The 57,671-nt window shown below is 37.9% G+C and carries 21 protein-coding genes, 1 tRNA gene, 1 pseudogene and 1 riboswitch (2 of these 24 running past the window's edge); of the genes and pseudogenes, 19 read left to right on the top strand and 4 right to left on the bottom strand.

Annotated features, from left to right (window positions below):
• The 10 genes and pseudogenes from KRR19_RS04125 to KRR19_RS04085 all read left to right on the top strand — a co-directional run.
• Positions 1-2,566, top strand: partial view of an LPXTG cell wall anchor domain-containing protein gene (locus tag KRR19_RS04125; protein WP_483316484.1) — the 3' portion only. The gene continues 10,751 nt to the left of window position 1, outside the view; 2,566 of the gene's 13,317 nt are visible here — the last part of the coding sequence; the start codon falls outside the window, past its left edge; its stop codon occupies positions 2,564-2,566.
• Positions 2,567-2,749: 183 nt separating this feature from the next.
• Positions 2,750-2,861: riboswitch (SAM riboswitch) on the top strand.
• A 117-nt stretch (positions 2,862-2,978) separates the two neighbouring features.
• Positions 2,979-3,995 (top strand): methionine ABC transporter ATP-binding protein, encoded by a 1,017-nt coding sequence (locus tag KRR19_RS04120; RefSeq protein ID WP_002480034.1) that lies wholly within the window; start codon positions 2,979-2,981, stop codon positions 3,993-3,995.
• A 1-nt stretch (position 3,996) separates the two neighbouring features.
• Complete coding sequence (locus tag KRR19_RS04115) at positions 3,997-4,656, top strand: methionine ABC transporter permease (protein ID WP_002480033.1); 660 nt, start codon at positions 3,997-3,999, stop codon at positions 4,654-4,656.
• A gap of 23 nt (positions 4,657-4,679) precedes the next feature.
• On the top strand, positions 4,680-5,522 hold the full coding sequence (gmpC, locus tag KRR19_RS04110; protein ID WP_002480032.1) for a dipeptide ABC transporter glycylmethionine-binding lipoprotein: 843 nt from the start codon (positions 4,680-4,682) through the stop codon (positions 5,520-5,522).
• A 176-nt stretch (positions 5,523-5,698) separates the two neighbouring features.
• Entirely contained in the window at positions 5,699-6,409 is a 711-nt protein-coding gene (locus tag KRR19_RS04105; protein WP_002480031.1) for an alpha/beta hydrolase family protein, read from the top strand.
• A gap of 374 nt (positions 6,410-6,783) precedes the next feature.
• Positions 6,784-7,500 (top strand): YSIRK-type signal peptide-containing protein, encoded by a 717-nt coding sequence (locus tag KRR19_RS12320; protein WP_216733455.1) that lies wholly within the window; start codon positions 6,784-6,786, stop codon positions 7,498-7,500.
• 3 nt (positions 7,501-7,503) lie between these two features.
• On the top strand, positions 7,504-20,808 hold the full coding sequence (locus KRR19_RS04095; RefSeq protein WP_216733454.1) for a Rib/alpha-like domain-containing protein: 13,305 nt from the start codon (positions 7,504-7,506) through the stop codon (positions 20,806-20,808).
• A gap of 394 nt (positions 20,809-21,202) precedes the next feature.
• Entirely contained in the window at positions 21,203-21,937 is a 735-nt protein-coding gene (locus tag KRR19_RS04090; RefSeq protein ID WP_158257822.1) for a helix-turn-helix transcriptional regulator, read from the top strand.
• Between the two features lie 195 nt (positions 21,938-22,132).
• Positions 22,133-22,232 (top strand): annotated as a pseudogene (locus KRR19_RS12375) (YSIRK-type signal peptide-containing protein); the annotation flags it as partial.
• Positions 22,233-22,240: 8 nt separating this feature from the next.
• A complete protein-coding gene (locus KRR19_RS04085; RefSeq protein ID WP_483316483.1) occupies positions 22,241-31,681 on the top strand; it encodes a GA-like domain-containing protein in 9,441 nt (3,146 codons plus the stop codon).
• Between the two features lie 283 nt (positions 31,682-31,964).
• Here KRR19_RS04085 and KRR19_RS04080 read toward each other — a convergent pair.
• Positions 31,965-32,054 (bottom strand) — tRNA-Ser (locus KRR19_RS04080).
• Positions 32,055-32,424: 370 nt separating this feature from the next.
• Here KRR19_RS04080 and KRR19_RS04075 point away from each other — a divergent pair.
• Both KRR19_RS04075 and KRR19_RS04070 read left to right on the top strand, forming a co-directional pair.
• A complete protein-coding gene (locus KRR19_RS04075) occupies positions 32,425-33,258 on the top strand; it encodes a helix-turn-helix domain-containing protein (RefSeq protein WP_002480021.1) in 834 nt (277 codons plus the stop codon).
• Positions 33,259-33,413: 155 nt separating this feature from the next.
• Positions 33,414-34,526 (top strand): hypothetical protein, encoded by a 1,113-nt coding sequence (locus tag KRR19_RS04070; RefSeq protein ID WP_002480020.1) that lies wholly within the window; start codon positions 33,414-33,416, stop codon positions 34,524-34,526.
• A gap of 89 nt (positions 34,527-34,615) precedes the next feature.
• Here the strand turns inward: KRR19_RS04070 and KRR19_RS04065 are convergent, their stop codons facing one another.
• Complete coding sequence (locus tag KRR19_RS04065) at positions 34,616-35,902, bottom strand: YhgE/Pip domain-containing protein (protein WP_002480019.1); 1,287 nt, start codon at positions 35,900-35,902, stop codon at positions 34,616-34,618.
• Between the two features lie 163 nt (positions 35,903-36,065).
• Between KRR19_RS04065 and KRR19_RS04060 the strand changes: the two genes are divergently transcribed.
• Positions 36,066-36,665, top strand: coding sequence for a TetR/AcrR family transcriptional regulator (locus KRR19_RS04060; RefSeq protein WP_216733452.1), 600 nt, complete (start codon positions 36,066-36,068; stop codon positions 36,663-36,665).
• Between the two features lie 522 nt (positions 36,666-37,187).
• On the opposite strand, the gene KRR19_RS04055 is transcribed toward KRR19_RS04060, so the two are convergent.
• The gene (locus KRR19_RS04055; protein ID WP_002480017.1) at positions 37,188-38,294 is read right to left on the bottom strand and encodes a DsrE/DsrF/DrsH-like family protein; all 1,107 of its coding nucleotides are present in this window, start codon (positions 38,292-38,294) and stop codon (positions 37,188-37,190) included.
• 183 nt (positions 38,295-38,477) lie between these two features.
• Between KRR19_RS04055 and KRR19_RS04050 the strand changes: the two genes are divergently transcribed.
• From KRR19_RS04050 to KRR19_RS04040, 3 genes are all read left to right on the top strand, one after another.
• The gene (locus KRR19_RS04050; protein WP_002480016.1) at positions 38,478-38,933 is read left to right on the top strand and encodes a MarR family winged helix-turn-helix transcriptional regulator; all 456 of its coding nucleotides are present in this window, start codon (positions 38,478-38,480) and stop codon (positions 38,931-38,933) included.
• A gap of 160 nt (positions 38,934-39,093) precedes the next feature.
• Positions 39,094-40,737: an alpha-keto acid decarboxylase family protein gene (locus tag KRR19_RS04045; protein ID WP_002480015.1), complete on the top strand. Its 1,644-nt coding sequence runs from the start codon at positions 39,094-39,096 to the stop codon at positions 40,735-40,737.
• Between the two features lie 517 nt (positions 40,738-41,254).
• On the top strand, positions 41,255-42,871 hold the full coding sequence (locus tag KRR19_RS04040) for a BCCT family transporter (protein ID WP_031262674.1): 1,617 nt from the start codon (positions 41,255-41,257) through the stop codon (positions 42,869-42,871).
• 126 nt (positions 42,872-42,997) lie between these two features.
• On the opposite strand, the gene cudC is transcribed toward KRR19_RS04040, so the two are convergent.
• Entirely contained in the window at positions 42,998-43,552 is a 555-nt protein-coding gene (gene cudC, locus KRR19_RS04035; protein WP_002480012.1) for a choline uptake/conversion transcriptional regulator CudC, read from the bottom strand.
• 224 nt (positions 43,553-43,776) lie between these two features.
• Here cudC and betB point away from each other — a divergent pair, with 224 nt between their 5' ends.
• The 3 genes from betB to KRR19_RS04020 form a co-directional block, all read left to right on the top strand.
• Positions 43,777-45,267 (top strand): betaine-aldehyde dehydrogenase, encoded by a 1,491-nt coding sequence (gene betB / locus KRR19_RS04030; protein ID WP_037556091.1) that lies wholly within the window; start codon positions 43,777-43,779, stop codon positions 45,265-45,267.
• Between the two features lie 119 nt (positions 45,268-45,386).
• Entirely contained in the window at positions 45,387-47,075 is a 1,689-nt protein-coding gene (gene betA / locus KRR19_RS04025; protein ID WP_002480010.1) for a choline dehydrogenase, read from the top strand.
• Positions 47,076-47,412: 337 nt separating this feature from the next.
• Positions 47,413-57,671: the 5' portion of a G5 domain-containing protein gene (locus KRR19_RS04020; RefSeq protein ID WP_216733451.1), read on the top strand. The gene runs 5,611 nt beyond the window's last position; 10,259 of the gene's 15,870 nt are visible here — the first part of the coding sequence; it begins with the start codon at positions 47,413-47,415; its stop codon lies off the right edge, out of view.

Raw genomic sequence — 57,671 nt, 5'->3', positions numbered from 1 at the left:
TGACTTCAGTGATGGTTCGAAAGTTACTGTGCCGAAAGGTAAAGATGGTGTAGACGGTAAATCAATTACTATCACAAATACTGAAAACTTACCTAATGGCGATGTTAAAGTGACATTCAGCGATGGACACGAAGTTGTAATACCTAAAGGTGCTAAAGGAGATAAAGGTGAAGATGGACAATCTATCACAATTACTTCTTCTACAGTTCAACCAGATGGTAATACGAAAGTAGTCTTCAGCGATGGACATGAAATTGTCGTTCCAAAAGGCCAAGATGGTAAATCAATCTCTATTACTTCAACAACGAAAGATCCTAATGGAAATACAGTTGTAGAATTTAGCGATGGTACTTCAGTTACAATCTCAAAAGGAGATAAAGGTGACCAAGGTTTACCTGGTAAAGACGGTGCAGACGGAAAATCAGTTACAGTAACAGGTCAAACAATCGACCCTGACGGCAATACAAAAGTAACATTCAGTGACGGCAACACAATCACAGTACCGAAAGGCAAAGACGGAACTTCAGTTACAGTCAAAGATTCACATCCAGATGCAGATGGTAATACCGTTGTAGAATTCAGTGATGGTTCAACAGCTACAATTGCGAAAGGCAAAGACGGTCGCGATGGTAAAGATGGCCGTGACGGAGTAGACGGTAAATCAATCACAGTAACAGGGCAAACAATTGATCCGAACGGCAACACAGTAGTGACATTCAGCGATGGTAATTCAATTACAGTACCAAAAGGTAAAGATGGCACTTCAGTTACAGTCAAAGATTCACATCCAGACGCAGATGGTAATACCGTTGTAGAATTCAGTGATGGTTCAACAGCTACAATTGCGAAAGGCAAAGATGGTCGCGATGGTAAAGATGGCCGTGACGGAGTAGACGGTAAATCAATCACAGTAACGGGTCAAACAATCGATCCGAATGGCAATACAGTAGTGACATTCAGCGATGGCAACTCAATTACAGTACCGAAAGGCAAAGACGGCATTTCAGTTACAGTCAAAGGTACAAGCCAAGATCCAAACGGTAATACAGTAATCGAATTCAGTGATGGCTCTAAAGTAACTGTTCAACGCGGTAAAGATGGCCGTGACGGAAAAGACGGTAAATCAATCACGGTGACAGGCCAAACAATCGATCCGAACGGCAACACAGTAGTGACATTCAGTGACGATAATTCAATTACAGTACCAAAAGGTAAAGATGGCACTTCAGTTACAGTCAAAGATTCACATCCAGATGCAGATGGTAATACAGTGATTGAATTTAGTGATGGCTCTAAAGTAACTGTTCAACGCGGTAAAGATGGCCGTGACGGAAAAGACGGTAAATCAATCACGGTGACAGGCCAAACAATCGATCCGAATGGTAACACAGTAGTGACATTCAGTGACGGCAACTCAATTACAGTACCGAAAGGCAAAGACGGAACTTCGGTTACAGTCAAAGGTACAAGCCAAGATCCAAACGGTAATACAGTAATTGAATTCAGTGATGGCTCTAAAGTAACTGTTCAACGCGGTAAAGATGGCCGTGACGGAGTAGACGGTAAATCAATCACAGTGACAGGTCAAACAATCGATCCGAATGGTAACACAGTAGTGACATTCAGCGATGGTAATTCAATTACAGTACCGAAAGGTAAAGACGGCATTTCAGTTACAGTTAAAGGTACAAGCCAAGATCCAAACGGTAATACAGTAATTGAATTCAGTGATGGATCAAGAATCACTATTCAAAAAGGAAATGATGGTAGAGATGGTCGAGATGGACGTGACGGCAGAGATGGACGTGACGGCAGAGATGCTCAACCAACACAACCGATATATATCATCAATAACTACATTGATAATGATAATACGAATGTGATTATCTTTAGCGATGGTCAACGTGTTGATATTCCTTGTGATGCGAACGGTAATGCGGTTGTGATTATTGGATATAATCATGATGTGAAAGGTAATGTAATATTACAATGTGCAGATAATACAAGAATTATCGTACCTTGCAGAAAACCAGACACACCAAAAGTGACAATTCCAATGATTCCATTGGTTCCAGCACAACACAATACTGTGACACCACCAGTACCGACACCAGTGCCAACACCGACACCGGTACCAGTACCAAATACGGTACCAGTACCGAATACAGTACCAGTACCGAATACAGTACCGGTGCCAAATACAGTACCAGTACAAAATACAGTACCAGTACCGAATACGGTACCAGTACCAAATACAACACCAGATACAGTTACACCAAGTGGAAACAATGGTACACCAACATCGGATACTCATGGTTATACTGGATTCATTAATGTAAATAATGATCATGGTCATAAATTCGTAGGTAAACAAACTACGCATAAAGTGGTTTATCATAATGTAGAACAACCACAACCAAAAGTAACAACAAAACCTAAACAAACAGCTAAAGCTTTACCTGAAACAGGTTCAGACGATACAGCAGCATTAGTTTATGGTGCAATTATGGCTGGTTTAGGTGCAACAACAGTACTTGGATCAAGACGTCGTAAAGAAGAAGAATAAGATTAAGTTCTAAGTATGTAAGAACCGGGCTTCGGCCTGGTTCTTTTTATTGCGAGTAATGTAATCGCTTTCTTATTTTAGATTTTTTGAATTGAATAAATTTATCTAAATTTCTGAAAAATAATGTTGACTTTTTCTGTCAGACTTTGTAATATATGGAATATAAATGAATTGAATAAAACTATCTTATCCAGAGAGGCGGAGGGACAGGCCCTGCGAAGCCTCGGCAACAGGATTAATTATGAAGATTAATTACTGTGCCAATTCCTACAGTAGAACACTGTGAAGATGAGACGAGCCGATATATGTATCCCGAGGACTTGTTTCATTAGTCCTCGGGAGTTTCTTTTTATAGAGTTATCTCAAAATAGTTAACATTCATTTATTTCAAATTATTAAGGGGGATTTACCTATGATTGAGTTCAAGGATGTCAATAAAACATTCCGTAAACGCTCAACGGAAATTCAGGCTTTGAAAGATGTCAGCTTTACTGTAGAACGCCAAGAAATATTCGGTGTCATCGGGTATAGCGGTGCTGGTAAAAGTACGTTAATCCGATTAGTCAATAAGCTTGAAAATGTGACATCAGGAAACATTATTGTGGATGGTCATGACATCAATCAATACAGCAAAAAAGAATTGCGTAAAGTGAAGAAAAATATAGGCATGATTTTCCAGCATTTCAATTTATTAAATTCTAAGACAGTATTCAATAATGTTGCGATGCCGCTCATCCTTGAAGGCAAGGAAAAGTCATACATAAAAGAGAAAGTTGACGAAATGCTTGAGTTCGTAGGTCTAGGAGATAAAGGTTCACAGTATCCTAATGAGTTATCGGGTGGTCAAAAACAAAGAGTTGCGATTGCGAGAGCTTTGGTTACTGATCCTAAAATCTTGTTATGTGATGAAGCAACAAGTGCTTTAGACCCAGCAACAACAGATTCAATCTTGCGATTGTTGAAGAAGGTCAATCGAACATTTGACGTTACCATTTTATTGATTACCCATGAAATGGGCGTGATTCAACAAATCTGCGATAAAGTTGCGGTTATGGAGCAAGGCAGTGTCATCGAAATCGGCAGTGTATTAGAGGTGTTCAGTCATCCTAAGACGAAAACTGCGAAAAGCTTCGTTTCTACAGTTATCAGTACAGATATTAGTGATAAGATGATTCATCAATTACCAACTGACGCAGATTATGTGGACGTCAAAGTTTATCTAGAAGGTTCACAAATTGGGTTGTCAGTGATTCAAACATTAATTAAAGACTTCAATTTAGATGTGAATGTTATTTATGCATCGATGTCAGATATTCAAGATACTTCAGTCGGTTATTTAACACTTCGTATCAAAGGATCAAATGAAAGTAAGCAACGTGCATTTGATTATATGAAACAAAGTCATATTGAATTTGAGGAGGTCGTATAACATGCTTGGATCTACATTAGATTCGTCTCAATTAATGGAGGCGTTATATCAAACGTTATTGATGGTCTCTATTTCATTAGTAATCGGTTCTTTAATCGGTATTCCGCTTGGTGTACTACTTGTAGTCACTAAGAAAGATGGTATATGGGAAAATGTGGTGATTTATCATATTCTCAACCCTGTCATCAACGTATTGCGTTCGGTACCCTTCATTATTTTATTAATTGCGATTGTGCCATTCACAAAATTAGTGGTAGGTACATCAATTGGGACAGCCGCTGCAATCGTACCGTTAACAGTTTATGTCGCACCTTATATTGCGAGATTGGTTGAAAACTCATTATTAGAAGTGAATTCAGGTGTGATTGAAGCAGCAAATGCGATGGGTGCATCACCGCTTCAAATCATCCGTTACTTCTTATTACCTGAAGCATTAGGTTCATTGATTTTAGCATTAACAACAGCAATTATCGGTTTAATCGGAGCAACTGCCATGGCCGGCGCTGTCGGCGGAGGCGGTATTGGTGACCTGGCACTTGCTTATGGTTATCAACGTTTCGACACAATCGTCATTGTGATTACAGTAGTCATTTTAGTTATTATGGTTCAGCTGATTCAATCTTTAGGGAATGTCTTGGCTAAGAAAATTCGTAGAAATTAAACAAGTAAAGGGGAAGTCATTGAATGAAGAAATTATTAGTATTAGCAATCGCATTTGTGGTTCTTTTAGCTGCATGCGGTAAGAAAGATGATAGTAAAACAGTTACAGTCGGTGTAGCATCTAACGAAACAAAAGTATGGGATAAAGTTGCAGAACTTGCGAAAAAAGATGGTATTACAGTGAAAGTTAAACAATTCTCTGATTACAATGTACCAAACAAGGCGCTAAACGATGGGGATATCGAAATGAACGCATTCCAACACTTTGCATTCTTAGATCAATATGAAAAAGCGAATAAAGGTACAAAAATCACACCGATTCGTACGACAGTATTTGCGCCATTAGGTATCTATTCTAAAAAGATTAAAGACATTAAAGACTTAAAAGACGGTGCGAAAGTTATCATTCCAAACGATGTTTCTAACCAAGCACGTGCATTAAAATTATTAGAAAAAGCAGGTTACATCAAACTTTCTAAAGACTTCGGTTTAAAAGGCGGCATTAAAGATATCGAAGAAAACAAAAAGAATTTAGATATCAAAGCAGTAGATGCACAACAAACAGCACGTGCATTAGACGATGTAGATATTTCAGTTATCAACAACGGCGTAGCAACTAAAGCAGGTTTAGATGCGAAGAAAGATCCAATCTACTTAGAAAAAGATGATACAAAAGCATCACAACCATACATCAACATTATTGCAGTAAACTCTAAAGACAAAGACGATAAAACATTGAAAAAAGTTGCGGCACTTTATCATTCTAAAGAAGCTCAAAAAGCTTTAAAAGAAGAAGTTAAAGATGGCGAAATCGTGGTTGATTTAAAACAAGATGAAATCAAAAAAATTCAAGACAGCTTAAAATAATAACACAGCTATCATTTAAATGGCCGGCAAATCTTCTAGGTTTGTCGGCTAATTTTATGTGACGAATGCAGACTTCATCAACTTGTATGTATTATCAGCCGGCAAAGTGTGGGTACTGACAAAAGGGGGTAAAGAGTTAGTGCTAGAAAATCACATTCACTTAGGAGTGATTATCGATGGAAGTATTATATTATGGAGACCATGAAGAACAATTAATTGATGTTTATGCATCAAATGATAAAAATGGAGAACATGCTGATAAATGGATTGTGTTAGTTCATGGTGGTTATTGGCGCCAAAAATTTGATCGTTCTTTAAATGATAAAATGATTGAAGTTTTAACAAATAAAGGCTACAATGTCGCAAATGTTGAATATCGTCGTGGAGAACATAAATGGCCTACACCAGAAGAGGACGTTAAAAAAGCAGTTCAAACATTTAGGAATTCTGAATTTGTAGGTGAAGGTCAATCATTGATTCTTATAGGACATTCAGTGGGTGGACAACTCGTATTGAATAATGAAGATGAAGCGGATAGAATTGTCGCATTATCACCTGTTACTGATGTACCATATACAAAAGCAAAAGAATTAGGACGAAACGCAGCAGAAGAATATTTTGGTGATGTTTCAGAAGATATATTATATGCGGCATCACCCATTTCACGTTTGCCATTGAATACTAAAACATTAATCATTCATGGTTTTGATGATACACAAGTAGAGATTGATACAACGATTGATTATGTGACAAAAAATACTGAAAACACGATTGATTTATATGCATTTTCAAGTTTAGCTCATATGGATAACATTGAACCTGAAGGCAGACACTTTGACTTGATGTTAGAATGGGTTGATCAAGAACAAGAAAATGAAGAGAATTAAATAACTCTAAGGAAACTATAATAGTAAAACACATTGGGAATGGAGCAATCCATTCTTTTTTTATATTGTAACGTTATTTGTATGTCTAAAATTCATAGAAAAGCATATTTAATTCTCTTTCTGAGAGATAACTAAATTTAGATATGCGTTAACTAGTTTGGGTGAAATTATAACTTTTTTTTATAAAATAACATAAGGAAAACGAACCAAAAAATTGTTACGTACAATTAGATAAGTGTTATAATTTATTTGGTGCTATGTATGGTGATAAGAAGAATACGAATCTGTAATTTTCAAAGAGAGCAAGAAGGGGTGAAAGGGATTATTCTTGTTATTATTTTGCATGCCTAAATTAAAATTAAGGAGTGTCTAGGTTGAAAGACGAACACACATCTAAGAACAAAGCATCTTTCCAACCGGATAGAAAAAACAAATATTCTATTCGTAAATTCACTGTAGGTACTGCTTCTATTCTAGTAGGAGCTATCTTATTATTCGGGGTGAATACACAAGATGCGAAAGCAGCTGAAACATCAACCACATCTACAATTAACGCAACAACACCAGACAAAGACACTAATGTTGAAGTGAATCATGCAGATGCAGTTGTTAATGAAACTGCAGTAACTACATCATCTGAAATAACAACACCAGATGAAACTAAAGAAGTACCGAAAACTGAAGTTGAATCACTACCAACAAAAGTTAGTAATGATTCCACAGAAAAAGCAACTTCTGATCATCAAGAAGTTGTAGCTCCAACAGTCGAAAAAGAAGCGACTGCAGCTCCAAAATCACAAGAAGTTTCAACAGAAACAGCTCCGTTTGAGACAAACACAACAGTTCAAAAAGTAGCTGAAACACCTAAAGTAGAAGTACCTCAATCTATTTTAGACATTCAACAAGTTCAAGATTTGAATACAGCTGCTGAATTTTATGCACAATCTTCAGGCGTCTCTATAGAAGAAGCGAAGACTTTAATTCAAGAATTGAATTTAGACAGTCAAGCCACACCCGAAGAAATTCAACAAGCTTTACTTTATCAATTGTCCCATGAATATGAAACTTGGTATAAACCTGCTGTACGTTAAGATTTGACTACAGAGGCAGAACAAGTGGCAGATAATCCAGACTTTGTAAAATATGCGGTAACGCTTCCAATAGAACCGATAATTATTGATGCAGATGCGATTAAAAACGGTTATGTTCGTTCAGGTTCAGATGAATTAAGTAAAACTAACTTAATTTCCGGTCGTGCTTGGATGGCGGACCAAGGTATCCCATCTGTAGGTACAAATGGTTTAGCACCTGTACCTGTCAATACACCGGTTTATTTACAATGGATGGACAAAGATGGATCAATTTCACCAATTTATCGTGCATATACACATAATAAAAATCGTGATGACAGTGCACAAGATGGTCCAGGTGCCTTTGCCTTTGACTTAAGACAAGGTTGGACAGATGCGACAGGTAAACACCATGTATATAAAGCTTTTAAAGGACAAAAATATCGTTTTGCTATTCCAGATTTTACATTACCTAATGGCAACAAAGCGACAATGTTACGACAAGCTGGTGGATTCTATCCAGGTGTATTTGTAGACACATTTACTGATAACAATATGGGGCAAACTCCAGTAGTAGGTAAAAACATTGGCCGTACAGGTATTTTTATGGCTGAAGTGCCAGTCGGTAATTATATGACGAAACCTAAAAATCAATGGATTACAAGCGAAGGTAACCATAGTTATCCAGAACTATTAGCTGTTGATGGTTATAATGTCGTTCGTGGTAAAGTTTGGATAGAAAGCTCAGGTGGAGATAGAGCCAACTCAGCAACTGGTCCTAACTATAACCCAAATTTAGGAGATAGAGTCGCAGCGGGTTATAAAGTTGTATTAAGTTCATTAACTTCACAAGGTGCAGCAGCTTATAGAAATGAAGTACAACGTGTACCTGTACATGAACGTGCTGCAGCTGCGAAAAGATTATTAACTGCGCATCCAGAATATATTTCAGCTACTGTTGTTTCAGTGGTTGATGGAAATGGGGTTTACGCAGCTAAATTCCCTAATGGTACTTTGGATGTAGATCATATTTATGGTTTTGTGCTAAATACTAAAGGTAAACTCGTCCAAACGTATTCAGGATTTACCTCACCAGAATTTAGAAAAGCGAACCAAAATATCTCTTTCGTACCAATTTCAGCACCTTATTCAGGGGTTCAACAATGGGCGAATGTGAACTTTGCGGTAGTATTGAGTCCATCGGATACCATTGATCTTCATACTGTACCGTATAATGCGACAGACAACCCAGCAGCACCAGGCAGTCGTGTTAATGTTAAATTGCCTAATGGTGATGTACCACCAATGCCTACACACATCGAATGGAGAGATCCTAGCGGACAAACAGTGCATAGAGCTCCGGACTTTACAACGCCAAAACGAGGAGAACAAGTAAGTGGATTTACGATTCCTAAAGAGGCTCAGGAAGGTGATATTTATACTGCAGTACTTGTTTCTGGTGGTAACGATATCGCTGGTTCATCTGTAATTGTTCATATAACAGAAGCTAATAAATATCCACCAAAAGCGCAAACAGTTACTAAAGAATTCGGACAACCAGCAACTGAAGAAGATGTTATGAGTCATGTCACATTCCCTAAATATCCGGCTCATCTTAAAAAACCTACAATAACAATAGATCATCCTGATAAATTACCTGATGGAAATACGCCTGGTAAAGTTCTAGTACCTGTTACTGTTACGTATCCAGATGGTTCTGTTGCGCACGTTAATGTACCAGTAGTTACAAAAGCACAATCTGATAAAGACAAATATACGCCAACTGCAGGTTCAGTTGAAAAAGACTTCGGTCATAAAGCAACACCTGGTGAAATCACAGGAAAAGTATCTGTACCAGACTTCCCAGCTGGAGGTAATCAACCAACTTATACAGTGGATGAAACAACAATTCCAGATGGCCAAACACCAGGTACAGTGAATGTACCGGTGACTGTACATTATCCTGATAATTCTTCAGAAGTTATTGAAGTTCCGGTTACTACAAAAGTACAACCTGATAACGATAAATATCAACCGGCAACTGAAGCAATCCATAAACCATTTGGTCAAAAAACAGATGAAAATGAAGTGAAATCAAAAGTTTCTGTACCTAATTTCCCAGGAAATGGTAATCAACCGACTTATACAGTAGATACTTCAACAATTCCAGATGGTCAAACACCAGGAACAGTAAATGTACCAGTGACTGTACAATATCCAGATGGTACAAGTGAAGTAGTAAATGTACCTGTTATTACAGGACCAAAAGATTCAGATACGTACCAACCAACTACAGGAGAAATTACAAAACCATACGGTCAAGCAACAACAGAACAAGAAGTAAAAGATAAAGTCGCAGTACCGAATTTCCCTAAAGACAAAGGCACACCAACAATCACAGTTGATACAAGCAAGTTGCCAAATGGTCAAACAAGCGGTGAGTTCCAAGTTCCCGTTACAGTGACTTATCCTGACAAAACAACGGACACAGTGAATGTCAAAGTGACAGTAGGAGTTCAACCTGATAATGATAAATATCAACCAACAGCAGGAGAAATTACAAAACCATATGGTACACCAACAACATCAAATGATGTAACAGGAAAAGTAAGTGTTCCAAACTTCCCTAAAACAGGTGCACAACCAGTCATTACTGTTGATACAAACAATTTACCAAACGGTCAAACAAGTGGCGTGTTCCAAGTCCCAGTCACAGTAACATATCCAGATAAAACAACAGATACAGTGAATGTGAAAGTGACAGTCGGACCGAAAGACTCAGATACGTACCAACCAACAACAGGTTCAATCACAAAACCATACGGTCAAGCAACAACTGAACAAGAAGTAAAAGATAAAGTCGCAGTGCCGAATTTCCCTAAAGACAAAGGCACACCAACAATCACTGTTGATACAAACAACTTACCAAACGGTCAAACAAGCGGTGAGTTCCAAGTCCCAGTTACAGTGACTTATCCTGACAAAACAACAGATACAGTGAATGTGAAAGTGACAGTCGGACCGAAAGACTCAGATACGTACCAACCAACAACAGGTTCAATCACAAAACCATATGGTCAAGGTACAACAGAACAAGAAGTAAAAGATAAAGTCGCAGTGCCGAATTTCCCTAAAGAAAAAGGCACACCAACAATCACAGTTGATACAAGCAAGTTGCCAAACGGTCAAACAAGCGGTGAGTTCCAAGTCCCAGTCACAGTAACATATCCAGATAAAACAACAGATACAGTGAATGTGAAAGTGACAGTCGGACCGAAAGACTCAGATACGTACCAACCAACAACAGGTTCAATCACAAAACCATATGGTCAAGGTACAACAGAACAAGAAGTGAAAGATAAAGTCACAGTACCAGACTTCCCTAAAGACAAAGGTACACCGACAATCAAAGTCGATAATCCGGCACAAATTCCAAATGGTCAAACACCAGGAACGGTAGAAGTCCCAGTCACAGTGACTTATCCGGACGGTACAAAAGATCATGTGAAAGTTCCAGTAACTGTAGGAGAACAACCACAAAGAGACAAATATGAACCTACAGTAGGAGAAATCACAAAACCATACGGTACACCAACTACTGCGGAAGAAGTTCAAGAAAAAGTAAGTGTTCCAGAATTTCCTAAAGAAAAAGGCACACCTGTAGTAACGATAACGGATCCAACAAAATTACCAAATGGTCAAACAAGTGGCGTGTTCCAAGTCCCAGTCACAGTGACATATCCAGATAAAACAACAGACACAGTAAATGTGAAAGTAACAGTCGGACCAAAAAATTCTGAAACTTATCAACCAACAACAGGAGAAATTACGAAACCATATGGAACTCCAACTACTGTGGAAGAAGTCAAAGGCAAAGTAAATGTACCTAACTTCCCTAAAGAAGGCACTCAACCTGTAATCACAGTTGATACAAATAAATTGCCAAATGGACAAGTTAGTGGAGAAACTCAAGTCCCTGTCACAGTGACATATCCAGATAAAACAACAGACACAGTGAATGTGAAAGTAACCGTAGGACCGAAAGATTCAGACACTTATGAACCAACAATTCAACCAATTAAAAAACCATTTGGTCAAAACACAACAGAACAAGAGGTTAAAGACAAAGTAACAGTCCCAGATTTTCCAACGGATAAAGGTACACCGACAGTCAAAGTCGATAATCCGGCACAAATACCAAACGGTCAAACACCAGGAACAGTAGATATCCCTGTAACAGTCACATATCCAGACGGAACAAAAGATCATGTGAAAGTTCCAGTAACAGTAGGAGACCAACCGCAAAATGATAAATACGAACCAACAGCAGGAGAAATCACAAAACCATATGGTACACCGACTACTGAAAATGAAGTCAAAGATAAAGTAAGTATTCCAAACTTCCCTAAAGAAGGCGACCAACCAGTTATTAGTGTTGATACAACGAAAGTCCCTGACGGCAAAACAAGTGGAGAATTCGAAGTCCCAGTAACCGTGACTTATCCGGATAAAACAACAGATACAGTTAATGTGAAAGTCACTGTAGGTCCGAAAAACTCAGACACTTATGAACCGAAATTTGAAAATATCACAAAACCATTTGGTCAAAATACAACTGAACAAGAAGTGAAAGACAAAGTAACAGTCCCAGATTTCCCAACGGATAAAGGTACACCAGTGGTAACAGTGGATGATTCAACTAAGATTCCGAACGGTCAAACATCTGGCGTATTTGATGTACCTGTAACCGTCACTTACCCAGACAAAACAACAGACAAAGTCACAGTGAAAGTAACAGTCGGTGAACAACCGGATAATGTGAAATATGATCCTAAAGCAGGAGAAATCACTAAACACTTTGGTGAAAAAGCTACACCGGATGAAGTGAAATCAAAAGTGACTGTTCCAGGATATCCAGAAAACAGTCAACCATATACAGTGACAGTAGATGAAGCAAAAATTCCAGACGGTCAAACACCGGGAGAAGTAGAAGTTCCAGCCACAGTAACTTATCCGGATAAAACAACAGATATTGTTAACGTGAAAGTGACAACAGGACCAAAAGATTCAGACACGTATGAACCGACTACAGGAGAGATTAAAAAACCATACGGTACACCTACAACTGAAGAAGAAATAAAAGGAAAAGTAAGTGTTCCGGACTTCCCTAAAGAAGGCGATCAACCAGTTATTACTGTGGACACAAGTAAAGTGCCTGATGGTCAAACAAGTGGTGAATTTGAAGTTCCAGTTACAGTCACATATCCAGACAAAACAACAGACGTTGTGAAAGTTAAAGTAACAGTTGGACCAAAAGATTCAGTTACGTATGAACCTATAACACAACCAATAGTAAAACCTTTTGGTACACCGACTACAGCGGATGAAGTTAAAGGAAATGTTACAATTCCAAACTTACCTAAAGAAGGTACTCAACCAGTTATTACTATCGATGACGAAACAAAAGTACCAAATGGTCAAACACCTGGCGTATTTGATGTTCCTGTAACAGTCACTTACCCAGATAAAACAACTGATAAAGTCACAGTTAAAGTTACAGTCGGCGAACAACCGGATAACGTGAAATATGATCCTAAAGCCGGAGAAATCGTTAAACACTTTGGTGAAAAAGCAACACCAGATGAAGTGAAATCAAAAGTGACTGTTCCAGGTTACCCAGAAAATGGTCAACCATATACAGTGACAATAGATGAAACAAAAATTCCAGATGGTCAAACGCCAGGAGAAGTAGAAGTTCCAGTCACAGTGACATATCCAGATAAAACAACAGATATTGTCAATGTAAAAGTTACAACTGGACCGAAAGATTCAGATACGTATGAACCAACAACACAACCAATCACAAAACCATTTGGTCAAGGCACAACAGAACAAGAAGTGAAAGACAAAGTCACAGTACCAAACTTCCCGGCGGATAAAGGTACACCAGTAGTAACAGTAGATGATCCAACGAAATTGCCTGATGGAAATACTCACGGAGTATTCGATGTCCCTGTGACAGTCACTTATCCAGATAAAACAACAGACAAAGTAACAGTTAAAGTGACCGTAGGGGATCAACCGCAAAAAGATATATATGAACCGACAACAGGAGAAATCACAAAACCATACGGAACTCCAACTACTGAAGACGAAGTAAAAGGTAAAGTAAGCGTTCCGGACTTCCCTAAAGAAGGAAACCAACCAGTAATAACGGTTGACACAACGAAAATTCCTAATGGTCAAACAAGCGGTGAGTTCGAAGTCCCAGTCACAGTGACTTATCCAGATAAAACAACAGATACAGTGAATGTAAAAGTTACTGTTGGACCAAAAGATTCAGACACTTATGAACCAACAGTTCAACCAATCACAAAATCATACGGTCAGGGCACAACAGAACAAGAAGTGAAAGATAAAGTTACAGTACCAAACTTCCCGGTGGATAAAGGTACACCAGTAGTAACAGTAGATGATCCAACGAAATTGCCTGATGGAAATACTCACGGAGTATTCGATGTCCCAGTTACTGTTACTTATCCGGATAAAACAACAGATAAAGTAACAGTTAAAGTCACTGTAGGCGATCAACCGCAAAAAGATATATATGAACCGACTGCGGGAGAAATCGTAAAACCGTACGGAACTCCAACTACTGAAGACGAAGTAAAAGGTAAAGTAAGCGTTCCAGATTTCCCTAAAGAAGGAGACCAACCAGTTATTACGGTTGACACAACTAAAATACCTGACGGTCAAACACCAGGTGAATTCGAAGTTCCAGCGACAGTCACATATCCGGATAAAACAACAGACACAGTTAATGTGAAAGTAACAGTAGGACCAAAAGATTCAGACACTTATGAACCGGTAACACAATCAATCACTAAACCATACGGTCAAGGCACAACAGAACAAGAAGTGAAAGATAAAGTGACAGTACCTAACTTCCCAGTAGATAAAGGTACACCAGTAGTGACAGTGGATGATCCAACGAAATTGCCTGATGGAAATACTCATGGCGTATTTGATGTTCCGGTCACAGTGACATACCCAGACAAAACAACAGACAAAGTAACAGTTAAAGTTACTGTAGGAGAACAACCACAAAAAGATATATACGAACCGACTGCGGGAGAAATCACAAAACCATACGGTAGCGCAACTACTGAAGAAGAAGTCAAAGGCAAAGTAAGTGTTCCAGGTTTCCCTCAAGAGGGTGACCAACCAATTATTACTGTAGATACAACAAAAGTACCTGACGGTAAAACAAGCGGTAAGTTCGAAGTTCCAGTCACAGTGACTTATCCAGATAAAACAACAGATACAGTGAATGTGAAAGTTACTGTTGGACCAAAAGATTCAGATACGTATGAACCGAAATTTGAAAATATCACAAAACCATACGGTCAAGGCACAACAGAACAAGAAGTGAAAGATAAAGTTACAGTACCAAACTTCCCAGCAGATAAAGGAACACCGGTAGTAACAGTAGATGATCCAACGAAATTGCCTGATGGAAACACTCATGGCGTATTTGATGTTCCAGTGACAGTTACTTATCCAGACGGTACAAAAGACCACGTGGTAGTTAAAGTGACTGTAGGAGACCAACCAGAAAATGTAAAATACGATCCTAAAGCAGGAGAGGTAACTAAACATTATGGTGAAACAACAACACTTGATGAAGTAAAAGAAAAAGTGACTGTCCCAGGATATCCAGAAAACGGCCAACCATTCACAGTGACAGTAGATGAAACAAAAATTCCTGACGGTCAAACTAGCGGCGAGTTCGAAGTACCGGTTACAGTGACTTATCCAGATAAAACAACAGATACAGTGAATGTGAAAGTTACAGTCGGTCCAAAAGATTCAGACACTTATGAACCAACAGTCAAACCAATTGAAAAACCGTTCGGCCAAGGCACAACTGAACAAGAGGTCAAAGATAAAGTGACAGTACCGAACTTCCCAGCGGATAAAGGTACACCGGTAGTAACAGTTGACGATTCAACAAAAGTACCTAATGGTCAAACACCAGGTGAATTCGATGTGCCAGTAACGGTGACATATCCAGACGGTACAAAAGATCATGTAACAGTCAAAGTTACAGTGACCCCACAACCGCAAAATGATAAATATGAACCGACTGCGGAAGAAATCGTAAAACCATACGGAACTCCAACTACTGAAGACGAAGTAAAAGGTAAAGTAAGCGTTCCGGACTTCCCTAAAGAAGAAGACCAACCAATTATTACTGTAGATACAACAAAAGTACCTGACGGTAAAACAAGCGGTGAGTTTGAAGTGCCAGTCACAGTCACTTATCCAGATGGTACAAAAGACCATGTGGTAGTGAAAGTTACAGTTAATCCGCAACCGCAAAATGATAAATATGAACCGACTGCGGGAGAAATCACAAAACCATATGGCACAGCAACTACTGAAGATGAAGTCAAAGGTAAAGTAAGTGTTCCGGATTTCCCTAAAGAGGGCGACCAACCTGTAATCACAGTGGATACAACAAAAGTACCTGACGGTAAAACAAGCGGCGAGTTCGAAGTTCCAGTCACAGTGACTTATCCAGATAAAACAACGGATGTTGTGAAAGTTAAAGTAACAGTCGGACCGAAAGATTCTGACACTTATGAACCAACAGTGAAACCGATTGAAAAACCATTTGGTCAAGGTACAACTGAAGGTGAAGTGAAAGGCAAAGTGACAGTACCGAACTTCCCAGCAGATAAAGGAACACCAGTAGTAACAGTGGATGACCCAACTAAAATTCCGAACGGTCAAACACCAGGTGAATTCGATGTGCCAGTAACGGTGACATATCCAGACGGTACAAGAGATCATGTAACAGTCAAAGTTACAGTGACTCCACAACCGCAAAATGATAAATATGAACCGACTGCGGAAGAAATCGTAAAACCATACGGAACTCCAACTACTGAAGACGAAGTAAAAGGTAAAGTAAGCGTTCCGGACTTCCCTAAAGAAGAAGACCAACCAGTAATAACGGTTGACACAACGAAAATTCCTAATGGTCAAACACCGGGTGAATTCGAAGTTCCAGTCACAGTGACTTATCCAGATAAAACAACGGATGTTGTGAAAGTTAAAGTAACAGTCGGGCCGAAAGATTCTGACACTTATGAACCAACAGTGAAACCGATTGAAAAACCATTTGGTCAAGGTACAACTGAAGGTGAAGTGAAAGGCAAAGTGACAGTACCGAACTTCCCAGCAGATAAAGGAACACCAGTAGTAACAGTGGATGACCCAACTAAAATTCCGAACGGTCAAACACCAGGTGAATTCGATGTGCCAGTAACGGTGACATATCCAGACGGTACAAGAGATCATGTAACAGTCAAAGTTACAGTGACTCCACAACCGCAAAATGATAAATATGAACCGACTGCAGGAGAAATCACTAAACCATATGGCAGCGCGACTACTGAAGATGAAGTCAAAGGCAAAGTAAGCGTTCCAGATTTCCCTAAAGAAGGAGATCAACCAGTTATTACTGTAGATACAACGAAAGTACCTGACGGTAAAACAAGCGGCGAGTTCGAAGTTCCAGTCACAGTGACTTATCCAGATAAAACAACGGATACAGTGAATGTGAAAGTAACAGTTGGACCGAAAAATTCAGACACTTATGAACCAACAGTCCAACCGATTGAAAAACCATTTGGCCTAGGCACCACTGAACAAGAGGTCAAAGATAAAGTGACAGTACCGAACTTCCCAGCGGATAAAGGTACACCAGTGGTCACAGTGGATGATCCAACAAAAGTACCTAATGGTCAAACACCAGGTGAATTCGATGTGCCAGTGACAGTCACATATCCAGACGGTACGAAAGATCATGTGGTAGTGAAAGTCACAGTGACTCCGCAACCACAAAATGAAAAATATGAACCGACTGCGGGAGAAATCACAAAACCATATGGCACACCAACTACTCCAGAAGAAGTTAAAGGCAAAGTAAGTGTTCCAGATTTCCCTAAAGAAGGAGATCAACCAGTTATTACTGTAGATACAACGAAAGTACCTGACGGTAAAACAAGCGGCGAGTTCGAAGTTCCAGTCACAGTGACTTATCCAGATAAAACAACGGATACAGTGAATGTAAAAGTTACGGTCGGTCCAAAAGACTCCGATACTTATGAACCAACGACTCAACCAATCACAAAACCATTTGGTCAAGGTACAACTGAACAAGAAGTCAAAGACAAAGTCACAGTACCAAACTTCCCAGCTGACAAAGGAACACCGATAGTAACAGTTGACGATTCAACAAAAGTACCTAATGGTCAAACACCGGGCACATTCGATGTCCCAGTGACAGTCACTTATCCAGACGGCACAAAAGATTACGTAACGGTTAAAGTTACAGTGAATCCGCAACCACAAAACGATAAATATGAACCGACTGCGGGAGAAATCACAAAACCATATGGCACACCAACTACTCCAGAAGAAGTTAAAGAAAAAGTAAGTGTTCCAGACTTCCCTAAAGATGGTGGCAAAGTTGTTGTTACAATTGATGACCCAACAACAGTACCTAGTGGAAACGCATCAGGAGTCTTTGAAGTACCAGTAACGGTGACATATCCAGACGGCACAAAAGATCATGTAACAGTTAAAATTGTTGTAACACCACAACCAGAAAACGCTAAATATGAACCAGTGTCTAAAGATATTGAAAAACCATATAATCAACCAACAACTGTAAACGAAATCGTAAACCAAGTAACTGTCCCTGATTACCCAACAACAGGTAATCAACCAAAAGTTACTGTAGATAACCCAGCATTAATCCCTGACGGCAAAGTTCCAGGTGAATATGAAGTACCAGTAACGGTGACATATCCAGATGGCACAAAAGATCATGTAACAGTTAAAGTTGTTGTAACACCACAACCAGAAAATGATAAATATGAACCAGTATCTAAAGATATTGAAAAACCATATAATCACCCAACAACTGTAAACGAAATCGTAAATCAAGTAACTGTACCTGATTATCCAACAGAAGGTAACCAACCAAAAGTAACAGTAGATAATCCAGCATTAATCCCTGATGGTAAAGTTCCAGGTGAATATGAAGTACCAGTAACAGTCACTTATCCAGACGGTACAAAAGATCATGTATCTGTGAAAGTAACAGTAGGTCCGAAAGATTCAGATGTCTTTGAACCAGTAGCTGGAAAAGTTGAAAAACCATATGGTACACCAACTACAATTGAAGATGTTGTTTCTAAAGTAACTGTACCAGGCTATTCTAAAGTGGATAATCCTTATAAAGTTACTGTAGACAATCCATCTGTATTACCTAATGGAAACACACCAGGTGTATATGATGTTCCGGTTACAGTGACATACCCAGATGGTTCGACTGACCACGTAACAGTTAAAGTAACGGTTAATCCACAACCAGAAAATGATAAATATGAACCAGTATCTAAAGATATTGAAAAACCATATAATCACCCAACAACTGTAAACGAAATCACAAACCAAGTAACTGTTCCAGGTTACCCTGATACTGAAAATCCATATAAAGTTACAGTGGATAATCCAACATTAATCCCAAGTGGTTCAATTTCAGGTGTGTATGATGTACCAGTAACAGTCACTTATCCAGACGGCACAAAAGATCACGTATCTGTGAAAGTGACAGTAGGTCCGAAAGCTTCAGATGTCTTTGAACCAGTTGCTGGAAAAGTTGAAAAACCATATGGTACACCAACTACAATTGAAGATGTTACTTCTAAAGTAATCGTACCTGGTTATTCAAAAGTGGATAATCCTTATAAAGTTACGGTAGATAACCCATCTGTATTACCTAATGGAAACACATCAGGTGTATACGATGTTCCAGTTACAGTGACATACCCAGATGGTTCGACTGACCATATTATTGTGAAAGTAGTCGTTGGTCCAAAAGATTCAGATACGTATGAACCGACAACTCAACCAATTGAAAAACCGTATGGCAGTCATACAACGATTGATGAAATTGTAGGTAAAGTAACTGTTCCAGGTTACCCTGATACTGAAAAACCATATAAAGTTACAGTGGATAATCCAACATTAATCCCAAGTGGTTCAATTCCAGGTGTGTATGATGTCCCAGTAACAGTCACTTATCCAGATGGCACAACTGACCATATAAATGTCACAATCACTGTTCATCCGCAACCAGATGCTGATGTATACAATCCTGGATATAACGATGTCCAAGTGAACCCTGGAGAGTCTATTGAAATTCCTCAAGTCAAAGATGATGTTCCAACTGGCACACGCTTTGAAATTCCGAGTGAATCAGGAATAGATAAAGATTGGACAGTTACAGTAAATCCTGATACTGGTAAAATTACAGTTACAGTACCAGAAGATGCTGCTGAAGGAGATGTTGTTACAGTTATAGTTAAAGTGACATATCCAGATGGTTCAACAGAAAATGTTACTGTTGATGTCACAGTACATGATTCAATTGCACCAGAAGCACCAGTTGTGAACCCAATTGAAGCAGGAGACAGAACTGTCACAGGAACTGGCAAAGAACCAGGTTCAACTGTAACAGTGGCATTCCCAGACGGATCTACTGTAACAACTAAAGTAGATAAAGATGGTAATTGGAAAGTAGATGTTCCTGAAGCTGTAACATTGAAAGATGGAGACAATGTGAAAGCAGTAATTACTGATGAAGCAGGCAATGTTTCAAAAGAAACAGTAACACCAGTTAAAGATACAGTTGCACCAGAAGCACCAGTTGTTAATGTAATTCATGCTGGAGATAAAGTAGTCACAGGTACTGCTGAACCAGGTACAACAGTTACTGTAACGTTCCCTAATGGCACAGTAGTTACAGTCAAAGTTGGACAAGATGGCACATGGTCAGTGGATGTTCCTTCTAATGTAATGTTGAAAGATGGAGATAAAGTAACTGTAGTTGCTACTGATAAAGCAGTTAATATTTCTAAATCATCAACTGCAATCGTAGTAGGCGACAAAGAAGTTGTACCTGCTCCGAATAAAGAAAAAATTAATACACCAGAATCTGGTGGAACAAACACAATTGATACGAACACAACTGATGGAAACAATAAATCTTCTAAAGTTGGAGTATCAACAGTGAAAGATGAATCTTCAAATAAAACAGCTGACAAATCAAAAGCAAAATCAACTGCTAAAGCTTTACCAGATACAGGTAAAGACACTGTTAATAGCGGCGTATTATTTGGCGGATTATTCGCAGCCCTAGGTTCAATCTTGTTATTCAGAAGACGTCGTAATCACGATGACAATAAATAAAACTAAATCATAAGTAGTTTTTAGACCGTACACTTTATTGGGTACGGTCTTTTTTATGCATATAGGGAAATCCCCGATTTTGTAATTTAGTACAATTGAATTTAGAAAAAAGTATTCAACTTTTACGATTAATAAGCTATGATAAACAAAGTTAACTCTCATAAGAGCCCCTTTTTAATTCCTAACACAAACATTTTCTAGTTTGTTTTGACACTTTTAATTCACTTCTAACTATCACTTTTTAATTCATTTTTTAGACACCTTTTTCTTAATTTTATACTTGATAGGAGAATCAATGATGGACTATACCTACAATATTTTTACTTCGTCCGTATGTAATTTTGACTTAATGCACGACAACCAATATATTACTGTGTACTTTGTGATAAGTGGTTTGGCTAAAGTAACTATTGATGAGATCGAATTAGAATATGGAACTGGCGATATATTTGTCACAACCCCAGAAATGAAATACTCACAGATCCAAAGTATCGATGGCAGTATTGTTTGCCTCTCTATCAATAAAGTACACTTCAATAAATATTATTTAAGAAATGCGCGTAACATCACTAAAACAGACCAAACACAGCTTAGTATGAAAAAAGCGTTTATGAACTATATTCGTTTTATGTATGAAGAAGATTTATTTATGGCTGATATCAATATCATTAAACTCATTAATTATTTGCATATATACTACAGCGAAAGTGAAAGCTATGTTTTTAATTTCACTACAAATGAGAATGTGTTAAAAGCTGTTTCACACGTTAATCATAATTTTAAAGCACCATTAAAGTTAAGCGATGTCGCGCAAGTACTTTATGTAAACAGTAGTTTTCTTTCGAGAAAGTTCAAAGAGGAGATGCAGATAGGTTTTAATGAATATGTAAGACGACTCAAGCTTTATAAATTAGCTGAAGAATTACTCATCCGCGGTAATGAAAACGAGTTATGGAAAGAATATAATTTTGCGAGTTATCGTACATATTTAAAAAACTTTAAAAACCAATTTCACATGAGTCCCAAAGAATTTATCAACCAAGCTCAATATTATAAACGGGCAGAAAATATGATATCTGAATTGATTTATAGAGAAGCTTTGTCCTATTTAGAAACAGTAAACAACTAAAAATTTAAGGGATATTCATCGCTTGCACTTTTTTTACTTTTGACATGCACTTTTTTTACTATTCCTTTGATGTCTATTTATTTTCGAAAAAAATCAGTTAATATAAATTTTGTTCTCTTAAAAAGAGGATGTAAGCAAATGATTTTTAGAAAAGAACACTCAGCATATAGACACAGACACATCGGAGGAACAACAATGAAACAACCCAATCGTAGACTTGATTTTTTGCCTAATAAGCAAAACAAGTACTCTATCCGTAAATTCACGGTAGGAACCGCTTCTATCCTTGTAGGAGCAACACTCATGTTTGGCCTCAGTCATGACGCCCAAGCAGCAGAAGAACAAACATCTAGTACAGACACCACTCAAACTCAGTCTGAATCACCAAATCCTAACTCAGACACAACGTCTCAACCAACCCAAGAGACAAAAACAACAGCAGTCGTTACACCACCTGTAACAACAGAAGCTCCTGCCTCTGAAAATACTGCACCTCATAATCCAGAATTAAACCAAACAACATCAGAAGCACCGACAACTATAGAACAAGCACCACAACCAGAAGAAACAAATCCAACAGCAAAAGACACAACTCCAGAATCAACACCAACGATTGACCCAACATCAGAATCAACACCAACGATTCATACACGCGCAAAGCGTTCATTAGACACAGAACCACCAGTTGAACAAGTTGAAGCACCAGTCAATAATGAAACGTACAAGGGAAAAATCATTGATTATAATGGCAGTAATTTAGTGAAGAAAGTAGCGAATCCAGGACAAACAGTTGCACCAGATTATATTGATTTTTCACCTAAATTTAAAGATCATGACAGTAAATCTTATTCTTTCCTAACGAACAAAGAAACAATGACAAGTAAAAAAACTACAACTACAAATGGTGGTGGCATTCACGCCTACTTTGGTGATTACATTACGCTCGATGATAATCAACCAGAAGCCTATGTATATATCAATAATGTAGGTACAGCGAACGGTCATAAAGTAGATGCCTTGGTACATGTCAAAATGGATCCACCATCTAAAAAATTTCCAACTAATAAAAGATATTTCTTCACTTCAGGTCGAGACATGTTGTCTATGACTTCTCAAGATGGTGGTGGTGCAACAGCTAACATTAAATTCATGTCTAATATCGATAAGACAAAACTAGACGGTTTTTATAATAAGGTTACTAACGGTACGTCTATTACTTCTGTAATAGAAGAGCTAAAGACTCTCAATGATAAACTTCATCCTGTAAGCGGGTTATTAAATATTTATGATCTTGATGATTATGATCGAAATAAAGAAGTAGATGTTAGAAAGTCCGTCACTTTTAACCGAAATGAAATTAACGAACTGTATATTAGTAGTAACACTCTTTCAGAGGCTACAGCTAATTTAGAGTTAAAAGATAATAAAGTCATTATTTCGACAGGTGAACACCCAAGAGGGGCTGTTGAAGATTATCCAAATAGAGTAACTGCCACTTTCAAAGATAAGAGTGAATTGACTTATAGTATGACTGGAAGAAATGCATCAGGTACAGCGTTTCATGTAAAAGGTATCTTACTAGTACCAGTACAACCTTATACAGTTCAAGTCGTTAATCCAACTGGAAATGATGATGCGAAAGTAACAATCACCCAGTATATTCCAACAAGAGAAGTACATCAAACAGCGACTTTACCAAGCAAAATTGAAATGACAGCAGAGTTTCCACAAGACATCGTTGCAAATGTTCAACCTAATACAAATTACTTTGCTGCCACTCAAAATAATACAAACAAAGTGATACTAACTAACAGCAACAATGCTTTATCACAAGCAGCTTTCTATGATAAAACTTATACGCCTTCAATCACTTTGAAACATAACTTAACAACTGAAGATATCAGCACAAGTTCAGAAAAATGGACACGATTAAAAGAATATTACGATGGAAATGCATTAAACGTTCCAGTGAAGTGGTCATTTGATAATGGAACAAAGCACATTGAAAACCTAACAACAGATTATCAAACCGTTGCATTAAAACTCTCTGATGAACTTAAAAAAGAAATTGATAAGCAAATTATGGCAGAAGCAACCGCTTCGATTGAAGAAGCTAAAAAAGCGCATGCCCAAGCAAAAGCAACAGCTCAAACAATCGCTGCCGACCAACTTGTAAGCAAAAATGAAATGGACGGTTTGCAAAATGAAATTCAAACAGCAACATCTAGAAAAAATGAAGCGCAAATAAAAGTGAATCAATTGCCGGAACGTTTAAAAGCAACATTACAACAAGAACTAGATCAATTAACTGAGATTGAATTACCAAAAGTAAATGATGAAAATAACAATTCAATTTCTGATGATCAAGACAAGTTGATAGCAGAGGCTGAGCAATTGTTAAAAGAAGCACAAGAGGCTGAAAGCAAAGCGAAAGCAACATTAGAAACAGCAAATGAAAACAATGCGATTTCTCCAACCGAACATGATAATTTATCAGCACTTCAAAAAGAATTTGAAACTAAGAAAAAAGCAGCAGAAGCAAAGATAAAAGAAGTTAATGAGAAACATCAATCTCCATTAATTGAAAAATTGAATAAGCTTGTGGGTATTACAGTTCCTGTAGCAAACGACAAGAACAACAATGGTAAACCAGACGAACAAGATGAAAAGGAACAACTCATAGCAGCTTTAGATAATGTTGAAGACTTAGTGAAGAAAGCAGAAGTTGCAGACCAAACAGCACAATCACAATTACAAAACGCAAATGAAGACAGTCTAATTAAGCCGCAAGAGCATACAGAATTAACCGCTGCAAAAGAACTTGCAACATCAACAAAATCAACAGCAGAGGCAGCAGTTAAAACATTACCTCTGGAGCAACAACAATCATTCTTAGACAGATTGAATCTTTTAAAAGGGATTGTTGTACCAGAAGTTAATGATAAAAATGAGAATGATATTCCAGACACCCAAGATGAGTTAATCAAGTTGGCAGAAGCAGCGATTAAATCAGCAGAAGATGCTGAGAAAAAAGCAGTTTCCGAATTAGCAACAGCACAAGAAAACCAGGCTATCAATCAAGAAGAAAATGCGAAATTAACAGAACTTCAAAAAGACTTTGAAACTCAAAAACAAGCAGCAACAGAAAAAGCTAATGCAGTTGATAAGAAATATAACGATAAACTATTACAACAAATCAATGCGTTAAAAGGAATTGAAGTTCCGGTTGTTAACGATACTGATAATAATGGAAAACCGGATACTGCTGATCGTGCCGAAACAGACCAAAGCTTAGCAGAAGCGAAAGCGGCAATTGAGAAAGCAAAACTTGCTGATAAAGCAGCACAAGCTAAATTAGCTGAAGTAAACCAAGATGATGTTATTTCACTCAAAGAATTAGAAGGATTATATGTTGTAGAAAATCAGGCTGACGAAGCAAATTCAACTGCAAGAGATTTAGTAGAAGCACTTCCAGAAAACATGCAAGCTCCTTTATTAGACGAACTTGATGCATTGAACGGTATTGAAATTCCATCTATTAATGATACTGACAACAACAACATTCCAGACGAACAAGACGCATTAATCGCAGAAGCTAAAGATTTATTAGCCGCAGTTAAAGCAGCAGATCAAAAAGCAAACGAAGAATTAACTAAAGCTGAAGCTGATAAAGCCATCAATCAACAAGAGCACGACAACTTAGAAAACTTACAACAAGATTTTACAACGAAGAAACAAGCAGCTAGCGATAAAATCAACCAGATTGAAGAGAAATATCGTGGTGATTTGCCGACACAACTTGAAGCATTAAAAGGAATTACAGTTCCTGCTGTTAATGACACAAATAGTAATGGTAAAACAGATGATCAAGATGCAAAAGAACAACAAGATGCAGCATTGAAAAACGCAGAAGATTTAGTTAAGAAAGCAGAAACCGCAGACCAAGCAGCACAAACACAATTACAACAAGCCAATGCAGATAACTTAATTAAAGCTCAAGAACATCAAGATTTAACTGTCTCAAAAGAAAATGCAGATACAATAAAAACAACAGCAGATAAAGCAGTTAAAGCCTTACCATCAGAAGTACAAACACCATTATTAGAAAGATTGGCTAAGTTAAAAGGTATTACGGTACCAGGCATTAATGATAACAATGAAAACAACATCCCTGATGAACAAGATGCGTTGATTGAAGCGGCTAAACTTTCTATCAAAGCAGTTGAAGCAGCGGATAAATTAGCTAACGAAGAATTGGTTAAAGCTAATGATGACAAAGTTATTAATCAACAAGAACATGACAACTTAGATAAGTTACAACAAGATTTCACAACGAAGAAAAAAGCAGCTAACGATAAAATCAATGCGATTGATGTACAGTATCGTGGAGAATTACCAACACAACTAGCAGCGTTAAACGGTATTGTTGTACCAGAAGTAAATGATAAAGATAATAATGGTAAAACAGACGATGTTGATCAAGCTGAACTAGAAGCATTGCTTAAAGAAGCACAAGTATCTTTAGACAAAGCAAAAGCAGCAGATTTAGCAGCGAAACATAACTTAACAGACGCAACACAAGATAAGCTGATTAATCCGAAAGAACATCAAGATTTAACAGAAGCTCAGAAAACAGCTGTTTCAACAAAAGCAGAAGCAACAGAAAAAGTGAATGCATTACCTGAAGCATTACGTGCACCTTTAGAGCAAGAACTAGCAAAATTAGATGGTATTCGTGTTCCAGACATCAATGACGATAACAACAATATGATTCCAGATACTCAAGATGCTTTAGTTAAAGCAGCAGAGGCAGCAATTGAAAAAGCAAAAGCAGCTGATGCTTTAGTAAAATCTGAATTAACAAAAGTAAACGAGAACCAAGCTATTTCACCAGAAGAACACCAGACACTACAAAACTTACAACATGATTTTGAACAAAAGAAAGCAACAGCACAACAAGCATTAGACGCAGTTGAATCAACATATCAAGGTGTATTGCCTGGGAAATTAAAAGGATTAACAGGTATTGATGTACCAGAAGTGAATGATGCTAATAGTAATGATGTAGCTGATGATAAAGAGGCTGAACTCAGAAAACTTGTACAAAAAGTTGTAGAAACAGATAAAGCAGCAAAAGCAGCGATTTTAGCGATACAAGATGATGGATTAGTTAATCCAGACGAAATCGAATCATTAAGACCTTTCAAACTTGCTGCATATGAATCTAAAATGAATGCCTTTACCGATGTTCATAATCTCTCAGATGGAACGCCTTTAAAAGCGGAGTTGCTAAGCGTTTTAAGACAATACCCTGATTTAATTGTTCCACCAGTAAATGACAACAATGCAAATGATATTCCAGATTCAGAAGATTTATTAATACGCTTTGCCGGAGATGCATTGAAAGACGCCAAAGCTGCAGATCAAGCAGTAAAAGAAATGTTAGCACAAGCACTAAATCCAAATGAATTAATTGATGAAACAGAACATCAAGCATTAGTAGCAGCACAAGCTAACTTTGAACAAAAGAAAGCATTAGCAAATGAAAAAATTAATGCGATTCAAGAAGCATACCGCAAAGACCTGCCACAACAACTTGCGGCATTAACAGGTATTACTGTACCAGAAGTGAATGACGAGGATAAAAACGGGATTCGTGATGACGTAGATCAAGCCATTCATAAAGCGAAAGAAGCGGTAGAAGCAGCAAAAGCAGCTTATAACAATGCATTGACGCAAATGGATGATATTCAAAAAGATAATATCATTACACCAGAAGAAAGCGCAGATTTAGCCAAAGCAATTTCATTAGCAGAGGACAAAAAAGCAGCAGCACAAACGTTAGTAGACGCATTATTATCAGAACCTGTTAAACAAACGTTACAACTAGAACTCGATGCATTAACACCAATTGGACCACCACAAGTCAACGATGAAAATCATAATGGTGTGCCAGATAAAGAAGATAGCTTATTTGATGAGGCAGCCAAAGCTTATGAAGCAGCTAAAAATGCAGAAGCAGTAGCACAAACAGCATTAGAAGAAGTTCAAGCAGATGGTATGGTAAACCCTGATGAACAAGCACAATTAAAAGTGTTACAAGAAGAATTTAAACAAAAGAAAGCATTAGCTGAAGAAAAGCTTGAAGCAGTTGAGAGTAAATACAGACAAGATTTGCCTAAAAAAGTACAAGCGATAACAGGAATTTCAATTCCATCTGTGAATGATAAAAATCAAAATGGTATTCGTGATGATATTGATACATTAATAGACAAGGCACAACAATTAATCAATGCGACTAAAGATATGGCGCAAGCAGCACAAGCTAAAGCAGATGAGGAATTAGTAGACGGTTTAATCAATCCTAGTGAATTAGAAGTTCTAAGCGGTGCTAAAAATTTAGTAGAAGCTAATAAAGCTGCGGCGCAAGCAGCAATTGATGCTTTACCAGCAGCATATCAAAAAGACTTGCAGTTACAATTAGATGCGATTAATGAAATTACTTTACCAACTGTCAATGATCAAGATAATAACCACATTGATGATCATACAGATGCATTGAAAGCAGCTGTTCAAGACTTAGTTGATGAAGCAAAACGTGCACATGAAACAGCACAACAACAACTAGAGTCAATTCAACAAGATCAATTAGTCACACCAAAAGAACAGTCAGAATTAATTAACCAAGTCAACTATGCGAAGACAGCGAAACACTATGCTCAAAAAGCAGTGGATATGATTGATGAAAACTTAAGACCGGAATTCCAACCACAATTAGATGCGTTAAAAGCAATCGATATCCCAGAAGTGAATGATAAAAATGTAAATGGTATTGATGATAACCAAGATCAATTGATGAGTGATGCATTACAAGCAATTAAGGCAGCAGAAGCAGCAGAAAAAGTTGCGAAAGCAGGATTAGAAACAGCTCAGGACAATGGTGTTATCAACGACGATGAACATGATATGTTATCAAATCTTCAAAAAGCATCCTTAGCACAGAAAAATATTGCTGAAGCTAAAATTGCTTTAGTTGATGATGCATTAAAAGGTGAACTTCTAAAAATGCTTGATGCTTTAACAGGTATTGCAGTACCAGAAGTTAATGACCACGACCATAATGATGTAGATGATACGTTAGATCAAACACTTCAAGATTTAATAAATGCAGTAAAAGCTGCACATGAAACAGCACAAGATGATTTAACAAAAGCGAATGCAAATCACTTAATTACACCACAAGAAAAAGACACATTGATTGAATCACAAAATCATGCATCAAAACTAAAAGAACAAGCAACTGAGACGATTCAACAAAGTAAGATTCCAGCAGCAGTTAAAGATGAATTAGTGAATGCTTTAGCGCAAATGCAAGCTATCTCAATTCCAGACATCAATGACCAAAATGCTAATGGCATTGCAGATGATATTGATACATTGCTAGAACAAGCAGAAGCACGTGTGGCACAAGCTGAAAAAATGAATCAAGAGATACAATCTGAACTTGATACAGCAAATGAAAATGGCTTGATTACACCACAAGAACATCAAAACTTATCACAACATCAAGCATTGTTTGAAGGTGCTAAAGATTCAGCACAACAAATTGTGAAGCAATTACCAGCAGCTTATCAATCACCATTTGAAGTACGTTTAAAACAACTTCAAGGCATCACAGTTCCAAACATCAATGATCAAAATGCCAATAATATTTCAGATGCAGATGATGCTGCATTAGCTGAAGCAACAGAGTTTGTCAGAGTGGCACAAGCAATGGATGCTAAACTACAGGAAAAACTAGCAACGAATACAGCAGATGGTTTAGTTACACCAAGCGAATATAAACAATTAGCTCAATTACAAGCAATTTACGAAGATGTGAAAGCACAAGCAAAAGAAAAGGTAAATCAATTACCATTAACATTGCAAGGTAATCTTCCAAAAGATTTAGCGTTGCTCAAAGGTATTACATTACCGCAGATTAATGATCAAAATGAAAATGGTATTGATGATAATGTAGATGTATTAATCAATGAAGCGAGAGATGCGGTGAAAGTAGCACAGTCAGCTGATGAGCATGCTCAAATATTATTTGATTCTACAGTCTCTGACAATTTAGTTACACCACAAGAACAAACATTATTGAAATCAACACAAGAAGAAGTACAAACATTAAAAGCAACAGCAGAGAGAAAAGTTGAGGCATTACCAAGCGAATTAAAAGGCAATTTAACAGCGTTATTAGCACAATTACAAGGTATCGACATCCCAGAAATCAATGACGCTAATGCGAATGGCACGAACGACATTCAAGATCAATGGTTAAATGATGCCGAAGCCGCTGTGAAAGCAGCAGAACTTGCGGATAAAGCATCCCAATCAGCATGGAACATGGCAGTTTCCGACAACTTAATCACACCACAAGAACAAACATTACTAAAATCAGCACAAGAAGAAGCACAAACATTAAAAACATCAGCAGAGACAAAAGTAAACGCACTGCCAAGTGAATTAAAAGGCAATTTACCAGCGTTATTAGCACAACTGCAAGGTATCGACATCCCAGAAATCAATGACGCTAATGCGAATGGTACAAATGACATCCAAGATCAATGGTTAAATGATGCCGAAGCTGCTGTGAAAGCAGCAGAACTTGCGGATAAAGCATCCCAATCAGCATGGAACATGGCAGTTTCCGACAACTTAATCACACCACAAGAACAAACATTACTAAAATCTGCACAAGAAGAAGCGCAAACATTAAAAACATCAGCAGAGAGAAAAGTAAACGTATTACCAAGTGAACTAAAAGGCAATTTACCAGCGTTATTAGCACAACTGCAAGGTATCGACATCCCAGAAATCAATGACGCTAATGCGAATGGTACAAATGACATCCAAGATCAATGGTTAAATGAAGCAGAAGCAGCGTTGAAGGAAGCAATATCAACAAATAATGCAGCACATATTGAACTTGAAAAAGTACTTTCAGATCATCGTGTACAGACAGAAGAACAAGAAGCATTAGCGATTGTTCAAGAAAAAGTAAAGACAACAAAAGAATTAGCACAATCAGCAATAGCTCAGTTACCAAGTGAATTAAAAGGCAACTTGATTTCAGAGTTAAACAACATAGAAAATATTGAAATTCCAGCAGTAACTGAAGATAAATCTACAACTTCTCTTGAAACAATTTCAAATGAAGTAGTATCGGAAAAGCCTGTTACAACAACTACACAACAAGAAGAAATACACCTAGAAAATGCAGATGAAATTTCTCTTAACCAGATGGTTTCTGAAACAACTTCATCAGTTGATTTGAATACTGAGAGTGAAGTTAAACAAGAAGTCAAAACAGAAGATACAAATAAACAACAAGAGCATACAACAGAAGAGAAAGCATCATCTGAAAGCGCGTCTATAGAGGTAGAACATCAAACCGAAATAACACAAAAACATCAGACGTCTAAAGATAACAATGCTTCTGATGAATCAACAAATGAACATCAAGATACTACTCGAACTTCTGATAGACATATGTATCAAAACGATGAAGAGCGTTCATCACAAACATCAAACAACCCAACAACTAGAACTACACATCCAGAACAAACAGTTTCTTCTAAACAACAAAAAGCTTTACCAAATACAGGTCAGTCACAATCTAGCAGCATCATTGTAGGCGGGTTAGCCGCATTGATCGGCGCCGCATTCTTAGTAAGCAGTCGTCGTAGAAAAAATTAATATGTAAACGAAAGTCGTACTCGTAGGGAGTGCGGCTTTTTTGATATCGTATTATTGTTAATATCTTAATATCAGCTATATCTTTACCGTTTCGTCTAAATACTCGTAATAAGTGAGACAAAGTAGTCTCGCCATAAAAAGAACCCCATTCTAAGATGATAGAGTGGGGTTTAGTGATGTAGTCTAATATTTGTTAAGCGTATGATAATAACTTAGTGAAATTTTTACGTTAAGTTAATAAAAAAGGATGAGACACCGTTTAGTATCTCATCCTTTATCGTAGCGGAGAAAGAGGGATTCGAACCCCCGCGAGCCGTTAAGCCCCTGTCGGTTTTCAAGACCGATCCCTTCAGCCGGACTTGGGTATTTCTCCATAGCTTTTTAACACAAGATTTATTATATAGGAGAATGTGTAACGCGTCAATAATTTTTTTAATGAAATCCACAGAAATCATAAAGTAATTTTACATATACTTAAAGAATGGACTAAAGGCTTTCTGGTTGAATAAAACAGATAAAAATATAACATTTTAGCACAAAAACTTACAATAAAGCATTCAATTTTCTGAACATTTAGTTTATTATAAATAGGTGTAGTCTTATTTTGGATAATTTCATCAGTTATGAAATGTATCTACCTCAATCATCACTTCTTTTACACTTCTATTTTACTGCTTGCTTTTCTATGGATATTTAGAAGAACTCATTCACATTATCATTTTATTTTATTAGGGGGGATATTTTTGGATTACAGTTACAATATTTTTCAAGGTTGGTCTTGTATAAAAGATAATTCGAAAAGCGAGGAGTACGTTAATATTTATTTAGTTTTATCAGGTACAGTCTTCGTTAAAAAAGGGGCACAGCACTTTACCTATAAAACAGGAGATCTTTTTGTTCAAAAACCACATTTCACAAATATGGAAGTGGAGATTAAAGAAGGGAAAGTTGTCTGTTTATCAATTCATTATGTGTATTTTAAGCCAGCCTGTTTAAAAGAAATCAATCATGTTGAAAGCAATTTTGAAATCCACCATATCATTAAAAATGATTATATCCAGGCTTTACGTTATGTATGTGAAACAAATTTTGTGAAAGCGAATGCGACCATTGTGCGACTGGTAAGATACTTACGTGTTTACTTGGAAAACTTCGACATCTACTTATTCAATATGACTAATAACCCGACAATCAACCACATTATTGAGTACATTAATCACCATTCAGATGAAGCGTTAAAGTTAACAACTATCGCTGAAAGTTTTGATTTAAATATCAGTTATTTATCACGTGTATTTAAAGATGCAGCACGTGTTAACTACAATGATTACGTACAACAAGTGAAAATCTTTAACGTGGCAGAATATCTATTAATTAATGGTGAAGATAATCAAAAAACCAAAGAAGTTTGGAAAAGATATTCATACTCTAGTAAACGTTCTTTCCTCAACAATTTTAAGAAACAATTTAATATGGTGCCCATGGAGTATGTGGCTCGGTCTCAAAAAAGACGCATTAAAAATAATGAACGTTCTCAAAAAGTGTATGATGAAGTTTTGAAATTCATGAATGGCTGATTCTTATAAAGCGTGTACTCCTGTACCGCTTTTTTATTTTGAGTGACGCAAATCTAAATTAGTATTCAATCTAATAAAATCTTAATCTTATTTTGCGACTGATAGGGTATAAGTTACTAACTTAGTGTATAAATCAAACCTATGGGGGAATTAACATGAAAATCAATATCGCAGATGCTTTAACTAAAAGATTGGGCAAGTTAGAAGGTAACTTTAAACACTACGCAGATGATATGGCGTATTTAACTTTAGTGTCAGGTATAGATAAGTCATTAAAAGATTTATTAGGAATTCAAGTTTTGCGTCAAGCACAGTCAGAAACTGTCGCTAGAGAGATGTCACGTTTAGATTTAGCAATTCTAGATCAAAATGAAATGACAGATATGGTAAAACTAAGAACGGTTTATGTACATGATTTTGAACCAAGCGCTAGCGGCCAAGCAGGTCATGCGGTATCAACAATTCAACGTGATTTTACTGAACATTTAAAGAAAATGACAAACCCGCCTAAATCTTGGGTTTACAATGTTTCTGACCAAACAAAATTCCATTATGCGGCAGTCTATATCGATGTAAAAACCAAGAAAGACTTTGAATTACCAGAAACTAAAAGCGCATTTTTAAAACAATATCCAGAGTTGAAAGATGCTGATTTAATTTATAAAAGTATTCAAAATCATCAACAAGAACGTGATCATTCTATTGAAGAAATTGTAGAAGAACCTATACAAACTAACGTAATAGAACCTGCGTTAACAGAACATACTGATTTACAATCTCGTCAAAGTGATGTTCAAGCTATCTATAAAGGTGAATATAAAGACTTCCAAGTAACCGTTTATTTACAGGTCTTAGAATTGGGTTACCATCTAGATGAAGAGCAAAATGAAGAATTAGAAACAACACTCACTACAGATGACAAAGGCGAAGTCATCGCAGTAGGAGAACTAGAAGAAGAATTCACTGCAGTAAAAGAAGAACCAACAAAGGCAGATAAAGCGTCTTCAGAAAATGAATCTTCTGGAGATGACAAGTCCGCACCAGAGTCATCTGAAGAGAAAGAAGAGAAACAAGAAGATAAAGAAAAAGTAGAATCAAAAGACAAGAAAGACAAAGATAAAAAAGGAAAAGGTAAGAAAGACGACAAAGACAACAAAGATAAGAAATCTAAGAAGAAAGGTAAAAAGAAAGACGATAAAAAAGAAGATTCAAAAGACAAGAAGAAAAAGGATAAAAAGAAAAAAGACAAAAAGAAGAAAAAGAAATAATGTTGTTTAAATAAGGTAAGATATGAAAATCCACCTTCAAAGCCAAGCGTGTTTGAAGGTGGATTGATTTTTGTATTTGAGAATAATCTTTAAGCTGGGATTTCAGCTTTTTTATCTGAATGTTTACGTACAAACGCAGCTACAATCACTGAAATAATACCGAAAGTCATAAAGCCGATGAACATCCATACGGTAGTGTTAAGTTCAATAGGATGATGCATATAAATAATTTGTCTTAAGGTTGTCGCATAGTTAGAGAATGGATTCCAACCTGCGATATAGTCGCGATAAAATTTAGGCAACATTTCTTTTGGCGTAGTGACCAATTGCATACTGAAGAACATCAATAAGAAGAAAATTGGTACGCTCTTCATGCCTAACCAAGTCATTGTACCTAAAATCAAACCGATGAAACCTAAGAATGCTAACATCACAAAGCATGCGACACGGTTTGGATGGTCAAAGTGGAAACCTTGAACGCCTGACATAAAGTAAATGTATCCAAAGCTTCCGATAAACGCTGTGAGGACAGCCACAACAATTTGACTCAATGCCGCAATAACACGCTGACTACGTTGAATTAAATGACTAGTTCTAAACGCAAAGAATAATAAAATTGAGCTGACAATAGATCCCATCCAAACTGGCATAAACATTAAGAATGGCGCATTACCATTGGCTTGGTGATCTTTCACCTTATCAACAGACACTGCTTTGGTTTCAACAGGTTGAATTAAACTTTCAATCTCTTTAGCTGGAATAGAGACATTTTGTTTATTTAGAATGTTTAAGCCTTGTTTCATGACTTTTTGGTTTAAATTCGTGCTGATCCCATTAAAAACTTTGTTTGCTATTTGAGAGCCTTGTAAACCAGAACCTTCACTTACAATTGTTTTTAAATGTGCAGCTTGTGGTTTTACTTGTTCTAATCCAGATTGTTTCATTTTTTCCGCCATTTGCTGTGCAACTTGTGGTGGAATCTCTCCAGATTTTACTTTGTCTTCCATTTCTTGTTGTTTTGCTTTCATAACAGTTGCTTGTGTTTTGCTTAAGGCGTGTTTTGAGAAATCCTTTTCTAAGACAATGATTCCGTAATATTTTTGGTTGAATAATCCTGATCTAGCTTTATCCTCACTGGATACAGCTTTCCATTGAATGGCCTCTGATTTATTTTTTAGTAAATGGTCTTCTAAATTTTTGCCGATATTAATAGATTTACTTTGAATAGATGTGCCCTCATCTAAATTCACAATCGCTAGTGGCAAGTCTTTTGGTTTTGAGTTATATGCTGGATAGAATGCGACTGATAATAACATCATAATTAAAACTAATACGATAGGCGCAATCCAAAGTAGTTTATTTTTTAAAATGTTCATTTTTTTCACTCCTTATGATTTATTGAACATAGTGTTGATTTATCATTACTTTGATTATTATAATTGGTAATGAAATAGATGCAATGACCAATTTAATGCATTGTGTTCGTTAATCAACACATTGTTGATAATTGTTCATTAAAGAATAAGGAAGTGTTCATTTATGGCTGTAGACCGACGTGTTCGTAAAACACAAAGCGCGATTAAAAAGGCTTTTATTCAATTACTTAAACAAAAAGACTTAGATCATATTACTATTCATGACATTACAGAAGCCGTAGATATTAATAGAGGAACTTTTTATCTGCATTATGAAGATAAATATGATTTATTAGAAAAGATGGAAGATGAATATGCGAATGTGCTTTATGATAAAACACGTATTTTTGAAAGTATGAAAACAATTGAATCTATTGATAAGTTCTATGAAGTCTTTTCTAATCAAGTGTTAAGAAGTGTGATCACTCATGTTTATAATAATTTAGAGTTTTATCAAGTTATTTTAACAATAGAAAGACAAAGTCAAATAGAGGAACGAATCTCTGAAATGATTTTAGAGAACATGAAATTACGAATGAATCCAAAAGGAGATATAGCTGGTATTCCTGTGATGTATTTCCATAGTTATGTCAGTGGATCAATGTTGAGTGTGATTAAATATTGGGTTCAAGACGAACAGCGTGTGGATATAGATACATTAATTCAATATATTTCTAAGATTGTATTTAATGGGCCATTGCGATTATTAGCTACTGATCAATAGCATGATGTATTGTATGGAATCTTGTTTTAGATGAACCGCAATTTAATTGAAAGTGGGCTATAAATTTGGTAAGCTTTAGTTGTATTAAAATAGCCCTCAGTCTTACAGGACTGAAGGCTAGAGTAAAGGCTCACAACGCACAATTGTGATTACCAAACGAACCGAATGAGAGACTAGTTATGTTGCTGCATAGCTAGTCTTTTTTGTCGTTCTTGCTGATAATAAACTTGATGGCTGTTGCTAAAAGTGTCACTTGCACAATTGAAGAAAAGTTAATCGTGAGTTCATGGATTATAATGTCCATCCATATCACCTCACTTTCTTGCAGTTCAAGGCACGTGAGGTACTCACAATATAGTAGAACGACCTTTACTCATGAATTAAGTTTAGCATTTTACGAACGCGTTTTCAAAGAAAAAGCGAACAAATGTTCGATTAATTTTTGAAGAGTAAGAAGGATATTTAAAGATGATGTAAAAAATCCTCTGCCTTAATTTGAAGACAGAGGATTATCTATATGCTTTAGATAAATAAATTATGTTTGGCGTGTTCTGTATCGCCGATATATGTGCCAACACCGCCGATTTGGACATCATCACGCAATTCTTCACGTTTGATACCCATGACATCCATACTCATAGTACATGCGATTAGTTTTATATCATTTTCGATTGCTTTATCGATTAAAGCAGGTAATGAATCGACGTTCTTTTGTTTCATTAAGAGTTTCATCATAAAGCGTCCTAAACCGAACATATTCATTTTAGATAACGGCATACTTTCTGGACCTTTTGGCAACATGAAATCAAAGAGTTTTTCTAATCCTTTTTTCTGCACTTTAGGCGCATCTGTACGTTTTAATGCGTTCAATCCCCAGAAAGTAAAGAAGATAGAAACCTCACGACCTGCTGCACGTGCGCCATTCGCAATGATTAAAGCAGCTAAAGCTTTATCAAGTTCACCGCTGAATAAGACAATCGTTGTGCCATTATTTGATTTGTGGACAGACATAGCTTGATCAGAAGCTTCACCTTTTTCGATGATAGCTGTGACTTTTGAATCATCTGTTTTTAAATCAATTAAGTGATGACCCGTTTGTTTTGCCCAACTTTGTATATCACTCGCAAAGCCTAAATCCGTAACAATCACTTCAACTTGTTCGCCAGGTTGTATTTGTTTGATGGCTTGGCTTAAATTCACGATAGGACCTGGACATTGTAAACCACTGTAGTTTAATTGTTTGCGTTCTGGTTTAATTGTTTTCTCAGAGGCAGTGACTTCGGTCTGCTCCTGCTTACTTGCAGTTTGATGTTGTGCTTGTGCTTCTTGTTGAGAAAGATATGCTTCATAACCGCCGTTTAAATTAATCACATCAAAACCGCTGTCACTTAACATTTGGCTGGCTTGTTGACTGCGTCCGCCTTTTTGACAATAAATGTAATACGTTTTGCCTTGGTCTAATGGAAATTTCGTATTTAACGTTGAAAGTGGATAATTTAACGCATCTTCAATATGACCAGCTTCATATTCATCAGCTTCTCTTACATCAATTAGTTGATCTTGTGCCCCCATAGCTTGTAAGTCTTCGTCAGTTAAGTCTGTGATTTGAACAGTTTTAAATCGAACCATTCGATCATCTCCCTTTTGTTCTATATTGATGTCATTGTACAAAGAATAAAGACAAATTGCACAAGTTTCTATTTGATTGAACTAAGCTTAAAAGAAAAATCAGTGCTTTAGGTCTGTTATAAGACTTGCTATAATAAAGTTAATTATCAGAAAACAACATTTTGAAATAAAGGACTGTGAACCATGACTGCACATAATAACGACTATGATCATCTCTTGTTCTATTTTGCCTATAAAACATTTATTCATACTGCAGATGAAATTATTGAGAAGAAAGGAATGCGCCGCCAACACCATCGCTTCTTATTCTTTATCGATAAAGTGCCTGGGATTACCATCAGAGATTTACTAAGAAGTATGGAAATCTCTAAACAAGGCAGTCATCAAACGTTGAAAAAATTAAAAGATGAAGGTTTAGTTGTCGAAAGAAAATCTAAAATAGATGGCAGAGTCAAAGAACTCTTTGCGACTGATAAAGGTCATGCATTGGTTACAGAAATCAATAAAGCACAAAATGATTTACTTCAAAGTATTAAAGCTGAAGTCGGAAATGATTGGAATGCGATGATGGAAGAACTAGCAAGTAAACGTCCAGGATTCCAAGAAGTAAAATATTTAAAAGGGGAGTTCAAGGAATAACCTTGAATACGCTCTCTGTAGAGTGCCGTCTTGAAACATTCAAGGCGGTATTTTTTTATATGGTTGCAGATATTTCAGTTAAGTCAACTTACTTGACCTAATATATATGGAAGCGTTATCCTAGAATTGTATAAGAGAAAGAGAAAAAGGTGGAATGAATATGAATAAACGTGTTGGAGAGTATTTAATGGACTGCCTGAGTACTGCAGGCGTAGATAAAGTATTTGGTGTACCTGGAGATTTCAACTTAGCTTTCTTAGATGATATTATTAGCCGTGATGATATTGAATGGATTGGTAATACAAATGAATTAAACGCAAGTTATGCGGCAGACGGTTATGCACGCATGAATGGTTTAAGCGCAATGGTGACTACATTTGGTGTAGGTGAATTATCAGCGGTCAATGGTATCGCAGGTTCTTATGCAGAACGTATTCCAGTAGTTGCAATTACAGGCGCACCGACACGCAGTGTAGAACAAGCAGGTAAATATGTTCACCACTCACTTGGGGAAGGTGAATTCGATAACTACCGCAAAATGTTCAAAGAAATTACAACAGCACAAGGTTATATCACACCTGAAAATGCACAAGAAGAAATTCCGCGTCTAATCGATGAAGCATTAGCCGAGAAAAGACCGGTACATTTACACTTACCGATTGATGTCGCAATGACAGAAATTGAAGTGAAAGATGCTTATCAATTACCAGAATTTAAAGCACAAGATGTCTCAAACTATATTGAGATGGTTAAAAATAAATTAAACAGTGCGTCTCAACCTGTAATTATTGCAGGACATGAAATCAATAGTTTCAAACTGCATGACAAACTAGAACAATTTGTAAATCAAACACACATTCCAGTTGCGCAATTGTCATTAGGTAAAGGTGCCTTCAATGAAGAAAATCCTTACTATATGGGTATTTATGACGGCTCAATCGCAGAAGAAAATATTAGAAATTATGTTGATAACAGTGATGCAATTTTAAATATTGGTGCGAAATTAACAGACTCTGCCACAGCAGGTTTCTCATATGAATTTGATATTGATGATGTCGTGATGTTGAATCAACACAATTTCAAAATGAATGACACAGAAGATCAAGATGTGACATTACCAGATTTATTAGAAGGTCTGTTAGAGATGGACTATGTGAATGATGCAGATTACCCTCAATATAAACGTCCAAAAGCGCGTCAATATGAATTAACGAATGAACCACTAACACAAGAAACGTACTTCAAGATGATGCAAGACTTTATCGCACCTGATGATGTGATTCTAGCCGAACAAGGAACATCATTCTTTGGTGCATATGACTTAGCGTTATATCAAGCGAATAAGTTTATTGGTCAACCTTTATGGGGCTCAATTGGTTACACATTACCAGCAACATTAGGTACACAAATTGCTGATCCAAATCGTCGTAACTTATTATTAATCGGTGACGGTTCACTTCAATTAACAGTTCAAAGTATTTCTACAATGATTCGTGAGAAATTAAAACCAGTATTGTTTGTCATCAATAATGATGGCTATACAGTAGAGCGTAAGATTCATGGTGAAAATGAACCATATAACGACATCTTTATGTGGGACTACAAAGCCTTACCAGCAGTCTTCGGCGCTAAAGATGATGTGAAAATCCATGATGTTTCAACAAGTGAAGAGTTGAAACAAGCCTTTGAAACTATTAAAGCTTATCCAGAAATGATGCACTTTGTAGAAGTGAAAATGGCAATGCACGACGCACCGCATAAATTAGAAGCTATTGGTAAAGCTTTCGCAAAACAAAATAGCTAAAGATAATTTGAAAAATAATACACATAAAAATGAATGAAGTGATTCGCACTTTCATTTAAAATCCCTGACGTTTAAAGTCGGGGATTTTTTTTATGAGAGCTTTTGATAAATGTAATTTTAAATCACTAAAAATTGACGATTCTAGAGGATGTTTTCAGTTTTTCTAAAAAAATATTTATTCGTATAAAATGTATATTAATGCATAAAAATGGGTGGTTAAGTTCGTTCAATTCGTTAAATTTAAACTTAACATAGGGATATAAGCGATTAGGACGCTTGAATTACTAATCTGAAATATATATTTATTCATTTTCGCCAACATATTCTTCTGTATGAATTTGCATTATTATAAATAATTCGTTAATGTCTTTATGTAACATAAGAAATGGGGAGTTGGAAAAATAAAAAGAGAAGTAGAATTTGATTTTTATGTTTTCAACGACAATTAATCAATATAGGGAGTGCAAAAACATTGCAAAAAGCTAAAAAGCAAAACAAAGCTAAAAAGTCCCAAATTATGGACTGGACAACGTTTTATGGTACTGTCGCTATTTTATTAATTGCTGTCATTCCGATGATGGCATTTCCTAAAGCGAGTCAAAAAGTAATCACTGACATTAACGAAGCAGTATCCAATTCGCTAGGTGCAGTTTATTTATCACTGGGCTTAATTGTTTTAGGTTTCGTACTGTACATAGCATTTGGCAAATACGGAAACGTAACTCTGGGGAGAGCAAGTGATAAACCGGAATTCGGTAACTTTACTTGGGCAGCAATGCTGTTCTGTGCCGGTATCGGTTCAGATATTTTATACTGGGGCGTTATTGAATGGGCCTTCTATTTCCAAGTACCGCCACATGGCGAGAAAGGTATGACAGATGCTGCCTTAGAATATGCCACAATGTATGGTATGTTCCACTGGGGTCCAATTGCTTGGGCAATTTATGTTTTACCAGCTTTACCGATCGGTTACTTAGTTTTCGTGAAGAAAAAACCAGTTTATAAAATCAGTCAGGCTTGTCGACCGATTTTAAAAGGACAAACTGAAAAATTACCAGGTAAAATTGTCGATATCTTATTTATCTTCGGTTTACTTGGCGGTGCAGCTACATCACTTGGATTAGGTGTGCCAATGATTTCAGCTGGTATTGAACGTTTAACAGGTATTGATGGACAAAGTATGGTGTTACGTTCAGCGATTTTAATTACAATTACGGTTATTTTCGCAGTCAGCTCTTATACAGGACTGAAAAAAGGGATTCAACGTTTAAGTGACGTGAACGTTTGGTTGTCATTTATTCTATTAGGATTTGTCTTTATTGTAGGTCCAACTGTATTCATCATGGAAACAACAGTTACAGGCTTTGGGAATATGTTAAAGAATTTCTTCCAAATGGCTACATGGTTAGAACCATTTGGCGGTATTGATGGACGTAAGGAAACAAACTTCCCGCAACAATGGACAATTTTCTATTGGTCATGGTGGATCGTTTATGCGCCGTTTATCGGACTCTTTATCGCACGTATTTCTAAAGGTCGTACGTTAAAAGAAGTCATCTTAGGTACGATTATTTACGGTACATTAGGTTGTGTCTTATTCTTTGGTATCTTTGGTAACTATGCAGTGTATCTTCAAATTACACATCAATTCGATGTTGTATCATTCTTGAATGCACATGGTACGGAAGCAGCCATTGTTGAAGTCATTCACCAACTACCGTTCCATAATATTATTGTCGTTCTATTCTTGATTTCAGCGTTCTTATTCTTAGCAACGACGTTCGACTCAGGTTCATATATTCTTGCTTCAGCATCTCAAAAGAAAGTAATTGGTGAACCATTACGCGCGAACCGTTTATTCTGGGCATTTGCGTTATGTTTATTACCATTCTCATTAATGCTAGTCGGTGGTCAACGTGCGCTGGATGTTCTGAAGACAGCTTCAATTCTAGCCAGTGTGCCGCTCATTGTGATTTTCGTCTTTATGATGATATCGTTTATTATCACCTTATCTAGAGACCGCGTTAAATTACAATTACGTGCCGCACGATTAAGAGAAGCAGAACATCGTTCCTTGAAGATTAATCAGATTGCGGAAGAACGTGAAGAGGAACAACACGCACAAAGATCTTAACGATTTATAAGTAGAATTACTTTTAAAGATAAAAAATGAATGAAAATGAAGTAGAAATAAAAAATGGCACGCATTCCAAATCTGGAGTGCGTGCCATTTTTATATCGATAAGTTATGGAAAGTGTATTATACATCTTTCGGGTCAGGAATTGGGAAATATTTAAAGATTTCGCCAGTACGGATGGCTTCATTAATTTGAGAAAGCCATTCGTAATAGATACGAGAATGTTCGAGTTGTGCATTGACGCGTTGTGCATAGTCATAAGTTGCCTCATCGACATCATCTGATTCTAGAACGTGTTGAATAATTTGTTCTGCTTCATCAAGAGAAGCCATATTGACGTTTATTTCACGACTGAATTTCACATCGAAGAAGTGTCTGAAGAATACAAAGAAGTCTTTCTCAGCAACAAAGTGTTGTTTACGACTGCCGCGTGTAAATTGTTGTTTTACTAAGTCATACTCTTGTAGACGTTTCACGCCTGTACTCATACTTGGCTTACTCATCTGCAACTTCTCGCGCATTTGATCCAAGGTCATATTATCTTCAAATACCATAGTCCCGTAAAGGTTGCCGACACTACGATTAATGCCGTACAAATCCATTGTTTCGCCAATCGCGTTAATCACTAAATCTTTAGCTTCTTCGATGGCTTGTTCATGTTGATTTGAACTTGTCATACTTAAACCTCCGTCCACTACATTTATATTCATTTTAGAGTTATTTCCCGCATTCGTCCAATGTTGAATCATGAATAGTATATCAAAGTACAGGATTATCTTTAACTTGCTATGCAGTGTGTTATATAAAAAGTGTGTTTGACACTTTCTCTTTATTCATGCTAACATAAACTTTGTAAAATTCGTTAAATAAAAATTTAACAAAGTTAACGGGGGTCTAAATGATGGAACTTGTAAAGCGTTTATCTCACCAACAATACATTGATGGTGAGTGGATAGACAGTGCGAACCAAGCCACACGTGAAATAATCAATCCTTATAATCAAGAAGTTATATTCGAAGTATCAGAAGCAGCAGCTGAAGATGCAGAACGTGCAGTAAAAGCAGCAAGACGTGCTTTTGATCAAGGTGACTATGCGAATGAAACAAGTGAAGTCAAAGGACAAAAAGTCAGAGCAATTGCTGACAAGATTAAAGAAAATCGTGAAGAACTTGCGAAACTAGAAACGTTAGATACTGGTAAAACGTACGAAGAATCACTTGCAGATATGGATGACATCCATAACGTCTTTATGTATTTTGCGGGGTTAGCTGATAAAGACGGCGGTGAAATGATTAATTCACCAATTCCAGGTACAGAAAGTAAAGTTGTGAAAGAACCAGTCGGTGTGGTTACACAAATTACACCTTGGAACTATCCTTTACTACAAGCATCATGGAAAATTGCGCCAGCCTTAGCTACAGGTTGTTCATTAGTGATGAAACCTAGTGAAATCACACCATTGACAACTATTCGTGTATTCGAATTGATGGAAGAAGTCGGTTTCCCTAAAGGTGTTATTAATTTAGTATTAGGTGCCGGTTCAGTTGTAGGTGATGTTTTATCAGGTTCACCAGAAGTAGACTTAGTGTCATTTACAGGTGGTATCCAAACTGGTAAACACATTATGAAACAAGCAGCAAATCATGTGACAAATGTCGCATTAGAACTTGGCGGTAAAAATCCTAACGTCATTTTTGAAGATGCTGACTTTGATTTAGCAGTTGATCAAGCGCTAAACGGCGGCTATTTCCATGCAGGTCAAGTATGTTCAGCAGGTTCACGTATCATTGTTCAAAACTCAATTAAAGATAAGTTCGAAGAAGCGTTGATTAAACGCGTGAAAAATATTCGTCTTGGTAATGGGTTTGATGAAGATACTGAAGTGGGTCCATTAATCTCAGCGGAACATTTAGCAAAAGTTGAAGGTTATATGGATGTTGCGAAAGAAGAAGGCGCAACGATTGCGACAGGCGGTAAACGTCCTGATCGTGATGACTTGAAAGATGGCTTCTTCTTTGAACCGACAGTGATTACAGATTGTGATACGTCAATGCGTATCGTACAAGAAGAAGTATTCGGACCTGTTGTGACAGTTGAAGGGTTTGAAGATGAAGCGGATGCGATTCGTTTAGCGAACGATTCAATTTATGGTTTAGCAGGTGCAGTGTTCTCTAAAGACATCGGCAAAGCGCAACGTGTCGCAAGCCGATTACGTATGGGTACAGTTTGGATTAATGATTTCCATCCTTACTTCGCACAAGCACCTTGGGGCGGCTATAAACAATCAGGTATCGGTCGTGAATTAGGTAAAGAAGGTTTAGAAGAGTACTTAGTTTCTAAACACATTTTAACGAACTATCATCCAGAACCAGTGAATTGGTTTAAAGGCTAATGTATTTTAAATAAAGCGAGAATACAGGTGAAATAATTTTCGCCTCTCTGTTCTCGCTCTCTTTTTGGACAAATTAAGATAAATCGAGCATAACCATTTTCTATAGGAGGAAGACATAAATGAGTAAATCTTATGATTATGATTATATTATTATCGGCGGGGGCAGTGCCGGTTCAGTTTTAGGTAATCGTTTAAGTGTAGACAAGAACAATGAGGTATTAGTATTAGAAGCAGGACGCAGCGACTATTTCTGGGATTTATTTATTCAAATGCCAGCAGCATTAATGTATCCATCAGGAAATCGTTTCTACGACTGGATTTATGCGACAAACAACGAACCACATATGGGCGGTCGCCAAGTTGCACACGCACGCGGTAAGGTATTAGGCGGTTCAAGTTCAATCAACGGTATGATTTATCAGCGTGGTAACCCGATGGACTATGAAAAATGGGGTTCACCAAAAGGTATGGAAACTTGGGATTACGCACATTGCTTACCATACTTCAAACGTTTAGAAACAACATTCGGTGCAGAACAAGATGACGAATATCGTGGTCATCATGGTCCGATTAAATTAAAACGTGGACCAGCGAAAAACCCATTATTCCAAGCGTTCTTTGATGCAGGTGTGCAAGCAGGCTACAATAAAACACCTGATGTGAACGGTTTCCGTCAAGAAGGTTTCGGACCTTTCGACAGCCAAGTTCATAATGGCCGTCGTGTATCAGCTTCACGCGCTTACTTACATCCAGTAATGAAACGTAAAAATTTACATGTTAAAACACGTGCGTTTGTGACGAAATTAAACTTTGAAGGTAATAAGGTTACAGGCGTGACATTTAAACGTAATGGTAAATTGCATACGGTTACCGCAAAAGAAGTCATCTTATCAGGTGGTGCCTTCAATACACCACAATTACTTCAATTATCAGGTATCGGTGATTCTGAACACTTGAAATCATTAGGTATTGAACCACGTATTCACTTACCTGGTGTCGGTGAAAACTTCGAAGACCACTTAGAAGTGTACATTCAACACGCAGCATCTCAACCTGTGTCAGAACAACCAAGTTTAAATCCATTAAAAATGCCATTTATCGGTTTACAATGGATCTTCAGCCGTACAGGCCCAGCTGCAACGAACCACTTTGAAGGTGGCGGATTCGTACGTTCAAACGATGATGTGAAGTATCCAAACTTGATGTTCCACTTCTTACCGTTAGCGGTACGTTATGATGGCGAGAAAGCAGAAACAAAACATGGTTTCCAAGTACACGTTGGACCAATGTATTCTAACTCTCGCGGCAGCTTGAAGATTAAATCAACAGACCCATTTGAACATCCTGACTTTGTGTTCAACTATCTTTCAACAGAAGAAGATAAACGTGAATGGGTAGAAGCTATTCGTGTTGCACGTAATATCTTATCTCAACCTGCACTTGCACCGTATAACGATGGAGAAATTTCTCCAGGACCAGAAGTTCAAACAGATGAAGAAATTTTAGATTGGGTACGCCGCGACGCTGAAACAGCATTACACCCTTCATGTAGTGCGAAAATGGGACCTGCTTCAGACCCAATGGCTGTTGTAGACCCATTAACAATGAAAGTACATGGCATGGAAAACTTACGTGTTGTTGATGCATCAGTCATGCCTACAACAACAAACGGTAATATTCATGCGCCTGTCTTAATGATTGCGGAAAAAGCTGCAGATATTATTTTAGGCAATGATCCAATGAAACCAGAATATATGGATTATTATGTACATGGTAAACATGATAAAAATGCAGGAACAGTTCAATAATTAACGTTTTAAAAGGAGTCTTCAAATAGTGGAGGACTCCTTTTTTTATATACTTTTAGAAAGTCTGTTTATTGCCATACGATGATGCAAAATTATAAATGTTTAAGTTTTGATACATAGGGATAAGAGAAACGTAACGAGGAAGTGTACAAAAGTAAATTTCATGTTAAAAATATTTATCAAAATAAAAAAGTGTGAAACTTTTGAAATTTACTAAAATAGTTATAGACACTTCTTGAAATTTCAGTATAATTAACTCAATTAGCAATTTTTAAACGAAACTAAATGTTGAACAAGCGAAACAAAGGTTTGGAGAAAACGAGGAGGAATTTTTTCTATGAAAAAATTAGATTTTCTTCCGAATAGACGGAACAAGTATTCTATACGTAAATTTACCGTAGGAACAGCTTCGATTCTATTAGGAACAATGTTGATTTTAGGAGTAAACGATGAAGCAAGAGCAGCTGAAAACAGCACATCTGATTCATCAGGCAGCAGCTCAAGCAGCTCGACGGGAAGTGGCGACACTTCAACAACTGAGTCAACTACAGAAACTACACCGACACAAGAGACACAAACAAATACGCCAGAAACAACGACGAATACGACAGAAACAGCACCACAAGTTGATACCTCTCCACCACAAGAACCGGCTCAAAATACAACTGAAACAACAGAAACACCTGCGACATCCACGCCATCTGGTGAGACGTCTGCGCCAACAACTGACCCTGCGCCAGCACCAGATACGACTACAGAACAAGATTCAACACCTTCTAATCAAGAATCTTCAACATCAACACCTTCAGAAACACCAACACCTTCACAGCCATCATCCAATGAATCATCTCAAACACAAAGTACTCCTGATACTAAGACAACACCTTCAACAGACGCACCTTCATCATCAAACGACACTTCATCAGACTCTCAAACAACACCATCAAATGATACATCATCAGAATCTCAAGCGGCACCATCAAATGATACATCAAATCCAGATACATCAACAGGAACGTCAGATGCACCATCAACAACTGATAATAACACTACAAATAGTACAGCTAATGATACTTCTACGCCAAATTCAACGAATGACACAACGATTTCATCTATTGAATCACCAACACCGACATTGTCTCAAGATTTATCACAAACATTGGATAGCAGTACAGATAAGGAAAGCGCTTTAACAGATTATTTAGCAACTGAAGAAAATTTATCACCTGAAGCAGCACAACAAGTGGTAGATGGTATGGCAGTAGATGCGAATACTGCGACAGATGAAGAAATCGCAGGTGCTTTATTGACTTCTTATTTACTGAATACATCGAGCGCACCTGGCAGTGATCCTGTGGGCGAATTACCATTAACAACATCTACACAATCATCAACGACATCAAGTTCAACAAGTATTTCACCGATGTTTCGTATGATGGCATTTTCAGCATATGCAGCACCAGCACCTGCGACACAAGTCAGCACGTGGGATCAGTTTATTGCGGCGTTAAATGACAAAACAGTCTCTAATATTCAATTGACTGGCAATATCACAGGTACAAGCTCACCGAACCTTCAAACTTCAACAGGACGCTCTGTGACGATTGATGGTGGCGGTTATACGTTGAATACGGGAACGAATATTATTAACGCCCCAGCAACATCAGGCAGTTGGAATATGACGTATCAAAATATGAATATTACAACAGGCAATACAGGTGGTTTAGTAAACTTCGGCGCAAGTACGACGACTAACAACACTATCTCGTTCAATAACGTCAAACATACTGGCAGTAACTTGGTGAGCAGTACACTCGCAAACCAAAACGTGAATGTCAATATTAGCGGCAACTTCAGTTCAATTAGTAATGACAGTACTTTAAACCGTTCAAACATTGGTGCGAAGAATATCAATATTGCGGCAGATGCGACAGTTAATATTACACGTACTGGTTTAGGTAACGCACTGCAAGTCGTTGATGGCGGTGTAATTACAACAGGTACGAATTCAAATATTACAATGAACGTTTCGCCAACCAACCCATGGGGCACAACGAACGGCACAACTGCATTCCAAGTCGGTAATGGCGGCTCTGTGTTAATCGGTGATGGTTCGACATTAAATATTACAGGTCAAAATATTTTTGACTTTGCGAATGATGGCACGCTTTACACAGGTGCGAATTCTACAATCAATATCAGTCAAAAAGGTAACGGTAACATTGTAGATATGGGGACTGGCAGTACTTTCGAAGTTGGCCAATACTCTAAATTCATCGCATATTCCGATGGACATCGTGCGGGTGATTACTCAAACAACAACCTGATAGGATTAGATGGTAACTCTCAAATTTTAATTGATGAGTACGCGACATTATTCTTAGATGCAAAAAACCATCAATGGAACCCAGATACTAAGACACAAGTCGGCGCTTATAATGACTTAGTCAACATTAATGCGACAGGTACGCAAAGTGCATTATTATGGGTGAAAGATAATGCGACATTAGACTTGCGTACAGATAACCGTGACTATTACGCGGAAGTTTTATCGATTCCTTTAGGCGGAACAAGTCAAAACCGCCAATTTATCTTTGATAATGCGAACTATATCAACTTCCAAAAGAATAGTATTGTCACAAGTGGTCAAAGTACAAATGGCAGTAAGCCGAACTTGATTTATATGGATCCTGGCTCTCCAGGTTATATGAAGTGGAATGGTTCTTATATTGTTAAAACTTGGAATGCGACACACTTTAGTGATCCAAATCAAAGTGCAGATGCGGATACAGTTTGGTCTGACGTTGTAGATTTACAAGCAGCACAAAAAGGTTTCTCTACAGGTACACCAACTTATAATACAGCAGAATCTACAAGTGCCAGCTCAACACCTTCAGGTACAAGCAGTAAAGACTTAAGTACTTTAAACTTAAATACGATTCAAAGAATTGTGTTAATCAGTAATAACTCAGTCAACCCTGAAGCTGTGCCGGCGCAAACAACCGTAGAAACAATTGAGCCAAGTACAAGTTATCAAGCTGTTTCAGACCCGACAAAACCGCTTGGTACTGAAACGATTGTGGTAGAAGGTGTACCAGGTTCACAAACTGTAACAACAGAACCAGGTAAAGATACTATTGTGAACGTGACACAACAGCCAACAAACGAAGTTATAGGTGTGAATAATGTACAAGCGACGACAACAACTATTCCTTACAACACACAATATGTCGGTGTAAACCAACCAACAGATTATACAAACGTGCGTACACAAGGCCAAGCAGGATCAACAACAACGACAACGACTTATACGGTTGACCCAGCAACAGGTCAATTATCTAATCCAGTGACTACTACATCGACAGTTCAACCTGTAACACAAGTCATTGAAAAAGGAACAGTTCAAACAACAACAGCAGATGTACCATATGAAACGATTTATAGAGAAAATCCAAACTTACCTCAAGGTACACAAAACGTTGTTCAACAAGGGGTAACAGGTCAAACACAAACGACAACGACTTATACAGTGAACCAGACAACAGGTGCATTAGAAAATCCGACAACATCAACAACGACATTAACACAAAAGCAAGATCAAATTATTGAAGTAGGATCAGGTGTGACAACATCAACAACTTCACCGATTCCATCAGGTACGACATATGTTGCAGATCCAAACCCTGATGCAGGAGTTGGAGACCAAACAGTTGTGACGCAAGGTCAAGATGGTGTCGCAACAACAGTAAAAGAACCTGGTCAAGAAGCAGTTACAACAACGACAACACCAGCTGTTGATGAAGTCATCAGTGTGGATAATGTTGATACTAACGTGACACCGATTCAATATAATACGGTGTATCGTTATAACCCGGATTTAGCAGTAGGAACAACGAATACGTTAGTTCAAGAGGGACAAAATGGTTCAACAACGACGACAACAACGTATGATGTAGATGCGACAACAGGTGCATTATCTAACCCGCAAACTGTGACAAATACAATCAATCCAGTTGACCAAGTCTATGAATATGGACCAGTCGCAGGCGATACAGTGTATCAAGTCGACCCGAACTTACCATACAACCAAACAAATACAGTGCCAGGCACGCCAGGGGACCCGAACGATCCAAACAACTTGCCGACGGACACAATTGTTTATGTTGGTAATGTCAGCACATCAACAACACCAATTATTCATAGTACGGAATACATTGGTGTGAATGAACCGACGACGTATAGAAATGTAGTGGCTGAAGGCAGTGATGGTTCAACAACAACGACAACAACATATGAGGTCAATCCTCAAACAGGTGAATTGATTAATCCGCAAACTAATACAGAAACAGTGCCTGCAGAAAATCGCGTAATTGAAAAAGGGACAGTCCAAGTTACAACAGCAGAAGTACCATATGAAACGACTTATAGAGAAAACCCAGATTTACCACAAGGCACAGAAAATGTGTTGCAAGAAGGTGTGGTAGGTCAAACACAAACAACAACAACTTATACAATCAACAGCACAACAGGTGAATTAGAAAGTCCTGTTTCAAATACAGATACTTTAGTACAAGCACAAGACCGTATTATTGAAGTGGGTACAGGTACGACGTCTGTCACAACTACACCAATTCCAGCGACAACGGTTTACCAAGCGAACCCTGACAAAGATTCAGGTACAGGTGACCAAATTGTGGTTGTTGAAGGTCAAGATGGTGTGTCAACAACAGTGAAAGAACCAGGTCAAGAAGCGGTTACAACGACAACCACACCAGCGGTTAATGAAGTCATCGGTGTAGATAATGTTGATTCAGCGACAGCACCGATTCCATATGAAACAATCAACCGTTATAACCCAACATTACCTGTTGGTTCACAAAATGTGGTCGTTCAAGAAGGACAAGAAGGTACCGCAACGACAATCAAGACATATGAAGTTGACCCGGCAACAGGTGCGTTATCTAATCCGGTGACAACGGAAGAAGTGTCTCCATCAACACCGCGTATCGTAGAATACGGACCAGTTGAAGGTAATACGGTTTATCAAGTCGACCCGAACTTGCCATATAACCAAACAAATACAGTACCAGGTACACCTGGAGATCCAAATAATCCGAATAACTTACCAACGGATACTATTGTGTATGTCGGTAATGTCAATACAACAAATGAAACATTACCTTATGACACGCAATATGTAGGTGTTAATCAACCGACAGATTATACAAATGTACAAACAGCGGGTCAAAATGGTGTGACGACAACGACAACAACTTATGAAGTCGATCCAAATACGGGTACATTGATTAATCCATCTATTTCAACACAAACGACACAACCTGTGACAGAAGTGGTTGAAAAAGGAACAGTCCAAGTTGCGACAACACCAGTACAATATGAAACGATTTATCAAGAAAATGCGAATTTACCTGTAGGCGTTCAAAATGAAATCCAACCAGGTGTGGTTGGGGAAATAACAACGACAACAACGTATACAGTGAATCCTGAAACAGGCGCATTAGAAAATCCATCATCAACAGATGCGACAACAGTTCAAAAACAAGACCGTATTATTGAAGTCGGTACAGGTACAACTGTTGTGACTACAGATCCGATAGCGCCGACAACGGTTTACGAAGCAAACCCTAATCCAGATGCGGGCACAGGTGATTACACAGTAATAACACCTGGACAAGCAGGTGAAACGACAACTACGAAAGAACCTGGTCAAGAGCCAGTCACTGAAATTACGACACAACCTGTGAATGAAGTCATTGGTGTGGATAACGTAGATACAACAACAGAAACAATTCCGTACCAAACAGAAACACGTTATAACCCGAACTTGCCAGTAGGCAGTACAGATGTAGTGGCACAACCAGGTCAAGATGGTGTGATTACGACAACGACAACGTATGACGTAGATATAACGACAGGACAACTGTCTAATCCACAAGTGTCAACAGAGACAACACAACCTGTGACACAAATTATCGAATATGGTCCGGTTGCCGGAGAAACGATTTATCAAGCAGACCCGAACCTGCCATATAATGAAACAACGACGGTTGAAGGTACGCCTGGCGATCCGAATGACCCGAATAATCTGCCTACAAACACAGTGATTAAAGTAGGTAATACAACACATGAACTCGCAACATTACCTTATGACACGCAATATGTAGGTGTGAGTCAACCGACAGATTATACAAATGTCAGAACAGAAGGACAAGAAGGTTCAACAGCTACGACAACGACGTATACAGTGGACCCAGATACAGGTGCGTTATCAAATCCGGTCACTTCTGTTCAAACGATTGGACCAGTTACACAAGTGGTTGAAAAAGGAACGGTTCAAACGACAACAGCGGATGTCCCATATGAAACGATTTATAGAGAAAACCCAGATTTACCACAAGACACACAAAATGTGGTACAACAAGGCGTAGTTGGTCAGACACAAACAACGACAACGTATACGATAAATCCAGAAACAGGTGCGTTAGAAAGTCCGACATCTGACACAATAACTACGATTTACAAACAAGACCAAATTATTGAAGTAGGTACAGGCGTAACGACATCTACAACGTCACCGATTTTACCGACAACAACTTACCAAGCGAACCCTGATGCAGACCCTGGCACAGGAGACCAAGTTATCTTAGTGCCTGGTCAAGAAGGTGTTGCGACAACGGTAAAAGAGCCAGGTAAAGAAGCGGTCACTACAACGACTAAAGAACCAGTGAATGAAGTGGTTGGTGTAGATAACGTGGATACTACAACGAGCACGACAGCTTATGATACGATTACACGTTATAATCCGAACTTGCCGACAGGCAGTACAAATGTAGTCGTTCAACAGGGTCAAGATGGCGTTACAACAACGACAACTACGTATGAAGTAGACCCGACAACAGGCCAATTATTAAATCCGCAAGTAGAAACAAACACAACAGAACCAGTGAGTCAGATTGTGGAATATGGTCCTGTCGCAGGCAATGTCGTGTATCAACCTGACAGTAATGTACCTTATAATCAAACTAATACTATTGAAGGTACACCTGGAGACCCAAATGATCCGAATAACTTACCGACAGATACAGTTGTCAAAGTGGGTAATGTGCAAACGGATGTGACGACACAACCATATGAAACAACATATGTAGGTGTGAGTCAGTCGACAGATTACACAAATGTTCAAACACAAGGTCAAGACGGTACAACGATTACCACAACAACGTATCAAGTGGATCCAAACACAGGTTCACTATCAAACCCTGTGACTGCAGTTCAAACGATTGCGCCAGTGACACAAGTGGTTGAAAAAGGAACAGTTCAAACAACAACAGCGGATGTCCCATATGAAACGATTTACAGAGAAAATCCGTATTTACCACAAGGTACACAAAATGAAGTTCAAACAGGTATTACAGGTCAAACACAAACAACAACGACTTACACAGTGAACACACAAACAGGTGCACTAGAAAGTCCAGTTGAAAACACAACGACATTAGTTGAAAAGCAAGACCGCATTATTGAAGTGGGTACAGGCGTAACAACGTCTACGACAACACCAATCCCACCTGAAACAACTTATCAAGCAAATCCTGATAATGATCCAGGTGTCGGCGAACAAACGATTATTACACAAGGTCAATCTGGTGTATCAACGACAGTCAAAGAACCTGGGCAAGAGGCAGTTACGACAACGACAACAGAACCTGTGACGGAAGTCATTGGCGTAGATAATGTGGATGTGACACAACAAGATATTCCGTATAACACGATTGAACGTTATAATCCGAATTTACCAGTGGGTACAACGAATTCAGTGGCACAAGAAGGGCAAACGGGTCTTAAAACAACAACGACAACGTATGAAGTTGACCCAGATACAGGCGCATTATTAAATCCTGCGATTAATACAACAGAAACTGCGCCAGTTGATCGTATTATTGAATATGGTCCAGTGGCAGGAGAAGTAATTTATCAACCAGACCCAAGCTTACTAGTAGGCCAACAAACGACTACTGAAGGTGTACCAGGAGATCCAAACGATCCAAATAACTTACCGACAGATACGGTTGTTAAAGTAGGTAATGTCGATACTGCGACAACTGTCTTGCCACATGATGTGACATACGTGGCAGTAGATCAACCGACAGATTATAAAAATGTTGCAACAACAGGTGTCGATGGTTCAACGACTACTACAACAACGTATCAGGTGGATCCAAATACAGGTGTGTTAAGCAATCCGACATCAGTTAATCAAACAACAGAACCTGTGACAGAAGTTGTGGAAATCGGTACGCAACAAGTCACTACAGCTGAAGTACCTTATACAACGATTTATAGAGAGAACCCAGACCTTGCGGAAGGCACACAAAATGAACTTCAAGCAGGTGTCATTGGGCAGACACAAACGACAACAACTTATAGCGTGAATCCAGAAACTGGAGAGTTATACAATCCAGTTGCGAATACAGTAACGCTGACTGAAAAACAAGATCGTATTGTAGAAGTCGGCACTGGCGTGACAGTAACAGACACAACAGTGATTCCGCCGACGACAACGTATGAAGCAGCACCGAACCCAGATGCAGGTGTCGGTAACACGACAGTGATTACAGAAGGTGTACCAGGTGAATCAACAACAACGAAAGCACCAGGACAAGATCCAGTTACTGAAACAACAACACCGCCTGTCAACGAAGTGATTGGTGTTGATAATGTAGACACAACAACAGATACGATTCCATTCGATACGCAATATGTAGCAGTAGATCAACCTATCGGCTATGAAAATGTGGCGACATCAGGTCAAAATGGTACAACAACGACAACAACAACGTATCAAGTCGACCCGAATACAGGTGCATTGATTTCTCCAGAAACAACAACGACGACAGAACAACCAGTGGCACAAGTGATTGAAATCGGTACAAAACAAGTGACAACAAACGATATTCCATTTAATACAACGTATGTCGATAATCCGAACTTGCCAGTAGGAACTGAAAATGAGGTTCAAGCAGGTATTGTGGGACAAGAAGAAATCACAACAACATATACTGTAAATCAGACAACAGGTGCACTTGAAAATCCAGTGTCTGTGACAACAACACAAGTTGAAAAACAAGATCGTATTATTGAACGTGGTACAGGTGTCACAACAACTGAAGTGACAGAGCTGCCACCGAAAACAATCTATGTTGCGGATTCAGATAGTGATGCAGGTGTGGGCGGTACGACTGTTCTTACGCCAGGACAAGCAGGTTCAACAACGACAACGACTGAACCAGGTCAAACACCTGTCACAGAGACAGTTCCGGCTGTAGACCAAGTTGTAGGTGTTGATAACGTAGATACAAGCACAACAGATGTTCCGTTTGAAACACAATATGTCGGTGTAAACCAGCCTGTGGGTTATGAAAATGTTGCAACGACAGGTCAAAACGGTACAGAAACAACGACAACAACGTATGATGTGAATCCGGAAACTGGAGCGTTGACGAACCCTCAAGTTTCAACAACATCAACACCAGCTACTGCACAAGTTGTGGAAATTGGTACAACGCAAGTTGAAACTAACGATGTGAATTACGAAACAATTTATAGAGAAAATCCAGACTTGCCTGCAGGTACACAAAATGAAATTCAAGCAGGTATTACAGGACAAACTCAAACAACAACAACTTATACAGTAAATGCGCAAACAGGTGCGTTAGAAAATCCAACTTCAAATACAGTAACAACAAAAGAAGTACAAAACCGTATTGTTGAGGTCGGTACAGGTGTAACGACACAAACTACGACACCAATCGCACCAACAACAAGTTACACCGCAAACCCTGATACAGCGCAGCCAATCGGAGAACAAACAGTGATCACAGAAGGTGTGCCAGGTGAATCGACAACAACGAAAGCACCAGGACAACCTGCGGTCACTGAAACAACAACGCAACCTGTGAATGAAGTCATTGGTGTAAACAATGTGACACAAACAGAAACGGATGTACCATATGAAACAATTATCCGTTATAATCCGAATCTGCCAGTCGGCACAACGGATTATGTAGCACAAACAGGACAAAATGGTTCAACTATTTCTACGACAACTTATGAAGTTGATACAAACACAGGAGCATTGATTAATCCGAACACACAAACAACAACAATAGATCCAATAAATCAAATTGTAGAATACGGACCAGTTGCTGGCGGTACAACATATCAAGCAGACCCGACATTACCAGCTGGTCAAACAAGTACAGTACCAGGTCAACCAGGAGATCCGAATGATCCGAATAATCTGCCGACGGATACTGTGGTAAAAGTGGGCAACGTGACAACAGAAACAAGCCCAGTTCCTTATAACACACAATATGTAGGTGTTAGTGAACCGACAACGTATACAAATGTTCAAACACCAGGTCAAAATGGTACTGAGACAACAACGACAACGTATACTGTGAACCCAGAAACAGGTGCACTTGAAAGTCCAGCAACTATAACAACGACAATTCCTTCAACAACTGAAGTGATTGAAAAAGGTACAGTACAAGTTGTAAATACGGATATTCCTTA

It is taken from the genome of Staphylococcus sp. CWZ226, assembly GCF_018986355.1.
Classification (GTDB): Bacteria; Bacillota; Bacilli; order Staphylococcales; family Staphylococcaceae; genus Staphylococcus; species Staphylococcus simulans.
The sequence above is the reverse complement of the archived record's forward strand: the minus strand, read 5'-3'. Positions and strand labels throughout refer to the sequence as shown.

Coding starts and splice junctions, on each gene's coding strand:
- KRR19_RS04065 (WP_002480019.1), bottom strand. CDS start 35,902: ATGAACATTTTAAAAAATAAACTACTTTGGATTGCGCCTATCGTATTA.
- KRR19_RS04060 (WP_216733452.1), top strand. CDS start 36,066: ATGGCTGTAGACCGACGTGTTCGTAAAACACAAAGCGCGATTAAAAAG.
- KRR19_RS04115 (WP_002480033.1), top strand. CDS start 3,997: ATGCTTGGATCTACATTAGATTCGTCTCAATTAATGGAGGCGTTATAT.
- KRR19_RS04070 (WP_002480020.1), top strand. CDS start 33,414: ATGAAAATCAATATCGCAGATGCTTTAACTAAAAGATTGGGCAAGTTA.
- KRR19_RS04050 (WP_002480016.1), top strand. CDS start 38,478: ATGACTGCACATAATAACGACTATGATCATCTCTTGTTCTATTTTGCC.
- KRR19_RS04105 (WP_002480031.1), top strand. CDS start 5,699: ATGGAAGTATTATATTATGGAGACCATGAAGAACAATTAATTGATGTT.
- KRR19_RS04120 (WP_002480034.1), top strand. CDS start 2,979: ATGATTGAGTTCAAGGATGTCAATAAAACATTCCGTAAACGCTCAACG.
- KRR19_RS04085 (WP_483316483.1), top strand. CDS start 22,241: ATGTTTGGCCTCAGTCATGACGCCCAAGCAGCAGAAGAACAAACATCT.
- cudC (WP_002480012.1), bottom strand. CDS start 43,552: ATGACAAGTTCAAATCAACATGAACAAGCCATCGAAGAAGCTAAAGAT.
- betB (WP_037556091.1), top strand. CDS start 43,777: ATGGAACTTGTAAAGCGTTTATCTCACCAACAATACATTGATGGTGAG.
- betA (WP_002480010.1), top strand. CDS start 45,387: ATGAGTAAATCTTATGATTATGATTATATTATTATCGGCGGGGGCAGT.
- gmpC (WP_002480032.1), top strand. CDS start 4,680: ATGAAGAAATTATTAGTATTAGCAATCGCATTTGTGGTTCTTTTAGCT.
- KRR19_RS04055 (WP_002480017.1), bottom strand. CDS start 38,294: ATGGTTCGATTTAAAACTGTTCAAATCACAGACTTAACTGACGAAGAC.
- KRR19_RS04040 (WP_031262674.1), top strand. CDS start 41,255: ATGGACTGGACAACGTTTTATGGTACTGTCGCTATTTTATTAATTGCT.
- KRR19_RS04045 (WP_002480015.1), top strand. CDS start 39,094: ATGAATAAACGTGTTGGAGAGTATTTAATGGACTGCCTGAGTACTGCA.